This window comes from Ruegeria sp. AN6 (genome assembly GCF_056540425.1).
On the sequence record NZ_JBQFWR010000001.1, the window covers coordinates 792,687 to 841,495 of the forward strand.

Annotated in this window: 51 protein-coding genes and 1 tRNA gene (1 of these 52 only partly in view); 29 read left to right on the forward strand and 23 right to left on the reverse strand. The window is 56.9% G+C overall.

Going from position 1 to position 48,809, the window contains the following annotated elements:
- The 3 genes from ACR0MQ_RS03910 to ACR0MQ_RS03920 form a co-directional block, all read right to left on the reverse strand.
- Positions 1–552, reverse strand: the 5' portion of a protein-coding gene (locus ACR0MQ_RS03910) for a DMT family transporter (protein WP_480606056.1). Its footprint begins 327 nt before the window's first position; 552 of the gene's 879 nt are visible here — the first part of the coding sequence; it begins with the start codon at positions 550–552; its stop codon lies beyond the left edge, outside the window.
- 136 nt (positions 553–688) lie between these two features.
- A complete protein-coding gene (locus tag ACR0MQ_RS03915; protein WP_010440496.1) occupies positions 689–1,102 on the reverse strand; it encodes a Fur family transcriptional regulator in 414 nt (137 codons plus the stop codon).
- A 72-nt stretch (positions 1,103–1,174) separates the two neighbouring features.
- Positions 1,175–1,879: an endonuclease/exonuclease/phosphatase family protein gene (locus tag ACR0MQ_RS03920; RefSeq protein ID WP_029621850.1), complete on the reverse strand. Its 705-nt coding sequence runs from the start codon at positions 1,877–1,879 to the stop codon at positions 1,175–1,177.
- Positions 1,880–2,094: 215 nt separating this feature from the next.
- Here ACR0MQ_RS03920 and ACR0MQ_RS03925 point away from each other — a divergent pair, with 215 nt between their 5' ends.
- Positions 2,095–3,006, forward strand: a complete 912-nt coding sequence (locus tag ACR0MQ_RS03925) for an adenylate/guanylate cyclase domain-containing protein (protein WP_170773885.1) — start codon at positions 2,095–2,097, stop codon at positions 3,004–3,006.
- Here ACR0MQ_RS03925 and ACR0MQ_RS03930 read toward each other — a convergent pair.
- Positions 2,982–4,400, reverse strand: a complete 1,419-nt coding sequence (locus tag ACR0MQ_RS03930; protein WP_480606177.1) for a protein adenylyltransferase SelO — start codon at positions 4,398–4,400, stop codon at positions 2,982–2,984. The two genes, ACR0MQ_RS03925 and ACR0MQ_RS03930, sit on opposite strands and share 25 nt — an antisense overlap.
- Before the next feature lie 87 nt (positions 4,401–4,487).
- Here ACR0MQ_RS03930 and ACR0MQ_RS03935 point away from each other — a divergent pair, with 87 nt between their 5' ends.
- On the forward strand, positions 4,488–4,907 hold the full coding sequence (locus ACR0MQ_RS03935; RefSeq protein ID WP_170470781.1) for a cupin domain-containing protein: 420 nt from the start codon (positions 4,488–4,490) through the stop codon (positions 4,905–4,907).
- A 100-nt stretch (positions 4,908–5,007) separates the two neighbouring features.
- Here the strand turns inward: ACR0MQ_RS03935 and ACR0MQ_RS03940 are convergent, their stop codons facing one another.
- Positions 5,008–6,087 (reverse strand): anhydro-N-acetylmuramic acid kinase, encoded by a 1,080-nt coding sequence (locus tag ACR0MQ_RS03940; RefSeq protein WP_480606060.1) that lies wholly within the window; start codon positions 6,085–6,087, stop codon positions 5,008–5,010.
- Between the two features lie 231 nt (positions 6,088–6,318).
- Between ACR0MQ_RS03940 and tyrS the strand changes: the two genes are divergently transcribed.
- Both tyrS and ACR0MQ_RS03950 read left to right on the forward strand, forming a co-directional pair.
- Positions 6,319–7,569 (forward strand): tyrosine--tRNA ligase, encoded by a 1,251-nt coding sequence (tyrS, locus tag ACR0MQ_RS03945; RefSeq protein ID WP_170773883.1) that lies wholly within the window; start codon positions 6,319–6,321, stop codon positions 7,567–7,569.
- A gap of 254 nt (positions 7,570–7,823) precedes the next feature.
- A complete protein-coding gene (locus ACR0MQ_RS03950; protein WP_480606063.1) occupies positions 7,824–8,909 on the forward strand; it encodes a DUF2652 domain-containing protein in 1,086 nt (361 codons plus the stop codon).
- A 385-nt stretch (positions 8,910–9,294) separates the two neighbouring features.
- Here the strand turns inward: ACR0MQ_RS03950 and ACR0MQ_RS03955 are convergent, their stop codons facing one another.
- Entirely contained in the window at positions 9,295–10,605 is a 1,311-nt protein-coding gene (locus ACR0MQ_RS03955) for a YfiM family lipoprotein (protein ID WP_480606066.1), read from the reverse strand.
- Positions 10,606–10,909: 304 nt separating this feature from the next.
- On the opposite strand from ACR0MQ_RS03955, the gene ACR0MQ_RS03960 reads away from it, so the two are divergent.
- From ACR0MQ_RS03960 to ACR0MQ_RS03975, 4 genes are all read left to right on the forward strand, one after another.
- Complete coding sequence (locus ACR0MQ_RS03960; RefSeq protein WP_480606068.1) at positions 10,910–12,460, forward strand: trimethylamine methyltransferase family protein; 1,551 nt, start codon at positions 10,910–10,912, stop codon at positions 12,458–12,460.
- Between the two features lie 78 nt (positions 12,461–12,538).
- Positions 12,539–13,642 (forward strand): mandelate racemase/muconate lactonizing enzyme family protein, encoded by a 1,104-nt coding sequence (locus tag ACR0MQ_RS03965; RefSeq protein WP_480606071.1) that lies wholly within the window; start codon positions 12,539–12,541, stop codon positions 13,640–13,642.
- 12 nt (positions 13,643–13,654) lie between these two features.
- Positions 13,655–14,386, forward strand: a complete 732-nt coding sequence (locus tag ACR0MQ_RS03970) for an SDR family NAD(P)-dependent oxidoreductase (RefSeq protein WP_480606075.1) — start codon at positions 13,655–13,657, stop codon at positions 14,384–14,386.
- Entirely contained in the window at positions 14,383–15,117 is a 735-nt protein-coding gene (locus ACR0MQ_RS03975) for an SDR family NAD(P)-dependent oxidoreductase (RefSeq protein ID WP_480606078.1), read from the forward strand. The genes ACR0MQ_RS03970 and ACR0MQ_RS03975 overlap by 4 nt, the downstream gene beginning before the upstream one ends.
- Positions 15,118–15,129: 12 nt before the next feature.
- Here ACR0MQ_RS03975 and ACR0MQ_RS03980 read toward each other — a convergent pair whose 3' ends face one another.
- Genes ACR0MQ_RS03980 through ACR0MQ_RS03995 form a run of 4 tightly spaced genes read right to left on the reverse strand, consistent with a single transcriptional unit; the run spans position 15,130 to position 19,602 of the window.
- Positions 15,130–16,470 carry an NAD(P)/FAD-dependent oxidoreductase gene (locus ACR0MQ_RS03980; RefSeq protein WP_480606081.1) on the reverse strand — a complete coding sequence of 447 codons (1,341 nt, stop codon included), beginning with the start codon at positions 16,468–16,470 and terminating at the stop codon, positions 15,130–15,132.
- Positions 16,467–17,963 (reverse strand): aldehyde dehydrogenase, encoded by a 1,497-nt coding sequence (locus ACR0MQ_RS03985; RefSeq protein ID WP_480606083.1) that lies wholly within the window; start codon positions 17,961–17,963, stop codon positions 16,467–16,469. Before ACR0MQ_RS03985 ends, ACR0MQ_RS03980 begins: the two co-directional genes overlap by 4 nt.
- Before the next feature lie 3 nt (positions 17,964–17,966).
- Positions 17,967–18,884 carry a dihydrodipicolinate synthase family protein gene (locus ACR0MQ_RS03990; RefSeq protein ID WP_170773866.1) on the reverse strand — a complete coding sequence of 306 codons (918 nt, stop codon included), beginning with the start codon at positions 18,882–18,884 and terminating at the stop codon, positions 17,967–17,969.
- A gap of 7 nt (positions 18,885–18,891) precedes the next feature.
- On the reverse strand, positions 18,892–19,602 hold the full coding sequence (locus ACR0MQ_RS03995) for a GntR family transcriptional regulator (protein WP_480606086.1): 711 nt from the start codon (positions 19,600–19,602) through the stop codon (positions 18,892–18,894).
- 132 nt (positions 19,603–19,734) lie between these two features.
- On the opposite strand from ACR0MQ_RS03995, the gene ACR0MQ_RS04000 reads away from it, so the two are divergent.
- The 3 genes from ACR0MQ_RS04000 to ACR0MQ_RS04010 all read left to right on the forward strand — a co-directional run bounded on the left by ACR0MQ_RS04000 (position 19,735) and on the right by ACR0MQ_RS04010 (position 22,067).
- Positions 19,735–20,685, forward strand: a complete 951-nt coding sequence (locus ACR0MQ_RS04000; RefSeq protein WP_170773861.1) for a GlxA family transcriptional regulator — start codon at positions 19,735–19,737, stop codon at positions 20,683–20,685.
- A gap of 74 nt (positions 20,686–20,759) precedes the next feature.
- The gene (locus ACR0MQ_RS04005; protein WP_480606090.1) at positions 20,760–21,515 is read left to right on the forward strand and encodes an SDR family NAD(P)-dependent oxidoreductase; all 756 of its coding nucleotides are present in this window, start codon (positions 20,760–20,762) and stop codon (positions 21,513–21,515) included.
- 9 nt (positions 21,516–21,524) lie between these two features.
- A complete protein-coding gene (locus tag ACR0MQ_RS04010) occupies positions 21,525–22,067 on the forward strand; it encodes a sugar O-acetyltransferase (RefSeq protein WP_170540296.1) in 543 nt (180 codons plus the stop codon).
- A gap of 189 nt (positions 22,068–22,256) precedes the next feature.
- On the opposite strand, the gene ACR0MQ_RS04015 is transcribed toward ACR0MQ_RS04010, so the two are convergent.
- Complete coding sequence (locus ACR0MQ_RS04015; protein ID WP_170773855.1) at positions 22,257–22,796, reverse strand: TetR/AcrR family transcriptional regulator; 540 nt, start codon at positions 22,794–22,796, stop codon at positions 22,257–22,259.
- A gap of 130 nt (positions 22,797–22,926) precedes the next feature.
- Here ACR0MQ_RS04015 and ACR0MQ_RS04020 point away from each other — a divergent pair, with 130 nt between their 5' ends.
- Complete coding sequence (locus ACR0MQ_RS04020) at positions 22,927–23,400, forward strand: cupin domain-containing protein (RefSeq protein ID WP_480606094.1); 474 nt, start codon at positions 22,927–22,929, stop codon at positions 23,398–23,400.
- Between the two features lie 196 nt (positions 23,401–23,596).
- Here the strand turns inward: ACR0MQ_RS04020 and ACR0MQ_RS04025 are convergent, their stop codons facing one another.
- The 3 genes from ACR0MQ_RS04025 to ACR0MQ_RS04035 form a co-directional block, all read right to left on the reverse strand.
- Positions 23,597–25,405 (reverse strand): ABC-F family ATP-binding cassette domain-containing protein, encoded by a 1,809-nt coding sequence (locus tag ACR0MQ_RS04025; RefSeq protein ID WP_480606097.1) that lies wholly within the window; start codon positions 25,403–25,405, stop codon positions 23,597–23,599.
- 68 nt (positions 25,406–25,473) lie between these two features.
- Positions 25,474–26,208 carry a GNAT family N-acetyltransferase gene (locus ACR0MQ_RS04030; RefSeq protein WP_480606100.1) on the reverse strand — a complete coding sequence of 245 codons (735 nt, stop codon included), beginning with the start codon at positions 26,206–26,208 and terminating at the stop codon, positions 25,474–25,476.
- Positions 26,209–26,309: 101 nt separating this feature from the next.
- A complete protein-coding gene (locus ACR0MQ_RS04035) occupies positions 26,310–26,786 on the reverse strand; it encodes an outer membrane protein assembly factor BamE (RefSeq protein ID WP_010440559.1) in 477 nt (158 codons plus the stop codon).
- Positions 26,787–26,870: 84 nt separating this feature from the next.
- Here ACR0MQ_RS04035 and ACR0MQ_RS04040 point away from each other — a divergent pair, with 84 nt between their 5' ends.
- The 8 genes from ACR0MQ_RS04040 (at position 26,871) to ACR0MQ_RS04075 (ending at position 32,209) form a co-directional block, all read left to right on the forward strand.
- A complete protein-coding gene (locus ACR0MQ_RS04040) occupies positions 26,871–27,407 on the forward strand; it encodes a YceD family protein (RefSeq protein WP_480606103.1) in 537 nt (178 codons plus the stop codon).
- Positions 27,408–27,612: 205 nt separating this feature from the next.
- The gene (rpmF, locus tag ACR0MQ_RS04045) at positions 27,613–27,819 is read left to right on the forward strand and encodes a 50S ribosomal protein L32 (protein WP_008756996.1); all 207 of its coding nucleotides are present in this window, start codon (positions 27,613–27,615) and stop codon (positions 27,817–27,819) included.
- 24 nt (positions 27,820–27,843) lie between these two features.
- Complete coding sequence (plsX, locus tag ACR0MQ_RS04050) at positions 27,844–28,929, forward strand: phosphate acyltransferase PlsX (RefSeq protein ID WP_010440567.1); 1,086 nt, start codon at positions 27,844–27,846, stop codon at positions 28,927–28,929.
- 24 nt (positions 28,930–28,953) lie between these two features.
- Positions 28,954–29,925: a beta-ketoacyl-ACP synthase III gene (locus ACR0MQ_RS04055; RefSeq protein ID WP_170470817.1), complete on the forward strand. Its 972-nt coding sequence runs from the start codon at positions 28,954–28,956 to the stop codon at positions 29,923–29,925.
- A gap of 96 nt (positions 29,926–30,021) precedes the next feature.
- Positions 30,022–30,324: an integration host factor subunit alpha gene (gene ihfA / locus ACR0MQ_RS04060; protein ID WP_008755922.1), complete on the forward strand. Its 303-nt coding sequence runs from the start codon at positions 30,022–30,024 to the stop codon at positions 30,322–30,324.
- 18 nt (positions 30,325–30,342) lie between these two features.
- A complete protein-coding gene (locus tag ACR0MQ_RS04065; protein WP_170773846.1) occupies positions 30,343–30,930 on the forward strand; it encodes a MerR family transcriptional regulator in 588 nt (195 codons plus the stop codon).
- 61 nt (positions 30,931–30,991) lie between these two features.
- Positions 30,992–31,068: transfer RNA gene (locus tag ACR0MQ_RS04070), tRNA-Pro, on the forward strand.
- 61 nt (positions 31,069–31,129) lie between these two features.
- Positions 31,130–32,209, forward strand: coding sequence for a 2'-deoxycytidine 5'-triphosphate deaminase (locus ACR0MQ_RS04075; protein WP_480606108.1), 1,080 nt, complete (start codon positions 31,130–31,132; stop codon positions 32,207–32,209).
- A gap of 3 nt (positions 32,210–32,212) precedes the next feature.
- Here ACR0MQ_RS04075 and ACR0MQ_RS04080 read toward each other — a convergent pair whose 3' ends face one another.
- The 6 genes from ACR0MQ_RS04080 to argS all read right to left on the reverse strand — a co-directional run bounded on the left by ACR0MQ_RS04080 (position 32,213) and on the right by argS (position 37,824).
- Positions 32,213–32,452, reverse strand: a complete 240-nt coding sequence (locus ACR0MQ_RS04080) for a hypothetical protein (RefSeq protein ID WP_480606110.1) — start codon at positions 32,450–32,452, stop codon at positions 32,213–32,215.
- A gap of 65 nt (positions 32,453–32,517) precedes the next feature.
- Positions 32,518–33,168, reverse strand: coding sequence for an SMC-Scp complex subunit ScpB (scpB, locus tag ACR0MQ_RS04085; RefSeq protein ID WP_010440580.1), 651 nt, complete (start codon positions 33,166–33,168; stop codon positions 32,518–32,520).
- Positions 33,161–33,955 carry a segregation and condensation protein A gene (locus ACR0MQ_RS04090; protein ID WP_010440582.1) on the reverse strand — a complete coding sequence of 265 codons (795 nt, stop codon included), beginning with the start codon at positions 33,953–33,955 and terminating at the stop codon, positions 33,161–33,163. Before ACR0MQ_RS04090 ends, scpB begins: the two co-directional genes overlap by 8 nt.
- On the reverse strand, positions 33,945–34,952 hold the full coding sequence (nagZ, locus tag ACR0MQ_RS04095; RefSeq protein WP_480606114.1) for a beta-N-acetylhexosaminidase: 1,008 nt from the start codon (positions 34,950–34,952) through the stop codon (positions 33,945–33,947). The genes ACR0MQ_RS04090 and nagZ overlap by 11 nt, the downstream gene beginning before the upstream one ends.
- Positions 34,949–35,989, reverse strand: coding sequence for an SPOR domain-containing protein (locus ACR0MQ_RS04100; RefSeq protein WP_480606117.1), 1,041 nt, complete (start codon positions 35,987–35,989; stop codon positions 34,949–34,951). Before ACR0MQ_RS04100 ends, nagZ begins: the two co-directional genes overlap by 4 nt.
- 89 nt (positions 35,990–36,078) lie before the next feature.
- Positions 36,079–37,824 (reverse strand): arginine--tRNA ligase, encoded by a 1,746-nt coding sequence (argS, locus tag ACR0MQ_RS04105; protein ID WP_170773836.1) that lies wholly within the window; start codon positions 37,822–37,824, stop codon positions 36,079–36,081.
- A gap of 136 nt (positions 37,825–37,960) precedes the next feature.
- Here argS and ACR0MQ_RS04110 point away from each other — a divergent pair, with 136 nt between their 5' ends.
- Positions 37,961–38,512 carry a molybdopterin-binding protein gene (locus ACR0MQ_RS04110; RefSeq protein ID WP_170773834.1) on the forward strand — a complete coding sequence of 184 codons (552 nt, stop codon included), beginning with the start codon at positions 37,961–37,963 and terminating at the stop codon, positions 38,510–38,512.
- Here ACR0MQ_RS04110 and ACR0MQ_RS04115 read toward each other — a convergent pair.
- Positions 38,494–39,651 (reverse strand): deoxyguanosinetriphosphate triphosphohydrolase, encoded by a 1,158-nt coding sequence (locus ACR0MQ_RS04115; protein ID WP_480606120.1) that lies wholly within the window; start codon positions 39,649–39,651, stop codon positions 38,494–38,496. The two genes, ACR0MQ_RS04110 and ACR0MQ_RS04115, sit on opposite strands and share 19 nt — an antisense overlap.
- Positions 39,652–39,727: 76 nt before the next feature.
- Between ACR0MQ_RS04115 and ACR0MQ_RS04120 the strand changes: the two genes are divergently transcribed.
- A complete protein-coding gene (locus tag ACR0MQ_RS04120; RefSeq protein WP_480455093.1) occupies positions 39,728–40,051 on the forward strand; it encodes a HesB/IscA family protein in 324 nt (107 codons plus the stop codon).
- A 280-nt stretch (positions 40,052–40,331) separates the two neighbouring features.
- A complete protein-coding gene (xth, locus tag ACR0MQ_RS04125; RefSeq protein WP_010440595.1) occupies positions 40,332–41,111 on the forward strand; it encodes an exodeoxyribonuclease III in 780 nt (259 codons plus the stop codon).
- A 4-nt stretch (positions 41,112–41,115) separates the two neighbouring features.
- On the opposite strand, the gene ACR0MQ_RS04130 is transcribed toward xth, so the two are convergent.
- Both ACR0MQ_RS04130 and dksA read right to left on the reverse strand, forming a co-directional pair.
- On the reverse strand, positions 41,116–42,267 hold the full coding sequence (locus ACR0MQ_RS04130) for an FAD-dependent oxidoreductase (protein ID WP_010440597.1): 1,152 nt from the start codon (positions 42,265–42,267) through the stop codon (positions 41,116–41,118).
- 72 nt (positions 42,268–42,339) lie between these two features.
- The gene (gene dksA / locus ACR0MQ_RS04135; protein WP_010440598.1) at positions 42,340–42,762 is read right to left on the reverse strand and encodes an RNA polymerase-binding protein DksA; all 423 of its coding nucleotides are present in this window, start codon (positions 42,760–42,762) and stop codon (positions 42,340–42,342) included.
- A 376-nt stretch (positions 42,763–43,138) separates the two neighbouring features.
- Between dksA and ACR0MQ_RS04140 the strand changes: the two genes are divergently transcribed.
- The 6 genes from ACR0MQ_RS04140 to ACR0MQ_RS04165 form a co-directional block, all read left to right on the forward strand.
- Positions 43,139–43,984, forward strand: a complete 846-nt coding sequence (locus tag ACR0MQ_RS04140; protein ID WP_480606125.1) for an AAA family ATPase — start codon at positions 43,139–43,141, stop codon at positions 43,982–43,984.
- 90 nt (positions 43,985–44,074) lie between these two features.
- Positions 44,075–44,524, forward strand: coding sequence for an N-acetyltransferase family protein (locus tag ACR0MQ_RS04145; protein WP_480606127.1), 450 nt, complete (start codon positions 44,075–44,077; stop codon positions 44,522–44,524).
- Positions 44,521–45,885: a DUF2927 domain-containing protein gene (locus tag ACR0MQ_RS04150; RefSeq protein ID WP_170773823.1), complete on the forward strand. Its 1,365-nt coding sequence runs from the start codon at positions 44,521–44,523 to the stop codon at positions 45,883–45,885. The genes ACR0MQ_RS04145 and ACR0MQ_RS04150 overlap by 4 nt, the downstream gene beginning before the upstream one ends.
- 6 nt (positions 45,886–45,891) lie before the next feature.
- Positions 45,892–46,059 (forward strand): hypothetical protein, encoded by a 168-nt coding sequence (locus tag ACR0MQ_RS04155; RefSeq protein WP_480606129.1) that lies wholly within the window; start codon positions 45,892–45,894, stop codon positions 46,057–46,059.
- 4 nt (positions 46,060–46,063) lie between these two features.
- Entirely contained in the window at positions 46,064–47,248 is a 1,185-nt protein-coding gene (locus tag ACR0MQ_RS04160; protein ID WP_170773821.1) for a vWA domain-containing protein, read from the forward strand.
- A gap of 159 nt (positions 47,249–47,407) precedes the next feature.
- Positions 47,408–48,809 (forward strand): hypothetical protein (locus ACR0MQ_RS04165; RefSeq protein WP_480606132.1); only part of this gene is annotated, 1,402 nt, incomplete at its 3' end.

The window sequence follows — 48,809 nt, forward strand, 5'->3', positions numbered from 1 at the left end:
TCCGATGTAGGCCTGCAATGCGACGACCGACGAGGCTACACGAACATCCAGCCTGCGTGTGATCAGATCACGCGCTGCGATCGCAACAACCGAAACCAAAACAAACAGAGATTCTGGCTGGAAACCTTCGAGTCCGGGGCGAATGATCATCAAGACGCCGACAAAGCCAATGCCGATGGCGCTCCAACGACGCCAGCCGACCTGCTCGCCTAGAAACAACGCCGCCCCCATGGTGACGAATAGCGGCATCGCCTGAAAAACCGCCGCAACAGTCGACAGATCGACCAATGACAAAGCGGTCACGAAGCTGAGCGCTCCAAAAGCCTCGGTCCCTGCCCGAAGCAGTGGCAGCGGTTCCCACGCGACAGGATCGAAAATGCGTTTACGTGTCACCAACGACATGATTGCAAAGACGGTTCCGCAGAACAGACCCAACACGATCATGATCTGCCCGGTCGAGACACTGACCGAAAGGTACTTGATGAACATGTCCTCAAGCGCGAAGGCTGCCATCGAGCCGATGATCAGCAAAATGCCGTTTACGTTGTTCATGCGCGTTTCCGTTGGAATTGACCGCTAACAGGCGAGTCCTTCCAGCACAAAAATCGTAACCTTCACGACGTCGCAAGCAGTATTGCGACATGTTCGATGATTTCCCGTGCGCCGACCAATCGATTTTCGTGATGAGTCAGTCTTTTTCCAGCGGTACGCCGTACAATTCCAGGCGATGTCCTTTCAGCTTATACCCAAGCTTGGCCGCAATCTTTTCTTGCAGTGCTTCAATCTCGGGGTCTACGAATTCGATCACTTCGCCTGACTGCATGTCGATCAGGTGGTCGTGGTGATCACGCTCTGCGTCCTCGTATCGCGCGCGGCCATCACCGAACTCCAACCGCTCCAATATCCCGGCCTCTTCGAACAGCTTAACGGTGCGATAGACCGTTGCGATCGAAATCCCCGAATCCTCGGCCGAGGCACGGGCATACAGCTCTTCCACATCCGGGTGATCCTCGCTCTGCTGCAAGACCTGGGCGATGGTCCGGCGTTGACCCGTCATGCGCAGGCCCTTGGCTTCGCAACGGGCGATAATCGTATCGGACATGGTGACCCCCGGAACTGTTCGAAACTCTGTCATAGTATGTCTGAGTGCCTTGCGCCACACAGGATTTACGTATCAGGCAGCGCGTCGCAAATCGGCCCAAACCGGCAAATGGTCAGACGCGATGTGCGCCGGTCGCGCATCGTGCACCCCATGCAATGCTGCCTCAAGCCCCTGTCCCACTGCGATCCTGTCCAGCGCGCCCAATGGCTGTGCAGCCGGAAAGCTGGGTACGGGCGGCAAAAACCTCATGTCCGGAGCCAGATGATCCAGAACCGGTTGTCGCGACCATTCGTTGAAATCGCCAGCCCAGACGGTGGGCATATCCTCAAGATCGGAGTCACAGCGCTTGATATGGTTGATTTGCTGGCGTCGCGACGCGGGCAATAATCCCAGATGCATTCCCATCACGCGCAAGGGCCCGATCTGTGTATCAAATTCAACCCGCACAGCACCACGCGGCTCCAGCCCCGGCAATTCGTGATGCCCGGTCCGGCGCACTGCAATTGTGTCTCCACGCCAGATGACGGCGTTGCCGTGCCACCCCAGACTGCCCGCACCACCCAGATCGACAATCTGCCAGCCGGCTTCGTCCAACATGAAATGCGGCAACGCGGCAGGGCGCGGTGGCAAACGTTTGTCGGCCTCCTGCAGCACAACAATATCCGCCTGCATACTCTCAATAACCTGCAATATCCGCTGCGGTTGACGCCGGAAGTCGAGTCCCACACATTTCTGAATGTTGTAACTGGCTAGACGCAGTGTTGACTGAAGGACCATGGGATTCCGATGTTTACTCAAGCACCAAGAGTGCCACGCTCAGCGCCTGGTGCAACATGAAATTCCCGTAGGAACCAGATAGATTGCTTTGGTTCAATCACCACCATTCTACTTAAAATTGCTTTTACCACAATGCGCTCCACCAAAACGCAAATATCGTGTACACGTGCATCTCTATGGGTAAAGTGCCCGTAAAGCCAAGCTAAGGATCAACCGTGAATACAACATTCGCCACCCTGGTAATCGCAGACATTTCAGGGAGCACCCCACTGTACAAAGCAGTGGGCGAAGGCGAAGCGCAGCGTCTTATCCAATTGGAACTTGATCGGCTACGTCGCGTACTTGCAACCCATGGTGGCACACAGGTTGGCCAGAAAGGGGATGATGTTCTAAGCTTTTTCCTGGATCCAAACGCAGCGTTGAATGCAGCGATGAGTCTGATCGAACAGTCCCCGGAAACCTCACTGTCGGTGCATGTTGGTGTACATTGCGGACCGATCGTCATCGCCGAAAAAGGTGTTTATGGCGAAGCGGTGAATGTGACCGCCCGTCTTGCGACGGCCGCCAACCCAGGAGAGGCCTGTGTCAGCAATGGCGTCGCGACGATGCTACAGGAAAACTTACGCCAGATTCTCAAACCGCTTGGGCAACTCAACCTCAAGGGTCTGACAGAGCGGTTCATGGTCTATTCCCTGATGAACCCGGACATGGACCCGTTTACGCAAACCCGATTGCCGCTGTCCCATGGCCGGACCGAAGATCACTGGAAGCCAGCGGAACGTTTGACCCTATTGCTTAGCCATGGAGAGCGCTCATGGCGCTGCCACGAGAACGGCGAGCTGGCAATTGGCCGGTCACAAGATTGCGACGTCGTGCTGTCCCAACCATGGGTGTCGCGCCTGCATGCTGTTCTCAGTATCAAGGATGGCAAGCTGATCCTGTCAGACCGAAGCACATCCGGCACCTATCTGAAATCTGAGGCTGGTCGTGAAATCCAGCTCAAGCGCGAATCCGTCATGTTGGCAGACAGCGGCTGGATTTCTCCAGCGCTGCCCATTGAACAGTCCGAAACCTGCCTGCAGTTCGAGCTTTTGGGCCGCAGTCAGGTACCACAGAACGTGGCATGAACCACTTCGCTCTCGGATGGAGGGCGTGTCAGATCAACCGCATCGGACTGATCCTCGTAGGGTCGTGACAAAACGTCGTTCAAACGATGGAATGGCGCGTAATCTCCCTGAACGGCCGACTGTATCATCTGCTCAATCCGGTGGTTGCGCGGAATGAAAGCCGGGTTTGCAGCACTCATTACGGCGTCAGGAGTATCTTCGCGCTGCAAGCGCGCGCGCCATCCTTCAGCCCATTCGTCATACGCGCCAGGATCAGTGAACTGATCCCGCGCATGATCACCGCCCAGCGCACGAAACGTGTTGGTAAAGTCTGCCTGATTCTGCGCCATCCGCACCAGCAGGTCCGAGATCAGTTCAAGGTCTCCCTCTTCAGCTCGAACCAATCCGATCTTGGCCCGGAACCGCTTCAACCAATGCTCTTGCATCAGGGCAGGCATGGCATGGACAATTTCGGTCGCTTCTTCAACCGCCGCGTCTTTGTCTTCGAACTGCTGGATCAAGGCAGTCGCCAATTGCGCCAGATTCCAGACCGCAATCTCAGGCTGGTTGGAATAGGCATAACGCCCCATCCGGTCAATCGAGCTGAAAACCGTATTCGGATGATAGGAATCCATAAAGGCGCAAGGTCCATAATCTATGGTTTCACCCGCGATCGAGCTGTTGTCCGTATTCATCACCCCGTGAATAAATCCAACGCTCATCCACTGGGCAATCAGTCGCGCCTGCGCATTGCGCACAGCACGCAGCAATCCCATCGGACCTTGTGCGTCCGGATAGTGACGCTGAATAGCATAGTCTGTCAGCTTTCGCAGATTGTCCAACTGTCCTCGGGCGGCAAAAACCTGAAAGGTACCCACGCGTAAATGGCTCTGCGCCACGCGCGTCAGGATCGCACCGGGCATCGGACCTTCCCGTAACACGATCTCACCGGTCTCGACCGCCGCCAGGGCGCGTGTCGTCGGAATGCCCAGCGCATGCATCGCCTCAGACACGACATATTCGCGCAACACCGGCCCTAGCCAGGCGCGCCCGTCGCCCCGGCGCGAAAACGGCGTCTGGCCCGAGCCTTTCAGCTGAATATCCCGCCTGACCCCGTCTGCGCCGATGGTCTCGCCCAACAGAACTGCACGTCCATCTCCAAGCTGGGGGTTATAGGTACCGAACTGATGCCCGGAATACAGCTGCGCCAAGGGCTCGGCACCTTCCGGAACGATATTCCCTGCAAACGCCTGTGCCATCTCTTCAGCCTCATCGAGCGTTATCCGCAATAGCTGTGCCAGATCGGTACTAAACGCAATCAAACGCGGCGCGCGGACCGGTACAGGAGCCTGCCGCGCAAAGAACCCCTCCGGCAGGCGGGCGTAACTATTGTCAAAAGGGATCATCATGGTCATGCGGCAAACATATGCGCTGGTTACACAATTGTCATAGCGGATCATACGACGCCGTGCATAATCAGCGCAATCGAACCCGAGGCCGCCATGAACCCACAAGACATCATCAATCACCTGGATCTGCAACCGCACCCCGAAGGAGGTTGGTTCAAAGAAACCTGGCGGGCCGACAATCCCGGCCGCGCCACCGGTACTTGCATCTACTTCCTGCTGACCGAAGGTCAAAGCAGCCATTGGCACAAAGTCGACGCGACCGAGATCTGGCTCTACCATTCAGGCGCACCGTTGACCTTGTCGATCAGCGCAACCGATGCGGGTCCGGCAATCGCTTACACGCTCACCCCGGACTTGGCCAACGGCGCACCCCAGCTGATTGTTCCCAAGGGGCATTGGCAAGCCGCGCGCAGCACTGGCGCTTACACATTGGTCAGTTGCACGGTATCCCCAGGCTTTGAGTTTGAAGGTTTCGAGCTTGCAGGACCCGACTTCGATATACCCGCAAAATAATAAATACTGGTCCCATAGGATTAACCACCAAACGTATCCGCTTCTTCATCTGGCCCAAAATATCCCGGGGAGGGCGCGCAGCGACCGGGGGCAGAGCCCCCTACCCGCCAATTACCTCACTCCGCGCTGGCGACGACACGACGCCGCCTCCAACCAACGCACTGACCCCGGTTGTACCCGGACCAGATGTTGGTAAGCCCCGCGCCACCCGGACCGCAAGATAGGCAAATGCTTGGGCTTCAAGCATATCGCCGTCCAGACCAACCGCCTCAACCGGCCCTACCGGGCAATCCAGCGATACGCGCAGCATTTCCATCAACACCGGGTTCTTACGGCCCCCCCCCGTCACCAGAATACGCGAAGGTGGCTTGGGGCAATGCTCCATGCCCTGCACAACACCTGCTGCACTCATGCCCGTCAACGTGGCCACCGCATCTGCATCGTTCAATTCTTTCACCAGATCGATCATTTCCGAGAAATCATTCCGATCCAGCGACTTGGGGGGCATACGATTAAAGAAAGGTTCGGCCAAAAACAGCTCCAGCGCACCGGTTTCGACCGTCCCACCACGCGCCAGTTCGCCATCCTGGTCCATCGGCAAGCCCAATCGCGCCTGCATCAGGTCATCTACCGGCGCATTGGCCGGCCCGGTATCGAAAGCCAGCAACGCCCCAGGTGCTTCGGGTCCATCAAATGACGGATCGACATAAGTCAGGTTTCCCACACCTCCCAGGTTGAGGAAGCACATCGGCTCTTGCGCCCCAATCCACTTAGCGCAGGCAAAGTGAAAGAACGGTGCCAACGGTGCCCCTTCGCCGCCCAGCGCCACATCGTCGCTGCGAAAGTCCCAAACCACTGGTAATCCAAGGGCCTGCGACAGGCCCAAACCGTCACCCACCTGCAAAGTCCCACGCCCACGTGGTTCATGCGCCAGCGTTTGGCCGTGGAAGCCGATCAGGTCAACTTCTTCGAATTCAGACAGAACCTCGGCATGCGCGCGAGTTACCAATTCAGCTGCAGTATCGACTTTGGAGCCATGCCACTGCCCGAGCGCTGAGCGCAAGGTCTCACGCTCTTCCTCTGAATACGCCCGGTAGGCAATTGGTCCAAAATCAAAAATTTCCTGCCCATCGGTTTCGATCACTGCCGCGTCGACACCGTCCAGAGAGGTTCCTGACATGGCGCCTAATGATCTGATCGCTCCCGATTTGCTGATGACCCTGCCCACATCGACCTCATTGTTCCGTTCATACACCCGTTTCGCAGGGTTCTGGGCACAACCTGCACGGTAATGCGAAGCCAAGGCAAGACACATCACGCGCGAGCGGCACTTTTCTTGGAAATGGTGCCTTTTCCTTGCCTCTGACGCCGCCTATACAGTGCTCCGCAAACCTAACCCAAAGGGCACGATATGACCTACCACCCCAAATCGGATTTCATCGCCACGATGATCGAGCGCGGCTTTCTCGCCGACTGCACCGATTATCAGGGCCTTGACGACGCGCTGATCTCTGGGGTGCAGACGGCATATATCGGCTATGACGCCACGGCGCAGTCTCTGCATGTGGGTCACTTGATGAACATCATGGTGTTGCGCTGGCTGCAAAAGACCGGTCACAAACCGATCACACTAATGGGTGGTGGCACTACGAAAGTGGGTGATCCGTCATTCCGCTCGGACGAACGCCCATTGCTGGGCCCCGAACAGATCGACGCCAACATCGCGGGCATGAAACAGGTGTTCTCGAAATACCTGTCCTATGATGACAGCGAGACCGGCGCGCTGATGCTGAACAATGCCGAGTGGCTGGACAGCCTGAACTACCTCGATTTCCTGCGCGATATCGGGCGGCATTTCTCAGTAAACCGGATGCTGAGCTTTGAATCCGTGAAATCGCGGCTGGATCGCGAGCAATCACTGTCGTTCCTCGAATTCAACTACATGATCCTGCAGGCCTATGATTTCCTCGAACTGAACCGCCGGTATAGTTGCGTTCTGCAGATGGGCGGCTCGGACCAGTGGGGCAACATCGTGAACGGCATCGACCTGACGCGCCGCGTATTGGATCACGAAATCTACGGCCTGACCACGCCCCTGCTGACCACAAGCGATGGCCGTAAAATGGGCAAGTCGCAGGGCGGTGCCGTGTGGCTGAACGGCGATATGCTGTCGCCCTACGAATTCTGGCAGTTCTGGCGCAACACCACCGACGCTGATGTAGGCCGGTTCCTGAAAATTTTTACCGAGCTTCCGGTCGACGAATGCGATCGCATGGGCGCGCTGCAAGGGTCCGAGGTCAATGAGGCCAAGGTGCGCCTTGCAAACGAAGTCACCACCTTGCTGCACGGTGCCGAAGCCGCAGCAACCGCAGAGGCAACCGCGCGCGAAGTGTTCGAAAAAGGCGGCGTTGGCGGAGACCTCCCGACCCTAACCCTCAGCGCATCGGAACTGGGTGACGGCATGTCCATCGTTCAGTTGATCGTTAAATCTGGCCTCGCCAAATCCGGTAAAGAGGCCAAGCGCCTGATCGCCGAAAACGGCGCCAAGCTGGATGATGCCCCGCTGACTGATACGGGCCTGATGATCGACGCAGGCGCACTGTCATCGCCCATCAAATTGAGCGCAGGTAAGAAGCGCCACGCGCTGGTGAAACTTGGTTAATCCAGTCAAAGAACTTCTATCAAGCATTTGTCCTTTGGAGAAATTGTTGCAGATCGAGTAACTCGATCTGCAATTTTTTTTGCGTTCACGCGACGAAGATCGCTATGGGTCCGAAAGAGAAGATCAATTGTCAGAAACTGGTATCAGCCTGTGCCATTTCTGGTCGTTCAGCTCTTGTTTTTGAACTACGTTGCCCGAAATAGTTTCAAAGTCTACCATGAGTTTTGACGAACGAAATTAGGGATATTGTGATTATGTCTGTTCAGACAGGTTACCTGCTAATCGCCGATATCACCGGTTACACAGGATACTTGACCCGGTCTGAGTTGGAGCATGCCAACCCAATCATCCATTCTTTGCTTGAGGCAATTGTGATGGAACTGAAAGACCCGATGAAGTTGCGAGGCCTCGAGGGTGACGCCGTTCTCGCTTATTCGAGTGGACCGTTCCCTTCAGGTGAAACTTTCCTCAACATATGTGAAAGCCTCTATCGGGCGTTTGCCGAACGCCGTCGAAACATTGTGCAGAACACAACTTGTCCCTGCAATGCATGTCGCAACGTTGCTGATCTCGATCTGAAGATCCTTGCGCATCACGGGAAATTTGAAGAGCTTTCGATTGGCCCGATGAAAGATATTTCCGGTGCTGACGTCATACTCGTGCATCGGATGGCAAAAACCGATGTGAAAGAGGATACAGGTATCCTCAGCTACGCGCTGTTCTCGGAAGACGCGTTCCAGGCAATGGGCATCGAGTCTGAACTCATGAAATACAGCGCTCAGTTCGAGCATTTTGGCGACGTGCCCATGCGGGTCTATGACCTTGCTGCGGCCTGGCAACGATACCGAGAAGTCGCCGGACCTGTCCGCGTTACAGACGAAGAAGCAGTACTCACAACTCGGCACATGCTGAACGCACCCCCGGGAGTGGCTTGGGAAATGCTTACAGATCCCCGGCTCAAGATGCGCTGGATGATGTTGAAGGACGCCTACCGCGAAGGAGATGCATCGCGCACATCGGTGGGCGTTCGTTTGCACTGCATTCATGAAGCCGCACATTTTCAGATGCTGATAGTCGACTGGCAGCCTTTCGAATATGTAACCGACATTCTGCACAACTCCTCCATCGAAGGTCTTACGAATATTGAGACTTATGAATTGGTCCCGACTGAAGAAGGCACCGAAATTGTATTTCGTATGGGCCGACTAACAGACTCTGACGGAAAACATCATCCGGCGGAGGAAGCTGCGGTGATCGAATTATTCGAAAGTTTTTATCCGGTGGCTTTTGGCATTCTCGATGAGATGGCGCTGGAGTTTAATCAAAAGAAACAAGAGTGATAACGCTGAATCTTTGACGACATCTACGCACCTCAATGGGCTGAGAATATCGTACCATCATCGAACAAGATGCTATCTTTGCAATCAGGGTTGTTCACCTAGAGCCAGATTGTACCGGTTGCCCGCAAGGTGGCAGATGCGGGCCTGATGGTCACCGCGTCGGTGCTGCCAACGCCGATCATACAAAGTGCAGAAAAAAGCGGAACGGTGGTTAAACTGGGTTGATCTAGGTAAACGGCCACCTTTGGGCTTCCTTCGATTTGCAGCTGTTATTTCGGATCGAACAATTCGATCTGAAATTTATTAGCGCCCAACTGGCAGAGGTGCGCTTTGAGTTCGGACTGGGCATTTCCTTGCGTCTAAGTCCACCAAAGGTGATTGACGTTTAATCTATGCGATTAGCGCGTCTATGCAATGCAAGTTCATCGATCCGAGCCTCGATCAGATTCAGCATTTTAAGATACTCGATGCTCTCTACATCTTTGTAGTTATTCTTGAAATCTTCTTCGGACATGATCTGGGGGATATCTTCGAATCCTATGATGACATCATTTTCCGACCGGATCCCATGTATGAGTTCAGCCCAATCAGGGGCTGGTGTAGACATAAATTTGTTCGACATCCGAATTCCAGAATTATTCGCCGCCAAGTCGGTGAAGTCGAAACCTCCAGACTTAACGGTGTCGTAGAGCTCCTTGAATTCTCCTACTGATACGGCAAAGCCACGGTTGCTTGCAGCTTGCAACGCGGCGGCAGTTGTGAAGTGTCGGCGACTGTCAATGCGTCCATTCAGAGTCAATTCACCACAATCAGCTTTCCAGTTATTGTCCTCAGCAAATTCACTTCCAACCATACCACCAACAATCAAGGTAAAATCTTTCGCGCCACAAATCAGTGTAAGGGCAATAATCGCGGACGTGTAAGCGTTCGCCACACCCTCGGATTGGCTTCCTTCTTGAGCGGCCTCTAGCATAAACAGCAAGTAGGGCAGGTAACTTCCGCTTGTCGGCAGTTCGCCGAGATCCATTGCTGAACGAAACTCCAAATAATAGCGGTCAATGTCTCCTGAGTCGGGCATGTCGGAACCACGCAAGCTTCCAAAAATCCCTCGCATTAATCCGTTACTACCCATTTCGTTCATCGTCAGACGGAAGGCCACGTTGCCATCATGAATATGCATGCTATCCGCGACGTTCAGAACGATATCACCGAACTGCTCTCCCACAATTACATTACCGCCTATTCGCACGACGCTAATTGCGAGACTTGGAGGGACTGTGACGGGCCCTAGTTGAACGCTAGAAAGCGCAAAGGGGCCTTCAAATTCGGGTACAGATGCGCGCAGGTTCATCCATTTGTCAGTGTATGGAACTGGGACTGAGGCAATTCCATAAACGTTCTTACCATCAACACTGAGTTCGCCGCGAAATCCTGGAATGAAGCGCTCTCCTAGCTTTAAGACACTATTGAGTTGACCCTCGTTCGTAGTGAATGAAGCCGTTTCTGATAACTTTGGCTGAATAGCGGACCTCAGGCCTCGTACGAATTCACGCGCTTCTGTCACATCTTTAGGAGAAGGTGGTGCTCCAATTTCAACTAGTGGAGCGTCCTCGACGACGACCAGGACAAACACAATCAAAGCCATCAACACTGCGGCAAATGAAATTATCAATATCTTCAGAAGTCTGCGCAACATGCATAATCCACTCGGCCAACAACACTATTTAAGTATGCAAGCCCTCAAAAGAGAAATCATCTGAAATCGATGAACGTCAACCTGCGAAACGAATTTGGATAATGCAGCCCAAGCGTCGGAAAATGCCAATGCTCAATTGGTCATGAGATTGTCAAACCTGAGACAACAATACTAACATCAATAACCTTCTTCGGATTGCCGCATTATTGACGACTCCCGGCGTCGTATTTCGCAACAGACTTTCGCATTCCTGCATGTGAGCCCCACCCTTTCCGTTCCACTCTGAACCGGAAGGAGGCACCATATGACCAGAACTGCCACTGCCACACGTACCGGAGGGCGCTCTGCCCGTCGCGCCATGCGCACCGCTCCAAACTTCGAGATGCTGCCGGGGCTGACCCGCGGCATTCCGTTATGCGAAGTGATGGACGGCGCACAGGTTGATCGCATCGATGCGGCCTCGATGGATATTCTGGAAAACGTGGGTGTCCAGTTCCGCGACCCCATCGCGCTGGAAGACTGGAAGAATGCTGGTGCCAAGGTCGAAGGCGAGCTCGTCTATCTGGACCGCGGTCTGGTACGTGAGCTGATCGCGACCATTCCGTCAGATTTCACCTACCACGCGCGCGATCCGAAAAAGAACGTTCGACTTGGTGGCAAACACTCGATTTTTGTACCGATGACCGGCGCGCCGTTCCTGCGCGATCTGGACGATGTGCGCCGCAACCCGACGCTGAACGATCTGGCGATGTTCCACAAGCTCAGCCACATGTTACCCGCGCTTCATTCGTCGGCCCATCATATTGTCGAACCCTATGACCACCCGATCAGCCAGCGACATCTGCGGATCACCTATTCGTCGATGAAACACTCGGACAAGACCTTCATGGGCATGACCACCAGTCCCAAGAATGCCGAAGATGTCATGGAGATGTGCGCGATCCTGTTTGGCGAGGAGTTCCTTGAGGATCACCCTGTCACCACCGGCAACTGCAACGGCAACTCCCCGCTGGTCTGGGATGAAACCATGTTAGGGGCAATGCGGGCCTTCTGTCGCCGTAAGCAGCCTGTGCTGTGCTCGCCCTTCGTACTAGGCGGGGCCAACACGCCTGCCAGTGTACCCGCCACCGTGGCGCAGCTGAACGCCGAAGCGCTCAGCGCGTTGGCCTATACGCAGGTGATCCGCAAAGGCGCGCCTGCGATTTACGGGCACTACCTGTCGACTGTATCGATGAAATCTGGTGCACCGATGGCCGGTACGCCCGAGATCAGCCTGATGAACTTCATGATCGGACAGATGGCCCGGTTCTATGACGTACCATGGCGCACTTCGAACACGCTGGGTGGGGCCAAGACGTTTGACGCGCAGGCAGGCTATGAATCTGCAACCACTCTGCAGGCGGTGATCCATTCCGGCGCCAATTACATCTGGCATTCGGCCGGTTGGAACGAGGCCGGGATGCACTGCTCGACCGCAAAGTTCATCGTCGACGCGGAACAATGCGCCATGGCCTATCGCATGGCCGAGGGCCCAAAATGGCACGATTTCGATCAGGCGGTTTCCGCCGTTGGTGATATCGGCCCCGGCGGGCACTATCTGGGGCACCCCCACACGCAGGACAATTTCCAAAGCGCGTTCTTCATGCCCGATATGTTCGACAATAACTCGATCGAGCAATGGCAGGCCGAGGGCTGTGTCGAAATCACCGAACGCGCCCTCAAACACGCCCGCAAGCTGTTGGCTGAGTACCAAGAACCGACGCTCGATATCGCAAAGAACGAAGAGCTGCTGGACTACATCGCACGGCGTGAACGAGAAATTCCAGCAGCCGATGAGTTGAATCAAACATACTGAGATACGCTCCCCTGAAACTCACCCGCCCGAACTATTGGGCGGGTCTTTTCCATTCAGAGACATCGGGAAACACAAAACGTGAGAATTTCTGAAATCCACATCTACGGCCATGATCTACCGGTGAAAAATGGCCCATACACCATGGCCCGCGCCCAGGTCTGGGCTCTGGATACAACTCTGGTCAAACTGGTTGCTGATAATGGTCTAGTCGGATGGGGCGAGACCTGTCCGGTCGGTCCCACCTATGCCGAAGCACATGCGGCAGGCGCACGGGCCGCGCTAGCGCAAATGGCACCAGATCTGCTGGGCGCTAAGGTCTCGCCGCTTGGCTTGCATCGCCAAATGGACGGCCTTTTGAACTGTCATAACTACGCCAAAGCGGCAATTGATATAGCGGCGCACGATCTGTTGGGCAAACACTACGGTGTAAGTGTATCGACCCTGCTGGGAGGTGCTGTAACCGACAAAGTGCCCTCGTATTACGCAACAGGCGTCGGCGCACCGGATGACATCGCCCGATTGTCTGCGGATAAGCAGTCCGAAGGCTATCCTCGCCTGCAGATCAAGGTCGGCGGTCGCCCGGTAGAGCTGGATATCGAAACCATCCGCAAAGTTTGGGAGGTGATCGGTGGCTCTGGCATGCGCCTTGCCGTGGATGGCAACCGTGGCTGGACCACCCGAGATGCGCTGCGTGTCAGCCGCGAATGTCCCGACATTCCCTTCATCATGGAGCAGCCCTGCAACACAATCGAAGATCTGCAGAAAATCCGGCCACAGGTAACTCACGCGATCTACATGGATGAAAACAGCACCAGTCTGAACACCGTCATTACGGCGGCGGGCACCGGGCTGGTCGATGGGTTCGGCATGAAGGTCACCCGTATAGGCGGCCTGCACCATATGCGTGCCTTTCGCGATCTATGCGAGGCCCGCAACCTGCCCCATACATGTGACGATAGCTGGGGCGGCGACATTATCGCAGCGGCCTGCACCCATATCGGTGCTACGGTGAAGACCGAATTGCTCGAAGGTGTATGGCTCGCTGCACCCTATATCGAAGGCAACTATGATCCCGAAAACGGCATCCGGATTGAGGGCGGCCATATTCGCGTTCCGACCGCACCGGGGCTTGGCGCATCACCTGACGAAAGCCGATTTGGCGCGCCAGTCGCATCGTTCTGATTGGGGGCAAACATGGATTTCAATGGAAAAACAGCCCTGGTGACCGGTGCCGCCGGGGGTATCGGAACCTCTCTCGTGCAGCGCCTGCGCGCAGCAGGTGCGCAAGTGGCGGTGGCAGACCGCTCGCTGGAGGGGATCGAAGCAGAAGCGCATCTGCCCGGCGATCTGTTGGATCCGGCCTATGCCGACGGGCTACCCGCCAAAGCCGCACAGGCCCTGGGCGGTCTTGATATCGTGGTCAACAATGCGGGCGTCATTACGCGCGGAGCTGTGACCGAGACTTCGGATGAGGATTGGGCCCTGTCGTTGGGTGTGAATGTCGAGGCGCCGTTCCGCATCTGCCGGGCCGCCATTCCAATCATGGCCGCGGCAGGTGGCGGAACAATCGTAAACACCGCGTCCTGTTGGGGCCTCCGACCCGGCCCGGATCATGCGGTCTACTGCATGACCAAAGCGGCCATCGCCAGTCTCACACAATGCATGGGGCAGGATCACGCGCATCAGGGCATCCGCATAAACGCCGTTTGCCCGAATGAAGTGAACACACCGATGCTGCGCTCCGGCTTTGCAAAACGGGGGTTTGATCCCGATAGTGCCGTTGCCGAGCTTGGAAAATCAGTGCCGTTGGGCCGGATTGCCGAACCCGAGGATATCGCGGACGTGATCCTGTTTCTGGCCTCGGACGCCGCGCGGTACATGTGCGGTGCGTTGGTTGAAGTGAACGGAGGCAAGCCGGTGCTATGAACAGATTTGTCGGAAAAACTGCGCTGGTTACTGGCGGACGCAGCGGCATCGGGCGCGCCATCGCCCAGCGTCTGCGCGACGAAGGGGCCGATGTCTACACCGCTCAACGTGGGCAAGACGACGACTTCCCCTCCTTCCATACGGATTTTTCAGACCCCGACAGCCCCGCACAGATCATCGAGCAGGTCGCGGTCGATGCAGGCCAGCTTGATGTGTTGATCAATAACGCAGGGATGATGCAAGAGGCATCGATCGACGACATGTCTCTGGCGGATTGGCAGCGCAACATCATGGTCAACCTGACCGCCCCTTTCTTGCTGATCCAGGCCGCTCTGCCGCATCTGCGCAAAACTAAGGGAAGCATCGTCAACATCGGCTCGGTCGAAGGGCTGGGCAGCAATCCGGGCCATGCCGCCTATTGCGCCTCAAAGGCCGGGCTGCACGGGCTGACCCGCGCGGTTGCCGTCGACCATGGCGCAGAGGGCATCCGCTGCAATGCGGTTGCTCCGGGCTGGATCGACACCGATCTCAACCTCGATTTCATCGACAGCATGGACGACCCCGCCGTGTTCCGCCGGGATATCGCCCGTATTCATCCCGTAGGCCGCACTGGTGACCCCAAAGAAGTCGCCGCACTGGTCGCGTTTCTGGCTGCTGATGAGGCCGGGTTTGTCACCGGCCAGATTTACACCGTCGATGGCGGGCGGATGGCAAAGCTCAGCCTGCCCTGACCAGCAGGCGGGTTATTCCGCCCCGGATCGCCACTCTTTCCAGCGCAGATACGCATTGGCACCCGCTGATGCGAAGGGCTCGGGTGGCAAGCGCGGCGGCATCGGCTGCGCTAGAAAATGGTCTGAAATCTGGGAGTCTTTCCCCAGCGCAAGCTCTGCTACGCCCATTCCTTGCAACGTGCCGCGGGCGATGCCCAATCCGTTCTGGCAGCAGGCGGCATAGACCCCTTGATCAACCTCACCAAATGCGGCTGAACCATTGCGGCTAAGGCACAACATCCCGGCCCAGCGATGCTCCATCCCCACATCGGGCAGGTTCGGAAACCGTTCTCGGAATTTGCGGTCGTGCACAGCGCCTGCCCGATCCAACTGGCTATCGCTGCTTCGGATATCCGGATGATAGCTGGAACAGGTTCGGATCAGAATACGATCCCCATAGCTGCCCGAAACCCGCCGCACCGAAGTGCCCATCGGATCTGCAGGCGTCACCGACCAGCGCGGCTGCCCGCCCAACTTGGCAATCTGCGCCTCGCTCAACGGTTCGGTCATCGAAGCATAGAGGCAGATATGCATCAGACGCCGCTGGTAGAAACCAAAGCTCTCGATGTGTCCATTATTGGCCAGGATAATGCGGCCGGTCGACACATGCGCCTTTTCGGTTTCGACTTCCCAGCCGCTGCCCTTCTTACTGAACCCAGTCACGGGTGAATTCTCAAACACCCCAATCTGTCCTGCAAGGTACGCGGACAGGGCACGGATGTAAGCAGCGGGCTGAATCATCACGGTTCCCGGCGCAAACAGACCCGAAGTGTAATGCGGACTGCCCGTCAGCGCCTGCATCTGATGCACGTCATACAGCTCGTAAGGCTCACCCAAGCGCGCCAGATGCGCGGCGTAATCGGCGTTGTGCCGATCTCCGGCCACCGTCGCAGCAGCATTGATCTTGCCGCACGGGTCAAACATCTCCAGCGGCAGATCACATTCTTCCGCGACTTGCGTCGCAAAAGAAATGGCCTTCCGATTCAGCGCGATCGTGGCCCGGTCCGCCTCCATCCCATCGCTTGCATAGTTGTCCGAAGCCAGATCATGCGGCAGATCGATCATGAAACCCGAGTTTCGCCCGGCCGAACCTTCGGCAAAGCGCCCGGCCTCCAGCACGACAACCTTCAGACCCGGATCAAGCTGATGCAGTCGCCGGGCCGTCGTCAGCCCGGCAAAACCACCGCCGATGATGGTTACATCTGCGGTCTGGTCTTGCTCAAGCCGGGGCAGCGATTGTTGCGGCGGCAGGATCGCATTCCATCCCGCCGCGCCGGTCTGCCGGGGCAACCGTTTGGCGGCGTAGCTCGTCAATCCACCGCCTCATCTTCGTCATCAGTCAGATCAATCCAAATGGTTTTCAGCTGGGTATACTGATCATGCGCATGGACCGAATTGTCCCGACCACCAAACCCCGATTGCTTGTAACCGCCAAATGGTGTGGTGATGTCACCTTCGCCAAAGCTGTTGACCGTGACGGTTCCCGCCCGGATCGCCCGTGCGCCCCGGATGGCGCGTTTGGCGTTGGCCGTGAAGATCGACGCACACAGGCCATACTCAGTGTCATTAGCAATGCTAATCGCCTCGTCAAAGCCAGAGACTTCGATCACCGACAAGACCGGGCCAAAGATTTCCTCGCGCGCCAGCGTGGCATCGTTTCCGGGCACTTCGATCACCGTGGCCTCGACGAACCCATTCTCCGCCTTGCCACCAATCAGCACGGTTTCGGCCTGATCCAGATAGCCGCACACCTTGGAATAATGCCCTTCACTGACAAGCGCGCCCAACCGAGTTTCAGGGTCCAGCGGGTCGCCGACATTCCAGTGCTTGGCATGATGCGCGATCCGTTCCAGCAATTCTGCCTTCACGTCCTTATGCACGATCAACCGCGAAGAGGCCGAGCAATTCTCGCCCATATTCCAGAACGCGCCATTGACGACATGCGCCGCCACCCGGTCCAGATTTTCCGCATCGTCCATCACGATAGCCGGGTTCTTGCCGCCCATCTCAAGCACCACCTCCTTGGCGTTGCTTTCAGCGGAATAGTTCAGGAACTTCTTGCCCGTCACGGTCGAGCCGGTGAAGGACACCATGTCGATACCCATATGTCGCCCGATGGGTTCACCCACCTCGGCGCCGCCGCCGGGCACCACATTCAGCACACCGCGCGGCAACCCGGCTTCAGACGCCAGCTCCGCCACCTTTAGCGCGGTCAGAGAAGTCTCGGTCGCAGGCTTCACCACAACGGAACAGCCCGCCGCCAATGCTGGCCCGATCTTCCATGCCAGCATCAACAAGGGGAAGTTCCATGGCAGCACCAACCCGACCACACCGATGGGTTCACGCACGACCATGGCGATGTGGTCATCACTGGCCGGTGAAACCTGATCATAAATCTTGTCGATCGCCTCGGCATGCCACTTCAGACAGTGGATCGTCTCGGGCACATCCACGGTTTCGCAGTCATAGATGGTCTTGCCGCTATCGATGCTCTCCATCACCGCCAGTTCCCGCGCGTTGCGGGTGATCAGCTTGCACAGGCGGATCAGAACGTCCTTGCGATCCGATGGGTGCATCTTTGACCAACGCCCATCATCAAACGCTTCACGCGCCTTTTCAACGGCAAAATCCACATCCTCGACACCGCAGGCTGCAATACTGGTCAGCACCGCGCCAGTGGCGGGGTTCACGGTCTCGAACACCTGTCCCGAGATTGCCGGGCGATAGCCGCCATCAATGAACGCGCCCGTCGGCAAATCCAGATGCGCAGCGATGGATTCGTATTCATCTTTCGTCAGCAAGCTCATGCCTCAATCCTCCGCCACGATATCTGCGATTTTGCGTTTCAGAACGCGCGTCACCTGTTCCAGCGCGCGTTTGTCATCTTTGTTCAGGCCTTTAAGGGGCGACCTGACCATCCCCGCATCGATCCCGTTCATCGTGACGCCATGCTTGATCGTCTGGATGAACTTGCCGCCCTGCTCCAGCACCCGCATCAGCGGCATCAGCGCGCTCATGATGCGGCGGCCTTTGGCAAAGTTGCCCTCGATCACGCAGGCCTGATACAGCGCCACGTGCTCGGCGGGCAGAAAATTCGATCCGCCGCAGACCCAGAACGGCGCTCCCCAGGCGAAAAACTCCAGCGCCTGATCGTCCATGCCGCAGCCCAGCTGGATATGCGGATAATCACGCGCCAGTAGGTGTACCCGGTTGATATCGCCCGAGCTTTCCTTGATGCCGCAGAAATTCCGGCTGCGGCCCACACGATCCAGGAACTCTTCCCCCATCATCGTGCCTGTCCTGTGCGGATAGTTGTACAGCATCACCGGCAGATCAGCCGCCTTGTCGATAGCCAGAGCGTTCAGCGCATTCTCACGGTCTGTCGGCACCGAATACGGAGGGCTGGCCAACAGGATCGCATCTGCGCTTAAGTCTCGCGCGCCTGAGGCCAAAGCTACTGAGTCGCCGGTCAGCATCGCCCCCGTTCCCACAACCAGAGGCACCCGCCCCTTCAGCTGTTCATGCGTAAACTGCGCAAGTTGCAGCCGTTCATCAACGGTCTGGGCATAGTTCTCACCGGTCGATCCACCCGAGATCAACCCGTGCACACCCTGTTCGACCAGATAGTCGATCACCACGGCCAGCGCGTCCCAATTCACGCTGCCATCCGCCGCGTAGGGTGTCACCACCGGCGTGTAGATACCCTCAAATCTGAAGATCGGAGTCATGTTTCCCTCATGCAGATGTCTTGCCGGGGACCTGCCCCAGCGGAAAATCCAAACCTTCAGGCATCACGAACAGCTCAATCTGATCGCGTGACAGGGTCCAGTGGTCGTCGGCAAGCTGCGCAGCAGCCGCCTCATCGCCTGCCTCGATGGCAGCGATGATGGCGTCGTGCTGATGACTGGCTTGCGACAGGTTTTCGGTCATCTGCGCGGTCTGCGGGCGATAAAATGTCATCCCGATCCGCGCATGGTCGATCAGCAGCCGATTGAACGATGGGGATAAATAGACATTCCCTGCCATCTCTCCGGTCACTTCGTGAAACCGGGTATTGGCCAGCGTCCGCTCCTCAGCCGAGCCTGTACGCAAGGCCTGCCGAAACGTATCCTGCGCCTCTTTCAACTGATCAATCTGATCAGCCGTCGCATTCGCTGTGGCCAGACGCAGCACCGCGCCATAGATCATCGGCGCAACCAGAAAGAAATCGCGCAACGTGGTATGAGACATCTCGGACACCCGCGCCCCGCGATGGGTGCGCAGGTCCAGATAGCCCTCACCGGCCAACTGTCGGAACACTTCGCGCAACGGCGTGCGCGACAGGCCAAAGGCCTGCGACAGCTGCGCCTCGTCCAGATCCTCTCCGGGGCTCAGGCACAAGGTCAGAACCGACATCTTGAGATGTTCGGCCAACGCCTCTTTCGGTGATCTGTCCTCGCTCTTCATCCTACGCCTTCCATTGCCGTTTTCGAATCGCGTATGCGCATAGTGGTATCTCAAAAAAATACATGTTGTATACAGTTAGTTTTCGTGCAGCATGCCGGTACATTCAGAAACGCCCTGATTCCGGTCCAACCCATGCACAAACCGCAACACTTCACTTTCATACTGGTCGAGGAATTCTCGCACCTCGCCTTCTCATGCGCGGTCGAACCGTTGCGCATTGCCAATTGGGTGGCGGATGAAGAGCTCTACCAATGGTCCTTTCGATCAGAGCACGGAGAGCAGGCGGTTTGCTCCAACGGATCAATAACTCTGGTACATGGCGGGTTGCAGTCCGTGCCCAAATGCGACCAGTTGTTTGTTTTGTCGGGCATTCACATGCGAAATCATGTCACGAAGCCACTGCTGGCCACATTGCGCCGTGAACGCGCGCGTGGGACCAATATCGGCGCGCTGTGTTCTGGTGCTTGGTTGCTGGCCGAAGCCGGGTTTCTGGACGGTATGCAGGCTGCAATTCATTGGGAATATCACGATTCTTTTATGGAGGCTTTTCCCGAAATCAACCTGGTTCGCAGCGTTTTTGTCGCTGACGAAAAACACATGACCGCATCGGGCGGCACGGCCACTGCCGATCTGATGCTGCACCTGATCGAACGGGATCACGGCCACGACATGTCCGTCGCCGTTGCCGATCAGATGGTCTATAACGCCGTGCGCAATGCCACCGCTGATCAGCGCGTATCACTGCAATCACGCAACGGGATGCGCAATGCGCATTTGGCCAAGGCGATCAACATCATGACCGAAAACATCCAAAGCCCGCTGTCGCCATCAGTCATTGCCGCCGATATCGGCATTTCGACCCGGCAACTCGAACGCTTGTTCGGAAAATTCCTGAACACTTCGCCCAAGAAATATTTCATGGAATTGCGCCTAGAACGGGCGCGTAACCTGCTTTTGCAGACCGAGTCCTCAGTGACCGAGGTCGCCTTTGCCTGCGGGTTCGAAAGCGCCGGTCACTTCTCGCGCGTCTATCGTGCGACCTTTGGGATCACGCCCATGCAACAGCGTAGCAGGCTAGATTGATCAACACTGTGACTGGACAGCACCCCCTGCTTGCGATTATCTGAACAAGTGTTCAGATCAAGATGAGGCCCTTCATGCAACTCTCAACCACAGCTGCAGTCATCACCGGCGGAGCGTCCGGCCTGGGTGAAGCCACAGCCCGTCATTTTGCCAAGAGCGGCGCACAAGTAACTATCCTTGATCGTGATGCCGAGTGCGGCCCTCAGGTCGCGGCTGAGATTGGTGGGTATTTTGCACAGACCGATGTGACGGATGAGGCCTCGGTCGCTGCGGCCATTGCGCAGGCGAAGGACAAGATGGGTCGCATCACCGCGGCGGTGAACTGCGCCGGTATCGCGATCGGAGCCAAAACCGTCGGCAAAGACGGCCCCCATCCCCTGGACGCCTTCCAGCGAACCATCGACATCAATCTGGTCGGCACTTTCAACGCCTCACGCCTTGCCGCCGCCGAAATGGCAAAGAACGATCCCGAACCGGACGGCGCACGCGGCGTGATCATCAACACCGCCTCTATCGCCGCCTTTGACGGGCAAAAGGGTCAGGCCGCTTATGCGGCCTCGAAAGGCGGAGTGGTCGGCATGACCCTGCCCATGGCCCGCGATCTGGCATCCACTGGCATCCGCGTGATGGCCATCGCACCGGGTATTTTCATGACGCCCATGCTGGCTGGCCTGCCCGAAGAGGTGCAGCAGCAACTTGCAGCGGACGTCCCCAACCCTGCCCGCCTTGGCGATCCCCTTGAATACGGGCGGCTGGCCGGGTTTATCGTCGAGATGGGCTACCTTAACGGAGAGGTTATCCGCATCGACGGTGCCCTCCGGATGAGGTAAATCAATGCCATGACCGAGCGGCAGAAAATGGAGGCAGGCGACTGGTATCGCTGCCTTGATCCGGAACTCGATGCGTTGCGTGCCACCGCGCGCCGTGCTGTCCATGCCCATAACACTTGCCCGCCAGATGAAAGGGGCTATTTGGCTCCGGAACTTGCGGCGCTATTTACCCATATCGGTCAGGATTGCTTTGTCGAGGCACCATTCCATTGCGCCTACGGAATAAACCTGTCTCTGGGTAGTCGGGTTTATCTGAACGCTGGCTGTGTCGTTCTCGACACCGCGCCCGTTCACATCGGCAATGATACGATGCTTGGTCCCACGGTACAGATCTACTGCGCCGAGCACGCGAAAGACCCCGCCTTACGCGCGCAAGGTCTGGAACTCGCCCACCCTGTGACAATAGGCGAGAATGTCTGGATCGGCGGTGGCGCCATCATCATGCCCGGCGTCACAATCGGAGACCGCGCCATCATTGGCGCCGGCAGTATCGTCACGAAAGACGTCCCACCAAGGGCGACCGTTGTCGGCAACCCAGCCCGCGCGATCTGACCTCACGAATGACCGCAAGCCATATGCCGAATACCTTGCACTTCTTCTTTTTCGTAGGCCCGGACCACAGAAAAACAATGAGCCGTGTCAAACACTTCTACGCCTGATTGAATCTGTTTTGCTTTCTTTAGAGGTGTCACCTTTGCGGACAAAGCGTCCGTTTAGCCAAGATTGCTTTGCTGGTATGTTTCACACATTCGGCAGGTATTGATCAAGCAGAGCGTCCACGAGACCTTCTTGCAAGCGGTATCCTTTCTGCTGGTCTACTCGCAGAATGTCTTCCAATATCACAAACTGTTCCATGCCTGTTGTCATGGCCAAACGTAGAGTCAAGTCTTCGTAATCACTCGGTTTCATCGAACGGCGGACAGGTTCTAGGGCCTCGCCAAATGCTATCACTCTTCTGGCGCCGCGCATTTTGACAGTACCGTCCTGAAGTGATGCCTTTAGCGATTCAGCCAAAAACTGACGGAAGTAAGCCTCATGTTCGCGCGAGAAATCCAAATAGTAGCGCGCCACCGCGTGCACACGGCTTCGCACATCCTCAAGTCCTTCCAGCAATCCTGCAGTTGGAGTCACCTCTATGTCGAGGGTCGCATCCAAGGCCAAAACATTGGGGTCTGAGAAGTACCGGTACACTGTCGCGCGGCCAGTTTTCGCTCGCTCTGCGACTCTGGCAAGCGTCACGTTTTCTCCTTCGGACATAAGCTCACGTGCTGCCGACAGCAAGGCCTCTCTTGTTCTGTTCTTTTGATTGGTGCGAGGAGCCAAATCGCGCGTTCCTTAATGATACACTTGTCTCATGAGTAGATATATGTATCATAATGATGCATTCATCGAAGTAAAGGGAGCCGTTGAAATGACAGAGTCTCGTCCACGCACATATCACCTACTTGGTAATCTTCTGACGTTTCACGCGTTTCCTGCTGAAACCGGAGATCGCTGTACCATCGTCGAAATAAAGACCGCCCCGGGAGCGGGTGCGCCTCCCAATCATCATGCTGGCGAAGACGAGAGTTTCTATGTGCTCGAAGGAGAGTTTGAATTTTTCCTGAACGGCGAAACGAGTAAGGTAAGCATCGGTGATTTCGTGAAAGTCCCGGACGGCGCCGTGCATGCGTTTACCTGTATTGGACAAAGCCCAGGTCGCCTGTTATGCGTCAATGCCCCAGGAGCAATGCACGATACATTCTTCACCGAAGCGGGTGAAGCAATGCCAGACGGCACCACAGACATTCCTGCTCCTGACGGACCACCCGACATTCCGGCCATTATGGCGGTGGCCGAAAAGACAGGTATGACAATTTTGGCGCCACAAGGTGCGCCTGCCTGAACTTCATTTTTGAAACGGGAGCCCGCAAATTAGCGTTTCTGTTACGAGTTAGAGAAATGTGCTAAACCTGACACCCGGGACCAAACTGACATCGACCGCAAAGGGCTCAAAGCGGTTAATAAATCGTGTTCAATCCAGAAGCTCGGGTTTTGTACAACTCGGAGGATTTACCCATTTGACGGTGTTCAACTCGGACTCAACCGGATTCAGCCTTTTCTTCCAGCATCAGCCACTCTTCCTCGGCTGCTGACAGTTTTTCCTGTCGTTCGACCAAGGCGTCTGTCGCTTTCTGAAACTTGACCGGTTCGCGGGTGAACAGCTCGGGGTCCGACATCAGTTCCTCAAGCTTGGCGATCTCGGCCTCAAGGCGCGCGATCTCGGCAGGTAGCTTCTCTAGCCGGTGCTTTTCCGAGAACGAGAGGCCGTGTTTTGGCTTTGCCTCTTGCTTCACCTTCGGCTTTGAAAATTTTGTTTTATCTTCTTTTTTCTGAGCTATCTCTCCACGTTGCGCGATGTAGTCGGACCACCCTCCGGCGTAAACGGTTGCGCGCCCATAGCCCTCCATCGCGATGGTTGTGGTCGCAACCCGATCCAGAAAATCCCGATCATGGCTGACCAGCAACACAGTGCCATCATAGTCGTCCAGCAGTTCCTGCAGCAGATCCAGCGTTTCAACATCCAGATCATTCGTCGGTTCGTCCAGCACCAGAAGGTTTGAAGATTTTGCCATCAGCTTGGCCAACAACAACCGCGCTTTTTCCCCACCAGACAAGGACTTAACAGCCGCTCTTGCCTGTGCGTCATCGAACAGAAACTCTTTGAGATAGCCCACCACATGCTTGGGCTGCCCTCCCACCATCACCTGATCGGCCTTGCCAGACACCCGCATCTCAGGATCGCCGGTCAAGCTGTCCCACAAGCTCATTTCCGGATCCAACTGCGCACGCGCCTGATCAAATACAGCGATCTCAAGATTGGTGCCCTGCACCACAGATCCTTCATCAGGATCGACCTGACCCAGTAGCATTTTCAGCAGCGTTGTCTTACCCACACCGTTGGGGCCGACAAAGGCCACACGGTCACCACGCTGCACCAGAAGATCAAAGTTGCGCACGATCTGCTGAGATCCAAATGCCTTTGAAACGCCAGTGGCTTCGATGACCTTACGCCCGGATTTTGGACCAGATTCCAAAGCCATAGCGGCAGAACCCTGACGTTTGATCTGCGCTGCCCGCTCGGCTCGCAATGCCTGCAGCGCCCGCACCCGGCCCTGATTGCGCTTACGGCGCGCGCTGATACCTTCAACAGCCCATCGCGCCTCGGACTTGATCAAGCGGTTCAACTTGTGGCGCTGTTGATCTTCTTCTTCCCAGACCTTGTCGCGCCAGCTTTCAAAAGCCTCAAACCCCTGCTCCTGCCGCCGTACAACCCCGCGATCAATCCACAGAGTCGCGCGGGTCAATGCACGCAGGAAGGCCCGGTCATGCGAAATCAGAACGTAAGCCGCACGGGTCGATCCCAACTCACGTTCAAGCCATGCGATCGCTTCGATATCCAAATGGTTCGTTGGCTCGTCCAGCAGCATCAGGTCTGGTGCCTCGGCCATTAGCTTTGCCAATGCCGCCCGCCGTCTTTCCCCGCCAGACGCAGTTTCAACCGGACGGGCGGGATCGAATTTTAAGCCTTCGCCAGCGCGTTCGACCTTATAGAGCTCGCCGGGCTCCAACCCGCTTGAGGCATAGTCACCAAGCGTCGAGAACCCCTGCATATCGGGATCCTGCTCCATGTAACCCACAGATTTACCCGGGGGGATGACAATATCGCCCTGATCGGCCTCAACCAATCCGGCCATTACTTTCATCAGGGTAGATTTACCTGATCCATTACGTCCGACCAGCGCAACGCGATCACCGGGCTGAATCACAAGGTCCAGACCGGAAAACACCGGATCCCCCCCGAAGGTCAGAGAGATACCGGACATCTGCAACAAAGGAATTCTCGCCATGCCCGCCAGCTAAACTGGCTGGGGCAAGGCGTCAACGCCCCTGTTTCACCTTTTGAATAATACCCATCTCACCCGGCCACGGCCCGCAGCAGGCGTTTGCGCGCAGCTGGAATTGCGCTGATTTCAAGTCCTGTGAACACATGCAACGTGTTCATCTGGCGATCCACGACCGCATGATCACTGACCCACCCCCCCATTATCAGATAAGTGCGCAGCAATGGCGGCATGCGCAGCATCGCCAGTTTTGCATTTGGTCTGCGACGCAACCGTGTGGCAAACCGAAAAACATCGGGCGCCTTGACCCTTGGCAACCACCGTTTTGGGGCCAAATGCTTGTCTTTGAGCATGGCAAAAGCATCCAGATACTCAACCGTCTCAGTCCCCGCAAAGGACGAGCAGCCAAAAAGCATCTCGACCCCGTTCTGGTCGACATATGCCGTCATTGCCCCCCAGGCGACACGCAAGATATCCGGATCGTGCCGGTCAGGATGAATACAGAAACGACCCATCTCGACCATTGGCCCCGTAAAGCCACGCAGCGCTGACAGGTCATAGAACTGAGCCGAATAACTGCGCCCTACTTCGTCACCGTCCTGCATCGTCAGCATACGGAAGCAGCATACCAACTCTCCATTGGAGCGCATGTCCTCGATCAGCACGTGATTGCAGTGCTCATCAAAAACATCGCAATCCTGATCCTCGGTCGCGAAGGCCAGCGTCCGCAGCTTCTGTGCCTCGGCCACATCACACGCGGTTTGTGCTAAGCGCGCTTGATAACGGCCCTTCTCCAACAAAACAGCCATGGTCGCATCCTCCTGCGGTGGCTGACCGGTCAATCATCTGAAACACTTATATAGTGCATGTGACCGTCATATGACCGCCACACCGCCCCTACACAGCTTAGTTACTGACTGACCCCCGGAATGTTCGCCGGATTGAAGTTGCCGATATTACCAAGAAGCTGACGCAGGAAGCCTTTGTCCTCAACATTGGAATCGGTCACACGGCGGTCGAGGACAATGACATAGCCATCTTCCAGACCAAACCGCTCGATATTGCGGACGACACCGCGTTGGTCGAAGCTGATTGCGACCAACTGGCGCGAAACGACCTCGGGCTTTTTCGGTCCATAGTGACGAATTCGAGACGCGACGTAGTAATAACCCGAATCCCGTACAACGCCAGATGCCGTTGGCGCACCGATCGTTTCTTCGACGCTTTCACGCGTGTCGACGCCGACCTTGATCTTGGCCAGATCCTCCGTCGGCGGCACATAGCCGTGATTCTTGAAGATCGGCGAACACGCGCCTGCAACTGCCAAACAGACAGCAAAGACAAGCGTTCTCGATGCTGGTTTCAGCCTGTTCACACCCTTCAACATTGACACCCTCTTGCCATGGCCCCTTGCGGACCCTATCCGATTACAGAAACCGGCGCTCCGGTTCAACACAGGAAAGACTCAACTATGAGCAACCAAACATCATTGCGGGTGGCTGACCTGCCCCAGAACGCTGCAACCCCGTTTGAACTGCGCCCAGATAGCGACACGCTTGAACCGATCAAACGGGAGCTCGGCCTGCTGGGGCTGCGCAAGTTGAGCTTTGTCGGGCAGCTAAGCGCCCAGGGCAAACGTGACTGGGTTCTGAAAGGTAAACTTGGTGCGACGGTGATCCAACCCTGCGTCGTAACGCTTGAACCCGTGACAACCCGGATCGACACGCCAGTCACTCGCGTGTTTCTGGCGGATTGGACCGATCCGGACGAGCCCGAATTCGAAATCCCAGAAGATGACGAGACCGAACCATTGGGCGCTGAAATTGATCCGGCGCAGGTTATGATCGAAGCGTTATCACTTGCGTTGCCGCAATATCCCCGCAAGGACGGTGCCGAACTTGAGCAAGCCGACTATACTGAGCCCGGAAAACAAGCGATGACCGACGAGGATGTCAAACCCTTTGCGGGGCTGGCTGACCTGCGGGATGCGATGAAAAAAGACGAGTGACAGGCAAGGGATTTCCTGTCATAGCAGGCGGCCAGAAAAACCGCTTGAACATGACGAGAATCGCAGTATTTTCGCGCGCTCATTGGAATTTGGGTTGGACATTGCGGGGCAAGCCCCTTAAACGCGCGTCAAACCACGAGAAAACAAAGTACGTAACCCGGCTGACAGCGAATCTATCAGCCCATATCAGACAAAGGTTGAGACCATGGCCGTCCAACAGAACAAAGTTTCCAAGTCGCGTCGCAACAACCGCCGCGCACACGACGCTCTGGTTGCTGCAAACCCGAACGAATGCCCGAACTGCGGCGAGCTGAAGCGCCCGCACCATGTTTGCGCATCTTGCGGTCACTATGACGATCGTGAAGTCGTCGCTCAGGCCGACGAAATCGACCTGGACGAAGACGCGGCCTAAGCCTGATTGGACGCAGGCCAAGGCATGACGGATCAGCCCACGCAAACCGGACGGATCATCATCTCGGTTGACGCTATGGGCGGAGATTCGGGCCCTGCCGTTGTTGTGGCGGGCATTGCCAAGTCTGCGGACAAGAACCCGAAGATCGGGTTCATCCTGCACGGCCAGGAACAGGAATTGCGCAAGCTGGTTGCCAAACGACGTGTCCTTGATGGGCGCGTCGTTTTTCGTGATTGCCCTGACGTCGTCACGATGGAGGACAAGCCCAGCCAGGTTGTCCGTAGCGGCAAGAACACATCGATGTGGTCGGCGCTGGAAGCGGTGCGCGCAGGCGAAGCGCATGGCGCGGTGTCCTGCGGCAACACTGGCGCATTGATGGCAATGTCGATGCTGCGGCTGCGCAAGCTGCCCGGCGTGAACCGCCCTGCTATTGCGATACTGTGGCCGTCACGTAACCCGCATGGCTTTAACGTGATGCTGGACGTGGGCGCGGATGTGCGTGCCGATGCCAAGGATTTGCTGCAATACGCTCTGATGGGTGCTTCATACGCGCGCAACGGTATGGCGCTCAGCCGCCCCCGTATCGGTCTGCTGAACGTCGGAACTGAAGAGCACAAAGGCCGCGCCGAATTGAAAGAGGCGCACGCCATGATCTCGGACTTTGCCGATCAGGCGAATTTTGAGTTTGTGGGCTTTGTCGAAGGTAGTGATATCCCTGGCGATAAGGCTGACGTGATCGTCACAGACGGTTTCACCGGCAACGTTGCGATCAAAACCGGCGAAGGCACTGCGAACCTGATCGGTGATCTGCTGCGCGAGGCATTCAAATACTCGCCCCTGTCCCGCTTGGCATCGATTCTGGCGATCACATCGCTAAACCGCCTCAAAAAGCGGATCGATCCGCGTCGCGTAAACGGCGGCGTGTTCCTCGGGCTGAACGGAACCGTTGTGAAATCCCACGGCGGAGCAGACGCGACAGGCGTTTCGGCTGCGGTCAAACTTGCTTTCACTTTGGCAGAATCCGGCTTTGCCGAAAAATTGGCGGCACGGGTTGCATCAACTGCCGCACTTGCACAAGATGCGGCCCATTCCGTGTCTCAATCGGAATAATAACAAAAAAGGCAGTACCCCAGCATGGCAGGCCGCTCAGTTGTTGTAGGTGTCGGACATTATTTGCCGGAGCGCGTTGTACCAAACGCCGAATTCGAAAAAACGCTGGATACGACGGACGAATGGATTCGCACCCGGTCCGGTATCGAGCGGCGGCATTTCGCAGCCGAGGACGAAACCACATCCGATCTGGCCACCAAAGCGGCCGAGGCTGCGCTGGCCGATGCCGGACTGACGGCAGATGATATCGACGCGATTGTGCTGGCAACCTCGACGGCGGATCTGACTTTTCCATCGGCTGCGACTATGGTGCAGGCGCGGTTGGGTATGACCAAAGGCTTTGCGTTTGATGTGCAGGCCGTCTGCGCCGGGTTCGTCTTTGCACTTTGCAATGCCAACGCTCTTATCCTGTCTGGACAAGCGAAGCGCGTGCTGGTGATCGGAGCCGAGACATTTTCGCGAATCATGGACTGGACCGACCGGTCCACCTGTGTGCTGTTCGGCGATGGCGCAGGCGCACTTGTGCTGGAATTACAGGATGGGCAAGGCACTTCTGATGATCGCGGCATTCTTTCCACCGACCTGAACTCGGACGGGCGATACAAAGACCTGCTTTATGTTGATGGCGGGGTTTCGACCCAATCAACCGGCCACTTGCGGATGCAGGGCAATCAGGTCTTCCGCCATGCCGTCGAGAAGCTGGCCAAAACCGCCGAAGTGGCGCTGGAGCGAGCAGGCCTGACAAGTGACGATGTCGACTGGATTGTGCCACACCAGGCCAATATCCGCATTATTCAAGGCACTGCCAAGAAGATGGGCCTGCCGATGGAAAATGTCGTTGTCACCGTGCAGGATCATGGAAACACCTCCGCTGCGTCGATTCCCTTGGCCTTGTCGGTGGGCAAGAAGAACGGCCAGATCAAAACCGGTGATCTGATTGTAACTGAAGCGATCGGCGGCGGTCTGGCATGGGGTGCGGTTGCCCTACGCTGGTGATGGGCGCAATCCAGCTTACGAAGCCGCCTGCAATTCATTGATATTGACAGTGAATTTCGCATCGCCATATGCTCGCTCATCAACAGGGGAAAAAGTATGGGCGATAAAACACTGACCCGAATGGATCTGAGCGAGGCCGTCTTTCGTGAGGTCGGCCTGTCACGCAATGAAAGTGCGCAGCTTGTCGAAAGCGTTCTGAACCACATGTCCGACGCGTTGGTGCGTGGCGAGCAGGTCAAGATTTCGTCTTTCGGTACATTCAGCGTTCGGGACAAAACCGCCCGCATCGGACGTAATCCCAAGACCGGAGAAGAGGTTCCGATCCAGCCGCGCCGCGTGCTGACCTTCCGCCCGTCGCACCTGATGAAGGATCGCGTCGCTGCAGGGAACCGCAAGTAAGTTCAGGACAGTTTGGTTATGAGTAAGTCCCCCGACGCCTTTCGCACCATTAGTGAAGTTGCGGACTGGCTAGGAGTTCAGGCTCATGTTCTGCGCTTTTGGGAAAGCAAGTTTACGCAGGTAAAGCCGGTAAAGCGTGCCGGTGGGCGGCGATATTACCGCCCGAATGATATGCGATTACTGGGTGGCATCAAGAAACTGCTGCACGAGGATGGCACCACCATCAAAGGTGTACAGAGAATCCTGCGGGAACAAGGCGTTGCACACGTTGCTTCACTTTCACCGAGCCTGGATGACAGCCCGCCCGTTTCGCCCTCGAATGACACAGTTGTTCCGTTTACCGCAGCATCCTCGGCGCAGCCTGCGAACCAGATTAACATGGATCTCGGCGAACCCGGCCAAGCTCCGGCACCAATAAAGCCCGACATTAGCGACCAACCCAAGCCGCAACCTGATGCAATGGACGCCGCTCCGCTTATGGGCGGAATAGCATCATTGGCATGGAACCGGGCAGAGTATGACGACAAGCTTCTGCACCAAATTGCACCGATTGCGAAAGACCTGCGCCGTTGGCTGGATCGCGTTGAAAACCGGGCGGCGGGATAGCAAAAAAGGCGATGATTTCCTCTTGCCCCTGCCGGGAAAGTCTTTATGAACACCTCAACGTCGGGCTATGGCGCAGCCTGGTAGCGCGTCCGTCTGGGGGACGGAAGGTCGCAGGTTCGAGTCCTGCTAGCCCGACCAAATCACACCGACGTTTATGGCACATAGGCCAGATCCCGCTCTGGCAGCAGAGGGGATCGAAATGACAGGTGTTTGCCCAAATCAGCAGCTTGAGGTGATGATCGCGCGTGGTGAGATTACTGCAAGCCCGGACATCATCCCTGCGCAGGTGCAGCCCGCCAGCCTCGATCTACGTTTAGGAACAGTAGCTTACCGGGTACGTGCCTCATTTCTGGCAGGCGAAGGACGGTCTGTTGCAGATCGTCTTGCCGAGTTTGAAATGCACCGCATCGACATCACCGAAGGCGCGGTTCTGGAAAAAGGCTGCGTCTATCTGGTGCCGCTTATGGAATCGCTCGCCCTGCCCGATGACGTCAGTGCGGTGGCCAATGCCAAAAGCTCGACCGGGCGGCTCGACCTGCTGACACGCACCATTACCGATGGCGGAACCGAGTTTGATCGGGTGCCCGCAGGCTACACAGGTCCGCTTTATGCCGAGATCTGCCCGCGCTCTTTCTCGGTTCTGGTGCGCCCCGGCATGCGGCTGAATCAGATCCGTTTCCGCAAGGGTCAGGCTGTGCTGAGCGACGCCGAACTGACCGCGTTGCATAGTCAGACGCCCTTGGTCGATGGGCCAGCCGTCATTCAGGACGGCCTGGGGTTCTCGGTCGATCTGCAGCTGCCCGATACTGATCTGGTCGGCTATCGCGCCAAACCCCATACCGGGGTGATCGATCTGGACCGGATCGGCGAATACGACCCGCAGGAGTACTGGGAAGAGGTGCGCACCAAAGACGGACGCATCATCCTTGACCCCGGCGCGTTCTACATTCTCGTCAGCCGCGAAGCAGTGCATATCCCACCGATGTATGCCGCCGAGATGGCCCCCTATCTGGCCATGGTTGGCGAGTTCCGGGTGCATTACGCCGGTTTCTTCGACCCGGGCTTTGGTCATGCCGAAGCGGGCGGCGCAGGATCGCGCGGCGTGTTGGAAGTGCGCTGCCACGAGGCGCCCTTTGTGTTGGAGCACGGACAGGTCGTCGGGCGTTTGGTATTTGAGAAAATGGCTGAGATGCCGACGCAGCTGTATGGCGCGGGCATTGCCTCAAACTATCAGGGGCAAGGCCTCAAGCTGTCTAAGCATTTTAAGGCCGTAAGCTAACAATCAAAATTTCATGAAGCGGCGCATCTGCCGAGTTACCTGTTTCATCTGCTTGGCGCTCTGCTTCTGGCGCCCAGCCGCATCGCGCATTTGACGATTCGCTTCGGGATCATTTTGGGTCTCTGACGGACCCGGTTTGCGACCGGCCCGGCTCGCCATATCAATACCCTTGTCGACCCCGCGGTTCACAAGGCGGCACATAACCTGACGCACGATCATATCAATGATCCGATTGGCATTCATTGGTTCAACTCCGTTTCCTGCGCACTACAATAGGCATGTTCTGTGCCAACAAAAGAGGTGTTTGATCACTCTTCCTCGAACAGCTCGGTCTGATCTTCGTCTTCATCCTGATCCTGCCCTTCGCCCAACGGCACTGTGCCTGGAGGCGGCCGGTTTTCCAACAGCCCCGCCGCGCGCAGTTCTTTCAGACCCGGAAGGTCACGGGCGTTTTCCAGACCGAAATGATCCAGAAACTCGGGTGTTACCACAAATGTAACTGGACGGCCCGGCGTCATGCGGCGGCGACCCAGCCGAATCCACTCCATCTCCAGAAGCTGATCGATGGTGCCACGCGAGACGGAAACGCCGCGGATTTCTTCAATCTCAGCTCTTGTGCAGGGTTGGTGATATGCAACAATCGCCAACGTTTCGATGGCCGCCCGGCTCAGCTTGCGCGTCTCAACCGTTTCTTTCTGCATCAGGAAACCCAGGTCGGGTGCGGTACGGATCGCCCAAGCCTCACCAACGCGCACCACGCGCACGCCGCGCCCTTCGTATCGTTTCTGCAGCGATTCAACTGCTTGTGCAGCATTGCTGCCATGGGGCATTCGAGCCTCGAGATCACCAATCGTCACTGGCTCGGCGCTGGCAAACAGCACGGCCTCTACCATACGTTCCTGCTCGGCCAATGGCGGCGCTTCAAAAAGAGTGCCGGTCTCTTCTGGGGCGTCAGTCACGTGTTTCGGTCCTCTTACGCAAATGGATCGGTGCAAATGTCTCGCTTTGCTTCATCTCCATATGTCCTTCTTTCACCAGCTCCAGCGAGGCCGCAAAGGTCGCAGCCGTGGCCGAGCGGCGGCGCACCGGATCAGCATCCCAGCCTTCGGGCAGATAGGTCTCCATATCCGTCCAGGCACCGGCAAAACCAATCAGCGGGCGCATCCGTTCCAGCGCCTGCTCCATCGTGAAGACGGCATCGCGGTCCATCACAAAGGGTCGGAATTCGTCTCGGGTGCGGATGCGCGCATAGCCCTGCATAAGGTCTAGCAGCGTGGCAGAATAGGTCACGGTGCGGATACGGGTGACATCCTCGCCCTGCCCGCGTTTGAAGAAGTCACGACCCAGCTGATCGCGTGCCATCAGACGCGCGGCTGCATCGCGCATGGCCTGCAAGCGTTCCAACTGGAATGCGAGGTGTGCGGCCAGTTCTTCACCCGAGGGGCCTTCGTCATCCGGGTCGGGCGGTAGCAACAGGCGGGATTTCAGAAAAGCCAGCCATGCCGCCATCACCAGATAATCCGCCGCCAGCTCAATCCGCAGCTGCCGCGCCTTTTCGACAAAGGTCAGATACTGCTGCGCCAGCGCCAGAACCGAGATTTTGCGCAGATCCACCTTTTGCGTGCGTGACAGGGTCAGCAGCACGTCCAATGGCCCTTCAAACCCATCGACGTCAACAATCAGCGCTTCGGCCGCAAGCCGATCCGCGACCGAGACCGGGTCTTCGCTGAAAAGGTTATCCTGCATATACCTGCCCGCCCATTAGGGCAGATAGTTCCGCTTCGGCGGCTTGGATGTCAAGTTCCCGTGGCGACTGGCGTCGGGCCAACGCCCGATCTGCGCGGACCTGTGCCGCATCGGTCATTTCTCCAGCGGCTTCGAGCACCTGCGCGCGTTCTTCAAACGCTCCGTTGCAGTGCAAGGCCACATCGCATCCAGCGTCCAGCGCCTGGCGGGCCAGGTCAGCGGGCGTGCCGTTGAGCGCTTTCATCGTGATATCGTCAGTCATAATCAGACCATCGAACCCAATGTGTTCCCTGATCAATGTCATCATTCCGGCAGAAATGGTCGCAGGTCTGGGATCAATCTGGTCATAGACCAAATGCGCCGTCATTCCCATAGGCAGGTCGTTGAGCACTCGGAACGGGGCAAAATCTGCGTCTACCAGTCCATCCAGTGATAGATCCACATGAGGCAGGTCGTGATGACTGTCGAGCGTTGACAAGCCATGACCCGGCATGTGCTTCACAACCGGCAGTACTCCTCCGTCCAAATGCCCATTAGCGACGGCACGGCCAATCGCAGAAACTTGTTCGGGATCAGATCCATAGCAGCGGTTCTTCAGAAACGCGTGTGTGTTGTCGCGAGCCAAGTCAACCATTGGTGCGCAGTTGCTGTCGATGCCCAGCTCCAGCAATTCATGCGCGATCAGGCGATAGCGCAGATACATCGCACGCTCGGCTTGATCTCCGGCACGCGCGACATGATCCAGCGGCGGCATCCATTCACGGGCTAAAGGTCCGCGCAGGCGCTGCACGCGGCCGCCTTCCTGATCCACGGTGATCAGACAATTTCGGCCAACGGCCTCGCGGAAGTCCTCGCATAAGGCGCGGGTCTGGTTGGCGGTTTCAATGTTGCGGGCAAACAGAATGAACCCGAATGGGTTCATTTCTTTGAACAGTGCTTTCTCATCCGGCGTCAGGCGCAGCCCTTCGGCATCGGTTATAACCGCGCCAAATCTCACCGGACGGCGACCGGGATACAGTCTGCACCCTGCGCGACCAAGGCGGCACAAAACTGACGCGAGTCGCTCAGATCATCAAACCCCATGACCCGCAAGCGATAAAAAGTGCGGCCCCCGCTCGAGGTTTTCTGGATAACGCGCTGTTTTCCATCCATATACTCACTGAACCGACCGTTCAAACGCGCCCATTCCGCTTGCGCCACATCGGCGCTTTCGTAGGCCCCAAGCTGAGCCAGACGCGTACCTTTGGCCAGCGTATCCGGGTCTACATCCAGACCAGCGGCAGCCTTTACGGCCGCGTTTATTGCAGCCTCGGTTGCACTGCTGGACGAGATTGTGCTGGGAGTTGCACGAGCTGGGCGCACATGCGGACGTAGCGAACGGCGCACTCCGGGCAGTGCTGCAATCTTCGGGTCAGGCTGTTGCGCGGCATAGTCCGCCGGATCAATCGCGGGCTCTTCCTCGGGGGTAACCAGCGAGGCCAGCTGCACACCCTGCTCTTGCTCCTGCGCGGGCGCAGGTGCGGCGAGCCCTTGGGCCAAAGCCTGCATGACTGCCTGATCCGTGGCGGGCTCTTCAACCACATGTACGGCATTCGTCGCCTCAAGCATCGCCATCGGTGTATCTTCATCCGTCAGCGACACAGGGCGTGGTGCCAGAATGAGCCGATCTGCCGGAGGTGCAGCGGTTCCAACTGCGGCGACCGCATTCACCGCCAGCCCCTGGTGATCCGCAGGCGTACCGCCGGGGTTTTCGGGTTGCACCCGCATCGGCCCGTCGGCGGCGCGCACAACCGGCACACCGCTAACGTCGCGCATGATCAACTGGTAGCCCCAGACGCCAACACCCGCGACCAGCGCCAGGGACGCAACCGCGCCAAGCACGTTCACAATTCGACCAAGCCCAGCCCCTGCGCGCGGCGCATCGTCATAACCATAGCTTTCATCAGGATAGTCATACGCATCTGCAGAGTGCGTTTGATTCGAGTAGTGCATCTGCTCGGAGCTGTTCTGCCCCGAGTAATCGTAACGTGCCATATCCGCCTCACCGCCCGTTTCGCGCCTTAAAAAGATGGCGCGCGGGTCATTTCTTGCCTACCTCGTACCGGCGGTTCGGGCGATATTGTTTACCGCATCTCCTGCGCCGGGGTAACGCCAAGAATACCCAAGCCCGCTGAAATCACAACAGAAACAGCGCGTGCCAATGCGATTTTCGATTGGCTTGTGGCAACATCGCCATCCTGGATAAAGCGCAGCTGAGTTTCGTCATTGCCTTTGTTCCACAGCGCATGAAAATCCCCTGCCAATTCATAGAGATAGAATGCGACCCGGTGTGGCTCGTTGGTGCGCGCAGCGATTTCCACCAGCCGTGGCCACTCCGCTAGCTTCTTGGCAACAGTCAGCTCAGAGGCGTGATCAATCTTGCCCAGATCGGCCCCTTTAAGGGTCGCATCATCGGCCGCGATCCCGGCTTCGGCCGCGCGGCGCAGTACACTCATGACGCGGGCATGGGCGTATTGCACGTAGAACACCGGGTTCTCGCGGCTTTGTTCCAGCACCTTGTCGAAATCGAAATCCAGCGGCGCGTCGTTCTTGCGAGTCAGCATCACGAAACGGGTCACATCCGGCCCGACCTGATCGACCACATCGCGCAGGGTGACAAAGTTCCCTGCCCGTTTGGACATCTTGAACGGCTCGCCATTCTTCCAAAGCTTCACCAGTTGCGTCAGCTTGATATCCAGCGGCACCTTGCCATCGGACAGAGCCGACACTGCCGCCTTCATCCGTTTGACATAGCCGCCGTGGTCCGCACCGAACACATCGATCAGTGCGTCAAACCCGCGGCTCACCTTGTCGTAATGATAGGCGATATCCGGGGCAAAATAGGTCCAGCTGCCGTCCGACTTCTTGACTGGGCGATCCACGTCATCCCCGTGTTCGGTCGACTTGAACAAGGTCTGTTCGCGCGGCTCCCAATCCTCGGGCTTCTTGCCCTTGGGCGGCTCAAGCACACCTTCATAGATCAAGCCCTTGTCGGTCAAAGACTGCAGCGCTGCCTCGATCCGACCCGTGCCGTAGAGCGACTTCTCTGAGAAGAACACGTCCATCTCGACGCCCAGCGCCTTCAGGTCGGCGCGGATCAGGTCCATCATCGCGTCGGTGGCAAAGTTGCGCAGCTCTTCCAGCCATTCGCTTTCCGGCTTGTCGATCAGGCTATCACCATATTTCTCTTTCAGCGCCTCGCCAATCGGGATCAGGTAGTCGCCAGGGTATAGACCTTCGGCAATTTCAGGGCTTAGACCATTCGCCTCGCGATACCGCTCATAGGCCGAGCGCGCAAGCACATCCACCTGCGCGCCGCCATCGTTGATGTAGTATTCGCGTGTCACATCATGGCCCGAATAGTCCAGCAGGCTTGCCAGCGCATCACCGAACACAGCCCCCCGCGTGTGGCCCACATGCAGCGGGCCGGTCGGGTTGGCCGAGACATACTCCACGTTGACCTTCTGACCATGCCCCATGGTCGAACGGCCATAATCGGTGCCCTTTTCCAGCACCGCAGCCAACACCCCCTGCCAGACCGAAGGCGCAAGCCGCAGGTTTAGAAAGCCCGGACCCGCCACCTCGGCGCTGGTGATCCGGTCGTCTGCAGACAGCTTGCCTGCCAGCACATCCGCAATGTCCCGCGGCTTCATCTTCGCCGGTTTCGCCAGTACCATCGCCGCATTGGTCGCCATGTCGCCATGCGCTGCATCGCGCGGAGGCTCAACCGCCACGTTGTCAAAGCTCAATCCCTCTGGCAGCGCGCCTTCGGACTGCATCTGTGCCAGCGCGTCCAGTACAAGGCCGCGGATCTCGGAAAACAGGTTCATTTCGGATGTCCTTTTACTTGTCGCGGGGTTTAACACGCATCGCGGCAAGGTCAATGGACGCCCTTAGTTTGTACTTGGCATAACGCACAGGCCGGGTAGTTTCGGGCCTGACGCCACACACGCCCCGGAGATCCCCATGTACCGCGCTCTGCCCTTAGTCCTGCTTCTATCCGCCGCCATACCCGCATGGGCCGAACTATCGACGCCCGAGGGTCACGTCATTCTGACACTGGGTGGCGCCGTCGATGAAATCAACCTGCCCGCACGAACAGAAAATGACGGTGGCCTGTTCGGTTACCTCGAAGTCACGCACGCAGGAGCGGCCGGGTTCGACGCAACCATGCTGGAGGGATTGGAGCAGATCGAGATCACTATCCCCTATGGCCCGCCAGAGAGCCAGCGCGACTATATTTTTTCAGGCCCACTGCTGTCCGAAATAATGAAGTTGGCCGGAGCAGAGGGTAAATCCGCCCTGCCCATGGCAATGGACGGCTATCAGGCGGAAATCCCTTGGCAGAGCATCAAAACACATCAACCGATTGTAGCCACCCATGCGGACGGCGTGCCCATGGGAATCGGCGGCTATGGCCCCACAATGATCGTCTTCCCTCCAACCGATGATGCAGAATTGGCTCAGATGCAGGCCAGCCAACAAGTCTGGGCCATTGCTTATATCGCGATTGAATGATCTCCGGTCAGGCGGGCATGGTCCTGCAGCGCAAACCTGTCCGTCATACCCGCGATGTAATCCGAGACGATCCGCGCCAACGCCGTTTCGTCAGCCGCCGCCTCGATATCGCCGTGCCAGTGCCCAGGCATCTGCTTCGGGTCGGCAAGATAAATCGGAAAGAGCTCTTCGACGACCTTGCTGACCTTGGTTCGCACTTGCATCACGCTTGGTGCGCGATACATACGCGAAAACAGAAACGCCCGGATTTGTTTGAGCTGAGCCCATAACCCATCTGAGAACTGAATGACCGGATAGCCCAGGATCCGAATATCCTCGACCGATTGCGCCCCTGAAGAAGCGATCAACGCGCGTGACGTGTCAATAACATCCGAGACCATCACGCCAAAAACCCGCCGCAGCGCTTCATGGCGACGCCGGTATGGGTCCAGACCCGGATATCTGCGATCGACTTTTGCAAAACAGGCATCGATGATGGGTAGTTGCTGAATGTCGTCATCGCTGAACAGACCAGCGCGCAACCCATCAAACAGATCGTGATTGTTATAGGCTATGTCATCAGAAAGCGCGGCCACCTGCGCCTCGGCGCTCGCGTGTGTGTTGAGTTCGAGGTCAAAGCCCTGATTGCACTCGGCCAGCGCCCATGGCAATTCGCCTACGACGGGACCGTTGTGCTTGGCGATGCCCTCCAGACATTCCCAGGTCAGATTGCAGCCGTCGAACTCGGCATAGTGACGCTCAAGTTTGGTTACGATCCGAATGGCCTGTGCGTTGTGGTCAAAACCGCCATAGGGCTTCATCAACGCGTGCAGTGCATCCTCTCCCGTATGACCAAAAGGCGTGTGCCCAAGATCATGCGCCAGAGCGACCGCTTCGGTCAGCTCCGGGTTCAATCCCAAAGCGCCAGCAATCGTCCGCGCCACCTGCGCAACTTCGATTGAGTGGGTCAAACGGGTACGATAGCTGTCACCTTCGTGCTCAACAAAGACCTGTGTCTTGTGCTTGAGCCTCCGAAAGGCACTGGCATGAATGATCCTGTCGCGGTCACGCTGAAAGCATGAACGAAAGCTGCTCTCTTCTTCCGGCACCAATCGCCCCCGCGCGCGGCTCGGATCCGAGGCAAAACCCGCTCTGTCCAATGGTGTTGTCCTTGTCGCCTGTCTTCAGGTTTCATATATTGTACGATGCTAAGGAAATAAACCTTTGGAGACCGGCATGAATCTGCCCCCAATAGTTACAGAACGCGCCTTTGATCGCTTGGCTGAGATTGGCGCCGCAGATCAGGGCCAGGCCCTGCGCGTCGCAGTAGAGGGCGGTGGATGTTCAGGATTTCAATACGAAATTGCGCTGGATAAGCCTAAGGAAGACGATTTAGTTTTAGAGGGCAAAGGCCAGAAGGTTATCGTCGACTCGATCTCTCTGCCATTTCTGGAAAATGCGGTGATCGATTTCACACAGGAACTGATCGGTGCGCGCTTTGTTATCGAGAACCCCAATGCCACGTCTTCCTGCGGATGCGGTACATCTTTCTCAATGTAGCCAAAGTAGGGGCTTTGCCCCCACACCCCCAAGGTATTTCTAGCCAGATGAAGAGGGATCCGCTCTCTGACTGTCAAGGTCAGAGAGCTTCACCTGGCACGGTCATCGGCGCCTCCGCCTGTACCGCATTATCATTTTTTACAAGTTTGGTTAAGAACCCGTTTCTTCATCTGGCCCAAAATACCTCGGAGCGCGAGGCAGAGTCTCGCTGGCCCGTTCTGTTCCTTGCCGTCAGGTGCAATCTGCGCGATAGGTTGCGGATGGCACCGGAGGATCGCGCATGAAAATCGCCACGTTCAACATCAACGGGATAAAAGCTCGGGCCGAGGCGCTACCGCGTTGGCTGGATGAGGCGCAGCCGGATGTCGTTTTGCTGCAGGAAATCAAATCGATTGATGAGAATTTCCCAAGCGAGATATTCGAAGAACGCGGATACAACGTGGAAACACACGGGCAAAAGAGTTTCAACGGCGTCGCAATCCTTTCGAAACTGCCGTTGGAGGATGTCTCCCGAGGCCTTCCCGGTGATGACGACGATGAACAGGCCCGTTGGATCGAAGCGACTGTCATCGGTAAAAAAGCTCTTCGCATCTGTGGGCTGTATCTGCCTAACGGCAATCCGGTGCCGGGGCCGAAATATGACTACAAGCTTGCGTGGATGGAGCGTCTCTATGAACGCGCGCGTGATTTGCTGGCCACTGAAGAGCCCGCGCTGATGGCCGGGGACTACAATATCATTCCGCAAGCCGAGGACGCAAAACGACCCGACGCCTGGCGCGAGGACGCTCTTTTTCGGCCCGAAAGTCGCGCTGCATTTCGAAAAATCTTGAACTTGGGCTTTACTGAAGCCTTCCGCGCTCGCACGCATGGTCCGGGTCATTATTCGTTCTGGGACTATCAGGCCGGTGCGTGGAACAGAAACGACGGGATTCGGATCGATCACTTCCTTCTGACTCCGCAGGCAGCAGATCTGATGCGCGATTGTCGGATCGACTTCGAGATTCGTGGGCACGAAAAACCTTCGGACCATGTGCCGGTTTGGGTCGATCTCGATCTCTGATGGCTTACGCCGTCGCGTCGTAGCTGTAGATCCATTCATAGCGCCGCGCCAAGCGTGGACCGATAGCCATCAAGGCGGCCTGAGCCGCCATCCTCATGGGTCCGCGAAGGTGGAAATTGCGCGCATTGGCTCCGGCGGCGGCAACCACTTGCCGTGCGCGAGGGCGACGGCACGTCTCGTACGTAGCAAGGGCTTTTTGTATGCCAGACTGCTCATCAAAAGACCGAACCAATACCCAAGCGTCTTCCAGCGCAAGACAAGCCCCTTGAGCCATAAACGGCAACGTCGGATGGGCTGCATCCCCCAACAGCGCAACACGTCCGTTCTGCCAGCGATCCGCGACGGGCCGGAGGAACAATGCCCAAACATTTGGTTCCTGAACCTGCTCAAGAATGTCCCCAACTAGTCCGCCAAAACTAGAAAACCGCGCTCGCAAATCCTCAGGGTCGCCGCGCCGGTGCCAGCCTTCTTCCCGCCAATCAGATCGCTCTTCAATCGCAACGACATTCATCAGAGTATGGTCGCGAAGAGGATACGTTACGACATGCCGTCCTGGTCCCATGGTTAGCACGGCACACGGCTTTCGGTCGCGCCGTGCCCAGGGGATCGTTGCACGCCAAGCAACCTGATGTGTGAACTTGGGTGCCTCGGGTCCATTCAATCCCGCACGGATTTTGCTTCGTCCGCCATCAGCAGCAATTGCACAATCAGCGCTTAATCTGGTGCCATCCTTCAGAACAATCTCAGCTTCAGAAGGATGCTTGAAAACCCGTGCAACCCTTGCACCCAATCGAAACTCGATACCTTCGCGAAGGGCAGCCTTGTGCAGTAGACCCAGCAAATCGGCACGATGATAGTAGTAGGTTGGACCTGAGACCGGAGCCGGTATCTCACTGACAGATCGCCCAGCCCGAAAATCGCGGAGTAACGTCCCGTAGGACTTTAAACCAGCCTCAGGCGGTTCGCCCACGACGTTTAAGGCCCGCAGCACTACCATTCCGTTTTCGCTGATTTGCAATCCAGCGCCAACCTCGGTCAATTCGGGAGCCTGCTCAATAACCGTGACCTTGGCCCCACGTTGCCGCAACGCCAGTGCCGCCGCCATACCGCCAATGCCGCCGCCAATAACGCAGAAATTCAGACCGTTAATGTTCATGGCTCTGCCATAACGCAAAAACGCCGGGGCGACAGGCCCCGGCGTTGATGTTTTATCTAGATTATCCAGCGATCAATCGTCGCGGTGGACCTTTTCACGGCGTTCGTGGCGCTCTTGCGCTTCCAAGGTCATCGTCGCGATTGGACGTGCATCCAGACGCTTCAACGAGATCGGATCACCGGTTTTCTCGCAATACCCGTATTCACCCTCGTCAATCCGACGCAAGGCCGAATCGATCTTGGCAACTAGCTTACGCTGACGGTCTCGCGTGCGCAGTTCCAGCGCGCGGTCGGTTTCTTCGCTTGCGCGATCGGCGACATCAGGAATGTTACGGGTGTTGTCCTGCAACCCTTCGATCGTATCGCGGCTGCCTGCGAGTAGTTCTGTCTTCCAATCCATCAGCTTGCGGCGAAAATACTCAAGCTGTCGATCATTCATGAAAGGCTCATCTTCAGCCGGTCGATAATCGTCCGGCAGAAAAACTTCCTGCTTCATATTTGCTCCCTCGGTATGGCCTGAAACGTCGGTTGCTGTTGTATTAGCTGACATTCGGCACCCCCTTCTGCGGAGCGTGTATCCGACGGCGCTGAGATTGTCACTACACAAACGTGTCGCTCGTCGCCGCGTCACTCCGCCTGCTCTAACAACGAGACTTGTAACAACAAAACCTTGTTTTTCTGTGGTTATCACATGGCGTTTTTCGGGCACCGATAGACGTCAGGCTAGTCTGATGCAGGCGAATCGCCCGAGAGGGATTGAACTCACGGTAGAAATCATCTCAGCGCGACGCAGCGGCCCGGCTTGTAAAAATACCTGCCCCTCTGTAACCCGTGGAAAGCAAAAACCGCCCAAACACCAAATGAGGGGTCCCATGACCGCACGTTTCCAAGGCACCGCAGAATATGTTGCCACCGACGATTTGACCATTGCTGTGAATGCTGCCGTCACCCTGGAACGCCCTTTGCTGGTCAAGGGTGAACCCGGTACCGGCAAGACTGAGCTGGCGAAACAGGTTGCGGGTGCTTTGGGGCTGACGATGATCGAGTGGAACGTGAAATCCACAACCCGTGCACAACAGGGCCTCTATGAATACGACGCCGTCAGCCGTCTGCGTGACAGCCAGCTTGGCGATGAACGGGTGCATGAGGTGTCGAACTACATCCGCAAGGGCAAGCTGTGGCAGGCTTTTGACGCCGATGAAAAGGTGGTTCTGCTGATCGATGAGATCGACAAGGCCGACATCGAATTTCCCAACGATCTGCTTCAGGAACTCGATAAGATGGAGTTCCACGTCTACGAGACCGGCGAGACGATCAGGGCCAAGAACCGCCCAATCGTGATCATCACCTCAAATAACGAAAAGGAACTGCCCGATGCGTTCCTGCGCCGGTGTTTCTTTCACTATATTCGCTTCCCGGATGAGGCCACGATGCGCCGGATCGTCGAGGTGCATCACCCCGGCATCAAAGACGCTCTGCTGACCACTGCACTAACCCGGTTCTACGAAATCCGCGAGACACAGGGGTTGAAGAAAAAACCCTCGACTTCGGAGGTGCTGGACTGGCTGAAGTTGCTCTTAGCTGAGGATTTAAGTGCCGAGGATCTGAAGCGCGACGGCGTTAACGCGCTGCCAAAACTGCATGGTGCGCTTCTAAAAAATGAGCAGGACGTACATCTGTTTGAACGGCTGGCCTTTATGGCGCGCAGCAAGCGGTGATCACGGCTTGTCATCGGTACGCTCGGATGTCAGCATTGCGTTAACGAAAAACCCCGCGACAATCGGGCCTCCAGAGCAGGAAACATGACAATGCCGACCACCCCCACAATCCGCCCTTTGCGACCAGAGGATCGGGATCAATGGGCGGAGATGTGGCGTGACTACCTTGCATTTTACGAAACCGAGGTGCCGGATACGACTTACAAAAGCACCTTTGCAAGGCTCTTAGGTGATGATCCGAATGACTTTTCCTGTTTTGTCGCCGATCTGGATGGGCAGCTGCTCGGGCTGACTCACTACCTTTTTCATCGCCACGCCTGGAAAGAGGAAAGTGTCTGCTATCTGCAGGATCTCTATGCCCGCCCCGAAGCGCGTGGAACCGGTGCTGGACGCGCCTTGATTCAAGCCGTCTACGACGAAGCGGACAGGCAGAAAGCCCCCTCAGTCTATTGGCTGACACAGGAAAACAACCAAACCGCGCGCAAACTCTATGACCGCATCGGCAAGTTGTCGCCGTTCCTGAAGTATCAGCGACCATGAGGCTTTTGGGCGCAACCCTCCTTCTGGCGGCGCTTTCCGCCTGCACCACGGTCGACCGTATTGAGACGCCGACCCGTACCCAGGTGATCGAAGCATCGCTGCCGCCGACTAAATCCTTCGGCGCGGCCCGTCCCAGCCCGCCTGCCCGTTCAAACAAGAATATCGCCGCCGATTTCCTCTCGCTGCATTTCGCGCTTGAAAGCGGCGCGGAACTTCCGGTCTTTACTCGGTTCGACGAGCCGATCACGGTGCGCCTGACTGGGACACCCCCTCCAACGATGCAGACCGACCTGAGCCGGCTACTGACACGGCTGCAACGGGAGGCGAAGATCGACATCCGACAGATTCCAGAGGGTCAGGCGAATATCACCATCGAGGCTGTAGGCCAGAAACAGATCCGCCGCATCCTACCGCAGGCTGCGTGTTTCGTCGTTCCAAACTCTTCAAGCCTGGAAGAATACCGCCGCGACCGGCGGAAGAAGAAAAGCAACTGGACCGAACTTCGCAGCCGCGAGAGGATTGGAATTTTCATCCCCTATGATGCCAGCCCTCAGGAAATTCGCGATTGCCTGCATGAAGAGTTGGCTCAGGCCCTTGGGCCGCTGAACGATCTCTACCGCCTGCCGGATTCTGTGTTCAACGACGATAACTTCCACACGGTTCTGACCGGGTTCGACATGTTGATCCTGCGAACGGCCTACTCGCCCGAGTTGCAGAACGGTATGACAAGCGAACAGGTCGCGGCGGTTTTGCCCGGTGTCCTAAGCCGCCTGAACCCGCGCGGGGATCGCGTTGCACCGCAACCGGTAACCGAGACACCCCGCGCCTGGATAAACGCAGTACAGCGCGCATTGGGGGCTGGCGCGGGCACCGCCAAGCGGGTCAATGCCGCGAAAGAAGCGGCACAGATCGGGCAACAACAAGGCTGGACGGACCACCGCCGCGCCTACCCGCATTACCTGCTGGGGCGCATGGGGCAGTTCGACGACCCCGAAGCCGCGCAGAGGCAATATGACATCGCGAAGAAGTACCTGCGCTCCACACCCGGAACAGAGGTCCAGCGCGCCCATATCACAGCCCAGACTGCGGCATTTGCCTTGGCGCAGGGTCAAGGAGCGCAGGCGCTGCCCGAATTGAACAATGCGATTGATGTCATGACGCGATCCGAAAACGCCGCGCTGCTTGCGACTTTGTTGCTGCTGAAATCCGAAGCTTTGCGCCAGTCTGGGCAAATTGATCAGGCACGCAGCGTTCGGCTGGACAGTATCGGGTGGGCGCGCTACGGCTTCGGCTCGGAATTGGTGGCACGCTCGGTATCGCAAGACATTGCGCAAGCGGCCGCCGCAGGTACGGGTGGATAACGGCATATGGTAGTGGTTTTGGGCATGGCACTTTTGGGGGCTTTGCTGGGCATTCGAACTGCGCGGAAACGCAATGGCAGCAGTGCAGATATGGCCCAGTATGCTGCCGGATACGGGATCGCTTTTGCGCTAATCGGACTGGTGATCTCGCTGGTTCTGGTGCGATTGGTTTAAAGATATGTTCCTGCCCTTTTTCGAGAACCTTCGAAACGCCGGTATTCCCGTTTCCTTACGCGAATACCTGACTTTTCTGGAGGGAATGAAAAAGGGCCTCGCAACCTACGATGTCGAAGCTTTCTACTACCTCGCCCGCGTGTCGATGGTGAAGGACGAACGCAATATCGACAAGTTCGACCGCGCCTTTGCCGCAAGTTTCGAAGGCCTGGACGCAATCAGTTTTGAGCAGGTGCTCGAGGCCGTCGATATTCCCGCCGAATGGCTTGCAAAGATGGCAGAAAAACATCTGAGCGCCGAAGAAAAGGCCGAGATCGAGGCGCTGGGTGGTTTTGACAAGCTGATGGAGACACTGCGCGAACGCCTGAAAGATCAGCAAGGCCGACATCAAGGCGGCAACAAATGGATCGGGACAGCAGGTACCTCGCCATTCGGGGCCTATGGCTACAATCCCGAAGGCGTGCGCATCGGCCAGAAAGAAAGCCGCCATCAACGCGCGGTTAAAGTCTGGGACAAGCGTGAATTCAAGAACATGGATGACACGGTTGAACTCGGCACCCGCAACATCAAGGTCGCCCTGAAACGCCTGCGCCGCTGGGCGCGTGAGGGTGCTGCGGAAGAGCTGGATCTGGATGGCACAATCCGTGCCACCGCCGAGCATGGCTATCTGGATGTCAAAACACGTCCTGAACGGCACAACGCCGTCAAAGTGCTTTTGTTTCTCGATGTGGGTGGTTCAATGGACCCGCATATCAAGGTGGTCGAAGAGCTGTTCTCGGCCGCGCGGACCGAGTTCAAGCATCTGGAATACTACTACTTCCACAATTGCCTCTATGAAGGTGTCTGGCGTGACAACCGCCGCCGCTGGGACCAGCAGACGCCAACGCACGAAGTGCTGCGCACATACGGGCCGGACTACAAATGCATCTTCGTTGGCGACGCTTCGATGAGCCCCTATGAGATCGCCTACCCCGGCGGCGCAAATGAACATTGGAACCAGGAGGCCGGTCAGGTCTGGCTGCAGCGCGCGCGCGAACAGTGGACATCGAACCTATGGATCAACCCGGTGCCCGAGAAGTATTGGGAATACACCCATTCGATCAGTATGATCCGCGAGATTTTTGAAGATCGCATGGTGCCGATGACTTTGGCGGGTCTGGAACAGGGTATGCGGGAGCTGACACGTTAGGGCCGTTGGAATTCTGATTGGTCGAAAGCGGGAAACAATCAGGCTGAAATCTAATGAATCACGCTCCAAAATGAGCACTCCGGAAACAATCTAAGCTAAGTTCCCCGCCTCTCTCAAATCCATGATATACCGAGCAGGGTTTGAGGCTGGGGGGCTGAGATGACCAATTCCAAATTCCGCAATATTCTGACGTCTGTTTTGACGGTTACTTCGCTGGTTCTTACATCGGGAGCTGTTGCTACCATTATGCTGGGTCCCGATGCGGCTTATGCCAAGAACGACAAGAGCAATGGTAACGGGAGGGGACCAGGCCGCAGTGGCGGAAAAGGAAAATCCGGCAAAGGCAATGACAGCACCAAGGGCGGCAAAGGAAAATCCGGTAATGGCCATGGGGCCAAAAGCACGGATAAAGATGCAGATGGTGCCAAGTTCAATACTCGACGCTCAGGCAAAGCTTTTAGATTCAATAAAAATCAGAATGCAAAATCCCAACGGTCGGCCAAGAACAAGAATAAGGGACAGAACAGCAAGGTACGGGAAAATACACTGGCGGGCTTTGGACGAGAGTTCAAACGCGATGTTGAGCAGCTTTTCGGAAAACGCACGCGATCGAAATCCAATACAAGTGCCAACCCGGTAAAGAAAAGTTACCGTCAAGCTTCCGTAGCTCCGCTCGAGCATTCCCCGCGCCCTGTTGCCCGTACGGATTATTATTCCAAGCGCCATGTCGACAAAAAACCCGGCACGCGTCGTTACCGCGATCCGCTAGTCGCGGCGATCACCGATCCCGATGGCTCGGACAAGCTGCGTAACCTGAATGCGTCCAAGGCGGCAGCGCCGGCGTTCCGCAATGCCTCAGCCAACAGCAATGTGGGCAAGATCGCGACCTATCAGGCTGCGGCGGAAACCTATTACGACCTGCGCGATGACCTCTATGAGGCGCGCCGTGAACTGCGTGACCTGAACGAGAGCTATGATGGCCGCAGCAGCGAAGACATCGCTGATGACATCGCCGCGCTTGATCCTGCAGACCCGAATTACGAAGACGATCTCAGTGCGCTTGAGGATGAACTGCGTGATGCAGAAACCTATGAAGAGGCGCGCGACGATCTGCGCGCGGATGTGAGGGATCTGAGATACGAAACCCGCGACGCGTTGCAAGATGCGGAGGCTGCCTTTTATGACGCTTCGAAAGGGCGGACATTGACCAAGGCGACGCTGGGCGAGTTCCATGGTTATCTCGACCTGCCACAGCCAGGTTACCGGTACAAGGACTGGGCAACGATCCAGCCGGTGCCTTACGATCCTGATGACTACAGCTATTCGGATGATAAGACGTTCTATGATGAAACCGACTATCGACTGCGCTACGACAAGCCATATTCCGATCGGAAGAAGGACCGCTACCGCTATTACCGCGATCCGCTTGTCGCGGCGATCACCGATCCCTATGGCTCGGATAAGCTGCGCAACCTGAATGCGTCCAAGGCGGCAGCGCCGGCGTTCCGCAATGCCTCAGCCAACAGCAATGTGGGCAAGATCGCGACCTATCAGGCTGCGG

Bases quoted from the DNA above. Each gene is read 5' to 3' on its own strand.
- ACR0MQ_RS04075 (WP_480606108.1), top strand. From the start codon at position 31,130: ATGACAGGTGTTTGCCCAAATCAGCAGCTTGAGGTGATGATCGCGCGT.
- ACR0MQ_RS03915 (WP_010440496.1), bottom strand. From the start codon at position 1,102: ATGTCCGATACGATTATCGCCCGTTGCGAAGCCAAGGGCCTGCGCATG.
- ACR0MQ_RS03935 (WP_170470781.1), top strand. From the start codon at position 4,488: ATGAACCCACAAGACATCATCAATCACCTGGATCTGCAACCGCACCCC.
- dksA (WP_010440598.1), bottom strand. From the start codon at position 42,762: ATGAAGCAGGAAGTTTTTCTGCCGGACGATTATCGACCGGCTGAAGAT.
- ACR0MQ_RS04100 (WP_480606117.1), bottom strand. From the start codon at position 35,989: ATGGCACGTTACGATTACTCGGGGCAGAACAGCTCCGAGCAGATGCAC.
- ACR0MQ_RS04000 (WP_170773861.1), top strand. From the start codon at position 19,735: ATGCACAAACCGCAACACTTCACTTTCATACTGGTCGAGGAATTCTCG.
- ACR0MQ_RS03975 (WP_480606078.1), top strand. From the start codon at position 14,383: ATGAACAGATTTGTCGGAAAAACTGCGCTGGTTACTGGCGGACGCAGC.
- ACR0MQ_RS04080 (WP_480606110.1), bottom strand. From the start codon at position 32,452: ATGAATGCCAATCGGATCATTGATATGATCGTGCGTCAGGTTATGTGC.
- ACR0MQ_RS03990 (WP_170773866.1), bottom strand. From the start codon at position 18,884: ATGACTCCGATCTTCAGATTTGAGGGTATCTACACGCCGGTGGTGACA.
- ACR0MQ_RS04160 (WP_170773821.1), top strand. From the start codon at position 46,064: ATGTTCCTGCCCTTTTTCGAGAACCTTCGAAACGCCGGTATTCCCGTT.
- ACR0MQ_RS04140 (WP_480606125.1), top strand. From the start codon at position 43,139: ATGACCGCACGTTTCCAAGGCACCGCAGAATATGTTGCCACCGACGAT.
- ACR0MQ_RS04025 (WP_480606097.1), bottom strand. From the start codon at position 25,405: ATGGCGAGAATTCCTTTGTTGCAGATGTCCGGTATCTCTCTGACCTTC.
- ACR0MQ_RS04065 (WP_170773846.1), top strand. From the start codon at position 30,343: ATGAGTAAGTCCCCCGACGCCTTTCGCACCATTAGTGAAGTTGCGGAC.
- ACR0MQ_RS04120 (WP_480455093.1), top strand. From the start codon at position 39,728: ATGAATCTGCCCCCAATAGTTACAGAACGCGCCTTTGATCGCTTGGCT.
- ihfA (WP_008755922.1), top strand. From the start codon at position 30,022: ATGGGCGATAAAACACTGACCCGAATGGATCTGAGCGAGGCCGTCTTT.
- ACR0MQ_RS03950 (WP_480606063.1), top strand. From the start codon at position 7,824: ATGTCTGTTCAGACAGGTTACCTGCTAATCGCCGATATCACCGGTTAC.
- ACR0MQ_RS04145 (WP_480606127.1), top strand. From the start codon at position 44,075: ATGCCGACCACCCCCACAATCCGCCCTTTGCGACCAGAGGATCGGGAT.
- ACR0MQ_RS04030 (WP_480606100.1), bottom strand. From the start codon at position 26,208: ATGGCTGTTTTGTTGGAGAAGGGCCGTTATCAAGCGCGCTTAGCACAA.
- ACR0MQ_RS04110 (WP_170773834.1), top strand. From the start codon at position 37,961: ATGTACCGCGCTCTGCCCTTAGTCCTGCTTCTATCCGCCGCCATACCC.
- ACR0MQ_RS04035 (WP_010440559.1), bottom strand. From the start codon at position 26,786: ATGTTGAAGGGTGTGAACAGGCTGAAACCAGCATCGAGAACGCTTGTC.
- ACR0MQ_RS04090 (WP_010440582.1), bottom strand. From the start codon at position 33,955: ATGCAGGATAACCTTTTCAGCGAAGACCCGGTCTCGGTCGCGGATCGG.
- ACR0MQ_RS03985 (WP_480606083.1), bottom strand. From the start codon at position 17,963: ATGAGCTTGCTGACGAAAGATGAATACGAATCCATCGCTGCGCATCTG.
- ACR0MQ_RS04150 (WP_170773823.1), top strand. From the start codon at position 44,521: ATGAGGCTTTTGGGCGCAACCCTCCTTCTGGCGGCGCTTTCCGCCTGC.
- ACR0MQ_RS04130 (WP_010440597.1), bottom strand. From the start codon at position 42,267: ATGAACATTAACGGTCTGAATTTCTGCGTTATTGGCGGCGGCATTGGC.
- ACR0MQ_RS04040 (WP_480606103.1), top strand. From the start codon at position 26,871: ATGAGCAACCAAACATCATTGCGGGTGGCTGACCTGCCCCAGAACGCT.
- ACR0MQ_RS03955 (WP_480606066.1), bottom strand. From the start codon at position 10,605: ATGTTGCGCAGACTTCTGAAGATATTGATAATTTCATTTGCCGCAGTG.
- ACR0MQ_RS04005 (WP_480606090.1), top strand. From the start codon at position 20,760: ATGCAACTCTCAACCACAGCTGCAGTCATCACCGGCGGAGCGTCCGGC.
- ACR0MQ_RS03920 (WP_029621850.1), bottom strand. From the start codon at position 1,879: ATGGTCCTTCAGTCAACACTGCGTCTAGCCAGTTACAACATTCAGAAA.
- ACR0MQ_RS04010 (WP_170540296.1), top strand. From the start codon at position 21,525: ATGACCGAGCGGCAGAAAATGGAGGCAGGCGACTGGTATCGCTGCCTT.
- xth (WP_010440595.1), top strand. From the start codon at position 40,332: ATGAAAATCGCCACGTTCAACATCAACGGGATAAAAGCTCGGGCCGAG.
- ACR0MQ_RS03960 (WP_480606068.1), top strand. From the start codon at position 10,910: ATGACCAGAACTGCCACTGCCACACGTACCGGAGGGCGCTCTGCCCGT.
- argS (WP_170773836.1), bottom strand. From the start codon at position 37,824: ATGAACCTGTTTTCCGAGATCCGCGGCCTTGTACTGGACGCGCTGGCA.
- plsX (WP_010440567.1), top strand. From the start codon at position 27,844: ATGACGGATCAGCCCACGCAAACCGGACGGATCATCATCTCGGTTGAC.
- ACR0MQ_RS03940 (WP_480606060.1), bottom strand. From the start codon at position 6,087: ATGTCAGGAACCTCTCTGGACGGTGTCGACGCGGCAGTGATCGAAACC.
- rpmF (WP_008756996.1), top strand. From the start codon at position 27,613: ATGGCCGTCCAACAGAACAAAGTTTCCAAGTCGCGTCGCAACAACCGC.
- tyrS (WP_170773883.1), top strand. From the start codon at position 6,319: ATGACCTACCACCCCAAATCGGATTTCATCGCCACGATGATCGAGCGC.
- ACR0MQ_RS04020 (WP_480606094.1), top strand. From the start codon at position 22,927: ATGACAGAGTCTCGTCCACGCACATATCACCTACTTGGTAATCTTCTG.
- ACR0MQ_RS04155 (WP_480606129.1), top strand. From the start codon at position 45,892: ATGGTAGTGGTTTTGGGCATGGCACTTTTGGGGGCTTTGCTGGGCATT.
- ACR0MQ_RS04055 (WP_170470817.1), top strand. From the start codon at position 28,954: ATGGCAGGCCGCTCAGTTGTTGTAGGTGTCGGACATTATTTGCCGGAG.
- ACR0MQ_RS03970 (WP_480606075.1), top strand. From the start codon at position 13,655: ATGGATTTCAATGGAAAAACAGCCCTGGTGACCGGTGCCGCCGGGGGT.
- ACR0MQ_RS03995 (WP_480606086.1), bottom strand. From the start codon at position 19,602: ATGAAGAGCGAGGACAGATCACCGAAAGAGGCGTTGGCCGAACATCTC.
- ACR0MQ_RS03930 (WP_480606177.1), bottom strand. From the start codon at position 4,400: ATGACCATGATGATCCCTTTTGACAATAGTTACGCCCGCCTGCCGGAG.